This window comes from Clostridia bacterium, assembly GCA_034926675.1.
GTDB lineage: Bacteria > Bacillota > DTU025 > DTU025 > DTU025 > JAYFQW01.
Window position 1 is genome coordinate 1 of record JAYFQW010000014.1, and the last position, 41,968, is coordinate 41,968.

General features: G+C 60.0%; 33 protein-coding genes and 1 tRNA gene. 31 read left to right on the forward strand and 3 right to left on the reverse strand.

The window, feature by feature from the left end:
* Both VB144_05130 and VB144_05135 read right to left on the reverse strand, forming a co-directional pair.
* Positions 1–939: hypothetical protein (locus tag VB144_05130; protein MEA4883039.1), on the reverse strand; the 939-nt coding region annotated here is incomplete at its 3' end.
* Between the two features lie 128 nt (positions 940–1,067).
* Positions 1,068–2,270: an S-layer homology domain-containing protein gene (locus VB144_05135; GenBank protein ID MEA4883040.1), complete on the reverse strand. Its 1,203-nt coding sequence runs from the start codon at positions 2,268–2,270 to the stop codon at positions 1,068–1,070.
* A 160-nt stretch (positions 2,271–2,430) separates the two neighbouring features.
* Between VB144_05135 and polA the strand changes: the two genes are divergently transcribed.
* The 31 genes from polA (at position 2,431) to ssnA (ending at position 41,070) form a co-directional block, all read left to right on the forward strand.
* Positions 2,431–5,271 (forward strand): DNA polymerase I, encoded by a 2,841-nt coding sequence (gene polA / locus VB144_05140; protein MEA4883041.1) that lies wholly within the window; start codon positions 2,431–2,433, stop codon positions 5,269–5,271.
* Between the two features lie 367 nt (positions 5,272–5,638).
* Positions 5,639–7,510 carry a hypothetical protein gene (locus tag VB144_05145; GenBank protein ID MEA4883042.1) on the forward strand — a complete coding sequence of 624 codons (1,872 nt, stop codon included), beginning with the start codon at positions 5,639–5,641 and terminating at the stop codon, positions 7,508–7,510.
* A 105-nt stretch (positions 7,511–7,615) separates the two neighbouring features.
* Positions 7,616–8,299: a sporulation membrane protein YtaF gene (gene ytaF / locus VB144_05150; GenBank protein ID MEA4883043.1), complete on the forward strand. Its 684-nt coding sequence runs from the start codon at positions 7,616–7,618 to the stop codon at positions 8,297–8,299.
* Between the two features lie 91 nt (positions 8,300–8,390).
* On the forward strand, positions 8,391–8,996 hold the full coding sequence (coaE, locus tag VB144_05155; protein MEA4883044.1) for a dephospho-CoA kinase: 606 nt from the start codon (positions 8,391–8,393) through the stop codon (positions 8,994–8,996).
* A 48-nt stretch (positions 8,997–9,044) separates the two neighbouring features.
* On the forward strand, positions 9,045–9,647 hold the full coding sequence (locus VB144_05160; protein MEA4883045.1) for a lytic transglycosylase domain-containing protein: 603 nt from the start codon (positions 9,045–9,047) through the stop codon (positions 9,645–9,647).
* A 59-nt stretch (positions 9,648–9,706) separates the two neighbouring features.
* On the forward strand, positions 9,707–10,750 hold the full coding sequence (locus VB144_05165; protein ID MEA4883046.1) for a nicotinate phosphoribosyltransferase: 1,044 nt from the start codon (positions 9,707–9,709) through the stop codon (positions 10,748–10,750).
* Between the two features lie 85 nt (positions 10,751–10,835).
* Positions 10,836–10,918 (forward strand) — tRNA-Leu (locus VB144_05170).
* A 205-nt stretch (positions 10,919–11,123) separates the two neighbouring features.
* Positions 11,124–12,023: a patatin-like phospholipase family protein gene (locus VB144_05175; protein MEA4883047.1), complete on the forward strand. Its 900-nt coding sequence runs from the start codon at positions 11,124–11,126 to the stop codon at positions 12,021–12,023.
* A 170-nt stretch (positions 12,024–12,193) separates the two neighbouring features.
* Positions 12,194–13,249: a M42 family peptidase gene (locus VB144_05180; GenBank protein ID MEA4883048.1), complete on the forward strand. Its 1,056-nt coding sequence runs from the start codon at positions 12,194–12,196 to the stop codon at positions 13,247–13,249.
* On the forward strand, positions 13,240–14,286 hold the full coding sequence (locus tag VB144_05185; protein MEA4883049.1) for a M42 family metallopeptidase: 1,047 nt from the start codon (positions 13,240–13,242) through the stop codon (positions 14,284–14,286). Before VB144_05180 ends, VB144_05185 begins: the two co-directional genes overlap by 10 nt.
* The gene (locus tag VB144_05190) at positions 14,283–15,311 is read left to right on the forward strand and encodes a M42 family metallopeptidase (protein MEA4883050.1); all 1,029 of its coding nucleotides are present in this window, start codon (positions 14,283–14,285) and stop codon (positions 15,309–15,311) included. The genes VB144_05185 and VB144_05190 overlap by 4 nt, the downstream gene beginning before the upstream one ends.
* Before the next feature lie 29 nt (positions 15,312–15,340).
* Positions 15,341–15,496 (forward strand): six-cysteine ranthipeptide SCIFF, encoded by a 156-nt coding sequence (gene scfA / locus VB144_05195; protein MEA4883051.1) that lies wholly within the window; start codon positions 15,341–15,343, stop codon positions 15,494–15,496.
* The gene (scfB, locus tag VB144_05200; GenBank protein MEA4883052.1) at positions 15,427–16,908 is read left to right on the forward strand and encodes a thioether cross-link-forming SCIFF peptide maturase; all 1,482 of its coding nucleotides are present in this window, start codon (positions 15,427–15,429) and stop codon (positions 16,906–16,908) included. The genes scfA and scfB overlap by 70 nt, the downstream gene beginning before the upstream one ends.
* An 83-nt stretch (positions 16,909–16,991) precedes the next feature.
* Positions 16,992–17,621, forward strand: a complete 630-nt coding sequence (locus VB144_05205) for a sigma-70 family RNA polymerase sigma factor (GenBank protein MEA4883053.1) — start codon at positions 16,992–16,994, stop codon at positions 17,619–17,621.
* 29 nt (positions 17,622–17,650) lie between these two features.
* Entirely contained in the window at positions 17,651–20,044 is a 2,394-nt protein-coding gene (locus VB144_05210; GenBank protein MEA4883054.1) for a WYL domain-containing protein, read from the forward strand.
* A 168-nt stretch (positions 20,045–20,212) separates the two neighbouring features.
* Positions 20,213–21,373, forward strand: a complete 1,161-nt coding sequence (locus VB144_05215; GenBank protein MEA4883055.1) for a metallophosphoesterase — start codon at positions 20,213–20,215, stop codon at positions 21,371–21,373.
* Positions 21,354–23,603 (forward strand): hypothetical protein, encoded by a 2,250-nt coding sequence (locus VB144_05220; GenBank protein ID MEA4883056.1) that lies wholly within the window; start codon positions 21,354–21,356, stop codon positions 23,601–23,603. The genes VB144_05215 and VB144_05220 overlap by 20 nt, the downstream gene beginning before the upstream one ends.
* Before the next feature lie 78 nt (positions 23,604–23,681).
* Positions 23,682–24,929 (forward strand): threonine synthase, encoded by a 1,248-nt coding sequence (gene thrC / locus VB144_05225; protein ID MEA4883057.1) that lies wholly within the window; start codon positions 23,682–23,684, stop codon positions 24,927–24,929.
* Positions 24,930–25,010: 81 nt separating this feature from the next.
* Positions 25,011–26,408, forward strand: coding sequence for a dihydropyrimidinase (gene hydA / locus VB144_05230; protein ID MEA4883058.1), 1,398 nt, complete (start codon positions 25,011–25,013; stop codon positions 26,406–26,408).
* A gap of 26 nt (positions 26,409–26,434) precedes the next feature.
* Positions 26,435–27,640: a YgeY family selenium metabolism-linked hydrolase gene (locus VB144_05235; GenBank protein MEA4883059.1), complete on the forward strand. Its 1,206-nt coding sequence runs from the start codon at positions 26,435–26,437 to the stop codon at positions 27,638–27,640.
* A 30-nt stretch (positions 27,641–27,670) separates the two neighbouring features.
* Positions 27,671–28,189 carry a (2Fe-2S)-binding protein gene (locus VB144_05240; protein ID MEA4883060.1) on the forward strand — a complete coding sequence of 173 codons (519 nt, stop codon included), beginning with the start codon at positions 27,671–27,673 and terminating at the stop codon, positions 28,187–28,189.
* A complete protein-coding gene (locus VB144_05245) occupies positions 28,186–28,920 on the forward strand; it encodes a nucleotidyltransferase family protein (protein ID MEA4883061.1) in 735 nt (244 codons plus the stop codon). Before VB144_05240 ends, VB144_05245 begins: the two co-directional genes overlap by 4 nt.
* A gap of 11 nt (positions 28,921–28,931) precedes the next feature.
* Entirely contained in the window at positions 28,932–29,771 is an 840-nt protein-coding gene (locus tag VB144_05250) for an XdhC/CoxI family protein (protein ID MEA4883062.1), read from the forward strand.
* On the forward strand, positions 29,740–31,119 hold the full coding sequence (locus VB144_05255; protein MEA4883063.1) for an NAD(P)-dependent oxidoreductase: 1,380 nt from the start codon (positions 29,740–29,742) through the stop codon (positions 31,117–31,119). The genes VB144_05250 and VB144_05255 overlap by 32 nt, the downstream gene beginning before the upstream one ends.
* A gap of 69 nt (positions 31,120–31,188) precedes the next feature.
* Positions 31,189–32,400, forward strand: a complete 1,212-nt coding sequence (gene preA, locus VB144_05260) for an NAD-dependent dihydropyrimidine dehydrogenase subunit PreA (GenBank protein MEA4883064.1) — start codon at positions 31,189–31,191, stop codon at positions 32,398–32,400.
* Between the two features lie 58 nt (positions 32,401–32,458).
* Positions 32,459–33,742 (forward strand): FAD binding domain-containing protein, encoded by a 1,284-nt coding sequence (locus VB144_05265; GenBank protein MEA4883065.1) that lies wholly within the window; start codon positions 32,459–32,461, stop codon positions 33,740–33,742.
* Between the two features lie 10 nt (positions 33,743–33,752).
* A complete protein-coding gene (locus VB144_05270) occupies positions 33,753–36,035 on the forward strand; it encodes a molybdopterin cofactor-binding domain-containing protein (GenBank protein MEA4883066.1) in 2,283 nt (760 codons plus the stop codon).
* A 4-nt stretch (positions 36,036–36,039) separates the two neighbouring features.
* Positions 36,040–38,388 (forward strand): xanthine dehydrogenase family protein molybdopterin-binding subunit, encoded by a 2,349-nt coding sequence (locus VB144_05275; protein ID MEA4883067.1) that lies wholly within the window; start codon positions 36,040–36,042, stop codon positions 38,386–38,388.
* Positions 38,385–39,254, forward strand: a complete 870-nt coding sequence (locus VB144_05280; GenBank protein ID MEA4883068.1) for a xanthine dehydrogenase family protein subunit M — start codon at positions 38,385–38,387, stop codon at positions 39,252–39,254. The genes VB144_05275 and VB144_05280 overlap by 4 nt, the downstream gene beginning before the upstream one ends.
* The gene (locus VB144_05285; protein MEA4883069.1) at positions 39,251–39,736 is read left to right on the forward strand and encodes a (2Fe-2S)-binding protein; all 486 of its coding nucleotides are present in this window, start codon (positions 39,251–39,253) and stop codon (positions 39,734–39,736) included. Before VB144_05280 ends, VB144_05285 begins: the two co-directional genes overlap by 4 nt.
* On the forward strand, positions 39,733–41,070 hold the full coding sequence (gene ssnA, locus VB144_05290) for a putative aminohydrolase SsnA (protein ID MEA4883070.1): 1,338 nt from the start codon (positions 39,733–39,735) through the stop codon (positions 41,068–41,070). Before VB144_05285 ends, ssnA begins: the two co-directional genes overlap by 4 nt.
* Before the next feature lie 159 nt (positions 41,071–41,229).
* On the opposite strand, the gene VB144_05295 is transcribed toward ssnA, so the two are convergent.
* Positions 41,230–41,409, reverse strand: a complete 180-nt coding sequence (locus tag VB144_05295; GenBank protein MEA4883071.1) for a hypothetical protein — start codon at positions 41,407–41,409, stop codon at positions 41,230–41,232.
* Between the last annotated feature and the right edge of the window lie 559 nt (positions 41,410–41,968).

Below are 41,968 nucleotides of genomic sequence, written 5' to 3' on the forward strand. Positions count from 1 at the left end.
GCTTCCTGAGAGCAATTCTATCTGTTTGACCTGGCTCTCCTTAACCGTGGTAGGATACTGCAACGTATACATGTGATAATCGAAGAACGGCTTCTCCTCGAAAGGCGCTGGCGCCTCGGCCAAGGTCATTTTCGCCCCACCGGCTCGATCAAGCGCGTAGTTCATCTCCTCATGCACCTGATTCACATCGCCTGCCACCAGCTTAAGCTTGGCATCCTTGAATGTAGCGCCGGATTCGTTCGTAATGGTGACCCATCCGGTTATGTCAAGCTTGTCGTCGTTCGGCCCGATCACCGCAACATAATCCGCCGACCATGAGAGACCGCCGGTAAGGTATGTGACAAGGCAGTCGTGGGTCGTCGCGCCGGATGTGTTTGAAATCAGCCACGCCAAGGTCGGCCTTGTTATCAGGCCTTCTGGGAGGCTCGGGTACTTCACAGATTGGATATCGCCAAGGTGGACTGTGTAGATCTCCCCTGAGCCATTGGGCCCCGCGGACATCACTATGTTTGCAGGGGATGAACCCTTGGCGCCACTCAGGAGGCAGCCTGTGTAGGCCTGCCCTCCGCGGGTCGTGACTGTGATGCGCTCTCCAATGAACTTCTGAAGGAGCTTTGCATCTTCTACAAGGTCATACTCGTAGTTCTGCTCGCGCACCGATACTGCCCTAGGCGATGTGAGCGAGAGGAAACTGACTGTTGTCGGGTTGATGCGCGCGGAAATATCGGGGAAGAGCAGTGTGGACACGCCCTCTGGGATCTGAAGTGGCCGCTTCTCCTTGACGAGGGCCAGGTCTGCGTTGTAGATCGTGATCTCCACAGAACGCTCATCTCCCTTCGGCGCGCCGGCGGTATGGGGCGCAGTTGCAAACGACAGCGCTCCAATGAGCACAACGGCGCAGGCTGTGATCATCATCAGTGTTCCTCGGCGGCGGGTCATCTTAATTCCTCCTACACAATGCGACACTTGTGTGCGTCTGGATGCCTTGATCTTGCAGTAACAAAGACGACGCCGCCGCGGACTTTGTTCCAACGCGGCGGCATGATTGATGGCGATTTCGAGTATCTCTACATCTTCAGGAACTTGGAGAGCAATACCTGTGCAGCTTCCAGCTCGGCGTAGCTCCTTGCCGCCTGCCAGTCACGGGCCATCACTGCGGCGATGAGATCGGAGGATACGCCAAGCTCCTCGCTTAGGGCCTGCGCCAGCCGCTTCTGAGCCAGGTCCGGCAGGAGAGACCACTGCTGTGAGAGCACTGCGCCCACTTCCGTCTCAGTTAGGCCCATGTCCATCAGGCGCTGGGTGAGAGCGGGGCTCATACCCGCCCTGGCTTCGTCCCACTTTCCGCGGGATATGGCGTCTACCTGGTCCGGGGTTATTACCCCGTGGGTGAGCGCGCTCACCTTACGCGTGATGTCTTCCTTAGTCACCACGCCCTCAGCCTTGATGAACCTGGCCGAGCCGTAGCTGGTTCCAACCACGTAGACGGAGTCGTTTGATCTGACCGAATCGAGGGTAGAGGCCACTCCGTTCCTATATAGGAGAGTATCGGCGCCTACCTGCACCACCTGGGTGCTCCCGGCCACGTTTTTCAGGGTTATCGTCTCCGACATGGCGCTAACCTGTGTAACCGTTCCTCGAGCGAACTGAGCGTCGGAGAGGGCCTTCACCATGAAGGCGGTTTCCGCCCTGGTTGCCGCGCGTTCAGGCTCGAACACCATCCCGAAATGGAGTGGGATCGTATCAAGGCGCCTCGCTATCTCCACGAACCTGAACGCCCAGTGGGATGCGTCTACATCTCTGAAACTCGGAGTCCACGCCTGGGCGTCGGTCGCGCCCATGTCGCCTAGCTGTGCCACTCGTGCGAGCATTGCGGTCATCTCAGCCCTGGTGACGTTCGTGTCTGGGCGGAATGTGCTGTCCGGATAGCCGGTGACTACCTTTGCGGCGTCGAGAGCCGATACGAACGGCTCTGCCCAGTGCCCATCCATGTCGCAAAACTTCGTGTCCATGGTGGGGGCGTAGCCGAAGGCCCTCGCGACCACCTTCGCGAGTTCCGCTCGAGTTATGAGGTTTTCGGGCTGGAATGTCTGATCCGGATACCCCTCCAGCACTCCCATCTTGGCGAGGGAGGTGATGGCGCCCTCAGCCCAATGGCCCGCCACATCCTTCAGGACGGGGGGGGCCGCGCAGATACGCCCTGGCAATGCGCACACTGACACAGCGGCCAGAACGGTAAGAATGGCTATGGCAAGTTTCCTCGAAGCCATATGCAGTTCTCCCTTCATCGCAGCTTACAAGGTGTATGGTGTGTTTCGCCATACATCTGGCGGCGCCTCTAAGCAAGTGATGGAGATCCCGGTCGTTGCAGGTATTGGAGCACCTGTCGTGGAAGAATAACATGAAATTGCATTGAGAGGAAGAAAGCCTTTGCCCGGTACAAGAGGACGAAAGATCCTGATCATAGACGGCCACTCCCTGGCCCACAGGGCGTATCACGCCCTCCCTCCTACGCTTACGCGCGCCGATGGCACGCCGACGAATGCAGTATTGGGTTTCTGCAACATGGTTCTGAAACTCCTGGAATCTGAGAAGCCCGACGCAGGTGTATGCGCATTCGATAGGCCTGCGCCCACCTTCAGGCATAAGGAGTATGAGCAGTACAAGGCCACCCGAAAACCAATGGAGGATTCCTTGAAGGTGCAGATCCCAATAGTGCGCGAGGCTGCGCAAGCATTGGGGCTCACAGTTTCCGAGCTTGACGGATGGGAAGCGGACGACGTGATCGGCACGGTCTCCCGTCTTGCCGAGGAGGCAGGCGACCAGGCGGTCATAGTGACCGGCGACAAGGACGCTCTGCAGCTTGTGTCCGACAATGTCAGGGTAGTGTTGACGAAGAAAGGGATCTCCGAGTTTGAGGAGTACGGCCCCAGCGAAGTGCGAGCCAGATTCGGGTTCGGGCCTGAGAAGATCCCCGATTTCAAGGGGCTCATGGGTGATCCTTCCGATAATATCCCGGGAGTGCCCGGGGTGGGTGAGAAGACCGCCATGCGGCTTGTCTCACAGATGGGAACGGTTGAGGAGATCCTGGCGCACGTCCACGAGATCAAGCAGGAGAAGCTCAAGAACACCCTTCTTGAGAATGCCGACGTGGCCCTGGCCAGCAAGCGCTTGGCCACGATTGACCGGGATGCTCCTGTGAACGTGGATCTCGGGGAGTGCTGCGTGCTGAGGCGTGATGCGAACCAGCTTGCCAGCTTCCTGCGCAAGCAGGATTTCCGCACTCTGCTCGCGAGGCTGCGACTTACCTCCCAACCGGGCCTGTTTCCCGCAGGCGGCGCAGGAGCAGGATCGGGGGAGCCGTCTGGGGCAGGCGGTCGACTGCCCGGGTTTTACGGGGCGGAGCAGGATGAGCCTGCGGTTTCTGTAGGGGGCGGGGGCACAGGCGCAGGAGCAGGCCCGCAGTCAGCGGAAGGGCGTCCGGTGGAGATCGTGTCGACGGCAGACGGCATTACGGCCCTGGCTGCCGCACTAAGGGCGGAAGGCAGATTCGCCTTCGATGTGGTGAGGACGGGGTTGCGGCCTATCACATCCAGGGTGGAGGGCCTTGCATTCCAAGCTGCGGGGATCTCCGCCTATGTTCCAGTTGGCGACGGCGATGGGCGAGTTTCGCCTGCCGCTGCGTCGGAGGCCTTCGGGATAGTGTTCGGAGACGGTTCCGTGGAGAAGCTGTGCCATGACGCCAAGGAGAAGACGATTCTCCTTTCCCGGATGGGATGCGCTCTCAGAGGCGTTGCGTTCGATAGCATGATCGCCTCGTACCTTGCAGATCCGGGCGCCCCCAATGCAGAGCTGTGCGATGTGGCTGAGAGATGGGTGGGCGTAAGCGTACCGCAAGTTCATAGTTACGTGGAAGCAGAGGCCAAGCGGGTTCGGGATCCTCAGTTCTGCCCGGGCCCAGAGATCCTCGCCCAGATGTCGTGCTCATGCCTTGGCGTGATGCCCGAGCTCGAGGCCGCGCTTCTTGCTGCACTGTCGTCATATGGAATGGAGAAGCTCTACCGTGAGGTCGAGATTCCTCTAGTTGGCGTTCTTGCCGACATGGAGATGACAGGCATCAGAATCGACTCCGATCGGCTTCGGGAGCTTTCGGGGGAGATGCAGGATACCCTCGCATGTCTTGCCGGGGAGATCTACAGCATGGCTGGAGAGGAGTTCAACATCAACTCCACGAAGCAGCTCGGCCATGTGCTCTTTGAGAAGCTGGGCCTTGCTCCGCTGAAGAAGACGAAGACCGGGTACTCCACAGACGCCGAAGTGCTTGAGGCCCTCTCGGGGCAGCACGAGATTTTGCGCAAGCTCCTCGACTATCGGACAGTATCCAAGCTGAAATCCACGTATGTGGACGCTCTTCCGGAACTAGTGAACCCCGGAACTGGCCGGATACACACGAGCTTCAACCAGACTGTGACTGCGACCGGGAGGCTGTCGAGCACAGACCCGAACCTCCAGAACATCCCGGTGAGGACTGAAGAAGGACGCAAGATCCGCGGGGTGTTCATCCCAGGGCATGATGGCTGGGTTCTCGTAAGTGCTGACTACTCGCAGATAGAACTGAGAGTCCTGGCCCACATGTCTCAGGATCATGTTCTCATTGAGTCGTTCCTTGCAGATGAGGACATCCACCGGCGGACAGCAGCTGAAGTCTTCGGAGTGCCATTTGATGACGTTACACCGGAGATGCGTTCACGCGCAAAGGCCGTCAACTTCGGGATCGTCTATGGGATTAGCGACTATGGGCTCTCCAAGAACATAGGAGTTTCGCCTCGAGAAGCGAAGGAGTTCATAGAGAGGTACTTCACAAGGTACCGTGGAGTGCGAAACTACATGGACTCCATAGTCGCCCAGGCGAAAATGGATGGATACGTCACGACACTCATGAACCGCAGACGATGCCTTCCGGAGCTCACGAGTCCATCGATGGCTGTTCGAAAATTCGCTGAGAGGGTCGCAATGAACACTCCAATCCAGGGAACGGCGGCCGACATCATTAAACGCGCAATGGTGAATGTACACGCAAGAATTGCTGATGAAAAGCCGGAGGCGCGTCTTCTTCTGCAGGTCCATGACGAGCTGGTGCTCGAGGCGCGTGCCTGCGAGGCTCAAGAGGTCGCCGATATCGTGAGAGAGGAAATGAGCAGCGCAATGCAGCTTTCAGTGCCCCTTCGGGTGGACGTGTCGTGGGGCCGCACCTGGGTTGAGGCGAAATAGGCCCTGCGCTGGAGCAAAAAATGTTGGAGACTGTTTCCGCACCTTGAAGGATTTGCGGGAACCGTGTAGAATTAAGCAGCCGAACAGGCCAAGCTGCCGCCACGGCCTGTTTCTACCAGCGTTTTAAGATTTGCAGAGTTACCACTATTCGGTCCTGATAGCCAGAAAGGAGGTGCACCCCCGGTTGCTTCCAGGATCGAGTCTATAGCGGTCGGATCGTGGCACACACGGCAGAACCGCAACACGCCGAACCGAAGCCCGAAGCAACGGGAGGCCGTGAGGAAACATGGACACTCCGATACCTCCCCCGCAATACGGCCGAGCAGAGGCGTGAACCAAACTAACAAAACCGTAAGGGGGACGCTTCATGAAGAAGAATCTAATCCTCGTCCTCGCCACCATCGCGTTGGTGGCCATGGCGATCCCGGCGTCTGCCGCTACCCTCACGCTGAGCGGCAAGTACACCGCCGATTTCACCTATGACTGGACGACCGCCAACACCGAGTTCTGGTCGCCTACTACCCTCGCTGGTGCGAGCAAGCTCGCTCTGAACCTCACCTTCAAAGAGGGCGACGCAATCACCGCATACCTGCCCCTGACTGTCAAGCCGTTCATCGGCGCGTTCGCTCCGACAGTTGGCAGCTGGTATTTCGCCTACGACGCGGCTCCAGCCAAGTTCTGGGTGAGCAAGGGCGATTCGTACAACGCCAAGAAGTTCGCATCTCTCGGCGATCCTCTGGGAATCGCTGCTAAGCTCTATAACGGGCCGACAGTCGTCGGAAACGTCAGCGGATCGCTCTGCGGCGTGGGCTTCAATGTGTACGCAGCAGATCTGGGTTCGCATACCAACGCTTTGGGGACCTGGAACGATGGCAACGCCGTTCTCAGCAGGTTGACTTACGGACTCCCTGCCGGGTTCACCCTCGGCGTAGTCAGTACGTTCAACGATGGCGTCCAGCTCACTAGTGGTGATCCCGCCGTTACTGAGCCAATGATGGACGACATCACCGCCGGAGTCGACGTAACCGGGAAGCTGCCCGTGGTCGGTGGAAACCTGACCCTCGCCGGCGCCGGATTCTGGCGCTTCGATGAGGGCACGAAGAAGTTCGTGGCTGGCGGGGACAATCCGTACGCAATGCTCGCCAAGGTTGAGGATCTGACCCTTGGCCCCGTGACCGCAAAGCTGTCCTACACCTCGGTTGGTGACGACTTCGTTGCGTTCTTCAAGAGCACCAGCACCACCACAGTGCCGCTTCTTACGAAGTACGCCGAGGCAGCGGCAGTGGAAGCCGAAGTTAAGGCCACCCTTCCCGTCGTGATCCCCGTGAACCTTACCATCGGCGACACCCTGTGGATGAAGTCGAACGGCAACAAGCCAGTATACAATGAGACCACTGGCAAGGTCGAAGTGGATCCGATAAAGGACCTCAAGGTTACCGTGTCTGGCGCGTACAAGGCTGATCTCGACGATGATGCCGCTACCGACTTGGTCGGGTACAAGGTCCGCGGCGATGTGTCCTACAAGGCATTCGGACTTGAGCTCAAGCCGTACGTCTACTACCTGAACAATAGCTATGCAACTCCTGGAGTGCATGGCACAGCGACCAAGCCTGCCGACACCGTGTTCGGCGCCGACCTCACCGGAAGCCCCATCGGCGGCCTCGAGGTAACGCTTGGCGGCAGCTACGAGCTGGAGCTCAAGGCTGCGGACCTCAAAGCGTGGGGAATCTACACCACCGAGTTTGCTCCTGCGGTCGTTAAGAGCGCAATCACCAAGGTAGCTGCGTTTGCGTCCTTCAACAAGGTAGACGCGGCTGATGCGACCACCAACCTCTACGCCTTCGCAGGCAGCACCGTGGTTGTGAATGACAAGCTCGACGGCAAGGTCGGCCTGCTCACCAAGGATGCGGCTAACAAGATCGTCGCAAGCGCTACTCTCAACTACAAGATCAGCGATAAGCTAGCTGCGTTCGGAACCTACACCTACCGCCAGAACGCCATCGCTCCCGACGCGGATCACGCCGACGAGTGGAGGCCTCTCGGCAATAACCACTGGGTGAAGGCTGGAGTCACGGGCACCGTCGGCGCCAGCACCATCAGCGTGGCCTATGGCAAGAACGGCTTGGCCGACGCTGATGACGAGGGATTCCACGCAGGCAAGCCCTGGGCTTACCTCCGGAATACCCCTGACTTCATGAACTGGCAGCTCTGGACGGTCAACCTCGCGGTTCCGTTCTAAGCTAATCCGATCTGGAGGACCCCCGGACGTTCCGGGGGTCCTTTTCCGTCTCCGGACCGTATACTGTGTCTGGCCGCGGGCAGGCGTGCCCAGGGATCCGGCAAGTTGGCCTCCTGCGGCTGGGACGAAGCAGTGGGGATTATCGAGCTTCTGGCGCTTGCGCTCGCCCTGAGTATCGACTCGCTTGGGGCGGGAATCGTGTATGGGCTGCGGAGGATTCGGGTTCCATTTGCGGCGATTCTCACGGTAAGCATGGCTTCTGCGGTGGGGGCAGGGCTTTCGGTGGCCTTTGGCGCTGCAATGGGAGGTGCGGTGGGAGCAGGAGCGGCGAGGGTGATCGGTGGAATCATACTGTTGGCGATGGGAGCATGGATGGCCTGGGAGGGGGCGAAAACTGAGGCCCGGGGCAGAGAAAGGCAACGCCCGACTGATGGGCTGGGCACGGGGAATATGATACTGTCGTTGAAGGTGCGGCCCATCGGAGTCGTGATCCAGGTGATGCGTGACCCGGAGACTGCGGATTTCGACCGTTCTGGTTCGATCTCGTATGGCGAGGCGCTTCTTCTCGGCGTTGCTCTGGCTCTGGATGGGGTGGGGAGCGGCTTCGGCGCGGGGATGAGTGGGGCGTCCTGGGCACTGACCTCGGCGACGGTGGGGTGCGGGACCTTTGCGTGTTTGCGACTGGGCATGAAGCTCGGCGGGCGTGCGCCTGACGGATGGGGCGGAAAATGGATCAGAGTATGCCCGGGGTTGCTTCTCATGCTGATCGGGCTGTGCTCCATGGCGTAGTGGGAGGAGTTGGTCGCCTTTTGCGGGGAGGAGAAGCATCGCCGACGGGGAATATGCAGTGACGTGTCTCACAGCTTGGGGGTCCGATGGTATGATAGTGCTTGGGCTTACGGGGCAGAGTGGAACTGGGAAGAGTACGATTGCTGCGATGCTTGCGGCGAAAGGCGCGGCGTGCATCGACATGGATAAGGTTGCCCGAGAGCTGGTGCAAGTTGGGTCGAGTGTGCTGCGTGAGATCGAGCGGGAGTTCGGCCCTGAATTCATAAGGGCAGACGGCAGCCTCGACAGGCGAAGCCTCGGAAGGCTTGTCTTCTCCAACTCTCGAAATCTTGCTGCCCTCAACAGGATCACCCATCCTGAACTCGTGCGCCGAACGCGGGCGTGGCTTGATCATCTTTCGAGCGAACCATCGCCTCCCGAAGTTGCGGTTATCGATGCAGCTGTGCTCTTCGAGTCTGGCCTTTTCGAGCTGGCGGATCTTGTGGCAGTGGTTGTTGCGAATGCGGATGTGCAGGCAAGCCGGATTGCGGCAAGGGATGGGATACCGCTTGCAGACGCACTGGCGAGGGTGCATGCCCAGCGGCCGATGGAGGAGATGCTCGCTCGAGCGGACTGCGTTATTCGAACTGACTGTCCACTGGACGCTACGGCTCGTCAGGTAGACGACATGTGGGCCAGACTGGTTGCGCGCGTCTAGCATCACTGTGTTCTGATAAGCATAAGGGTACACATCGGAGTTGGTTGAATGGCCATGTACATCAGGAGGATGGTCCGCATTGCAGCAGCGACTATCATCATCGGCGCCCTGTCGGCTATCATCGTGAACGCGCCCTGGTTCAGGCGTATGGCATATCCCATCCACTACCAGGGTCCGATTGCAGCCTACGCCCGCGCAAATCAAGTTGACCCGTTCCTGATCGCAGCCATAATCAAGGTTGAGAGCAGGTACAACGCGAAAGCCACTTCACACAGGGGCGCGCGTGGGCTCATGCAGATCATGCCGCAAACGGGGGAGTGGGCGGCCGGGCGCCTGGGGTTGACTGGATACACTGCGGATGCTCTCTTCGACCCGGATACGAACATCGCAATCGGATCGTGGTACGTGAGCCAGCTGCTGAAACAGGCAGACGGCAACCTTACAACGGCGCTTGCTGCCTACAATGGAGGGCCGACGCACGTGGAGCGTTGGATATCCGATGGAATCTGGTCTGGGGAAGCTCACGATGCGGAGAGCATTCCGTTCCCGGAGACCGCGCGCTATGTGACGAAGGTGATGAAGGCGCACCAGGCCTACATCAAGGCCTACGGCGGTCGGTGGCCGGGCGATGTGGCGAACCTCGGCTCATAGTGGCCTCAGTGTGGTATAATCAGCCCATAGAAGGCTTGAACTGGGAGGTGCGCGGGGTTATGGATGCTCAAGGCAAGCTCAGCAACATGTCGCAGGTTAAGAAGTTTACGGTAGACCCCGATCGAAGGCTGTTTTCAGCCACCCACGATGAGATAATCCTGGGGTACACAACAGATGTGTACTTCGTCAAGACTAGGCAGATACTCGACTCGATGGGCCTTGCTGATACCCGCGTTACTGCGGAAGTATTTCCGCGTAGGCCCGGGGTCATGTGCGGCGCTGTGGAGTGCCTCGGACTCCTGCGGGATCTCGATGTGGAAGTGTGGACAATCCCTGAGGGCGAGACGTTCAGCCCTCGGGACACTGTGATGCGGATAATCGGCAAGTACTCGGAGTTCGGCATATACGAGACAGGCCTTCTGGGGATCCTGGCGAGCTCATGCGCGTGGGCCATGGCTGCGCGGGAAATGCGGGCGGCTGCTGGGGACAAGCCGTTCATCTCATTCGGGGCGAGGCATGTTCATCCTGCTGTTGCTCCAGTCATGGAACGGGCAGCTGTCGTTGGCGGGGCCGACGGCGCCAGCTGCATCCTGGCGGCCAAAATCGCAGGGGTGGAGCCCAGGGGAACGGTGCCTCACGCTGTGTTCCTCATCGCCGGAGACACTGTGAAGGTGGCAAAGGCATACGACCGGGAAATGGCGCCTGAGGAGGCCAGGATCATCCTGGTGGACACGTTCAAGGATGAGGCCGAGGAGTCTCTCCGGACCGCGGAGGCGCTTGGCCAACGGCTGGCAGGCGTGAGGCTGGATACTCCCGGAGAGCGCGGAGGGGTCAGTCCGGAGCTCGTTCGAGAGGTGCGAGCCCGCCTTGACCAGGCCGGGTTCTCGTATGTCAAGATATTCGTTTCCGGCGGACTAACCCCGGAGCGGCTTGCGCTGCTTTCCGAGGCTGGGGCGGATTCCTTCGGAGTCGGAAGCTACATATCAGGCGCATCGCCGATCGACATGACCATGGACATCAAGGAGATCGAGGGCCGGGCAATTGCCAAGAGAGGCCGGATCCCAGGGCGGATAGAGAATCCAAAGCTTGTAAGGGTCAAGTAGGCTTGAACCGAAACGTCCCTTGACACCCGATGGGAGCGGTCGTATAATCACTGATGTAAGCGCCTTGAGCGCGAATATGGCAAGTGCCCGGGTGGCGGAATTGGCAGACGCGCACGTTTGAGGGGCGTGTGGGCAACCATACGAGTTCAAATCTCGTCCCGGGCACCATTCTTTTGTACTTTTGTGCCTTTCGGTTTCTCTGTTGAGGAGTGGCCGGGAGGCATTTTCGTTGTACGGAAGGCTCTCGTGGCTGGTCACAGGGCGCTGCCGCTCATATCGCGCACGTTCGGCGGCAATGTGATGCTCGCGCTCGTTGCGCCGCATATCGTAACGTGTGGATCCGAAATCTCCAAGGGCGAGGTTGGTGATCTTGATGAGAATCGGGTTGGCGCTCGGTTCCGGCGGCCTGAGAGGCGCTGCACACATAGGCGTGCTGTCGGAGCTCGATCGGGCGGGCATCAACATCGATATGATCGCGGGCACAAGCGCTGGAAGCGTGATAGCAGTCATGTATGCGCGTGGCATGACTGCCGAGCAGATAGAGGAGCGCGCATTGACGCTTGCCGCACGGGACATAATCGACCCGACAGGGTCTACGCTCATGTATCTGATTGCTCCGACGTTTCTCTTCTTTCTCGGGTGGCGCAGGCTGCTGCCGAAGGGCATCCTCCGAGGAACGAAACTTGAGGCATTCATAAGGCGCGAGCTCGGCGAGATCAAGATGAGCGATCTCAAGATCCCGTGCGCTGTCGTGTCGGTCGACATCCACACAGGCGACAAGATCGTGTTCACCTCGGAAGCGAGCAGAGTAAAGGCCGGGAAGCAGACCTGCTACTTCGATGAACACGTGGCCGATGCAGTCCGCGCGTCCTGCAGCATTCCAGGGGTGTTCGTGTGGAAGGAATGGCGAGGGCGGTGTCTCGTCGACGGTGCGATCAGAGAGCCTGTTCCAGCCAGGGTGCTGAAGGAGATGGGCTGTGACTACGTGATAGCTGTGGATCTGGGCTACACTGGGCAGGCCGACGAGAAGGTGGATGGACTGCCCTCCGTCGTAGCTCAGGCCCTGGATGTGTTGGGTGAAGAGGTGTCAGACTACGTCCTGGCCAACTACGCGGATATTGTGATCAAGCCGCGGCTTTACAACGTGGCGCTCACCGATACCTCCAGAATACCGGAATGCATAGACGCAGGCCGAAGGTCCGCTCAGGAGATGATCCCCGCCATACGGCGGGCCCTGCGCCGGAGGGTAATCAGCAGAATCGCCCTCCTGTGACTTGTGGTGGAGGAGCGTTCGCGGTTTCCGGCTCGGGCCGGGCCGGTCGACGCCAGGCTTCCGGCCCTCCGTAGGAAGGAAGCCTTCATGCGTTGGCGAATAATAACTAATGCGTTGACCGCACGGCCCCGCCGCCGTGCTGGTTGTTCATTCGTGAAAGGGGACGTCTCATGGAAACGAAAGAGGCTCTAATGCGACTCGCTGACGCCCGTGGGGTAACGGGTTACGAGTCCTGTGCAGGGGATGTGGCAGCATCGCTGTTCGATGGGCTCGTCGACGAGATCCGGAGAGATGCACTGGGCAGTGTGATCATGCTGAAAAGGGGCGCGGCCCCGGAACCTTCAGCTCGTCTCATGCTGGCGGCGCATGTGGACGAGATCGGCATGATCGTCTCGAGGATCGAGGAACAGGGCTTTCTCAGAGTATGGATGATGGGCGGTGTGGATCGGCGGATCCTTCCCTCCATGGAAGTGACTGTGCATGGGCGCTCCGACATTCCAGGCGTGATAGGGGCGATTCCGCCACATCTTCAGGATCCATCCGAGAAGGACAAGTCCTGGAAGTGGGAAGAACTAGCGGTTGACTGTGGGATGCCGGCGGAGAAGCTTCGGGCGATTGTGCGTGTGGGTGATGTGGTGAGCTTCGACCGCCGCTCAGTCGCACTTGCTGGCGACCGGATTGCAGGAAAATCCATGGATGACCGCGCGGGAGTCGCAGTCATGTATGAGATGGCCTGTGAGCTTCAAAGGCTGAAGCATGATTGCGATGTGTTCTTCGTGGCCACAATCCAGGAGGAAGTGGGCTATGGCGGGAGCATCACAAGCACCTACGGCATCGTGCCCGACATCGGAATCGCAATCGATGTTGGCCACGGCGCCATGCCGGGCCTTCCTGAGGACGACGTGCTTACGTTGGGCGGAGGGCCAGCCATCGGTTTTGGTCCCCACGTTCACCCCAAGGTGTTCGGCAAGCTCAAGGAGATAGCTGAGAAGCGGGGAATCCCATATCAGCTGGACGCAGACACCTCTGCTCAGGGCACCGACGCCTACGCTATGCAGATGACGCGAGCAGGAGTGGCGACTGGACTGCTGTCGATTCCCCTGCGCTACATGCATACATCAGTTGAGACACTCTCCCTCGGCGATATCACGAAATCCGGGCAGTTGCTGGCCTACTTCGCCAGCGCAGTCGACTCCCGGTTCAGGGAGGGATTGACTTGCTTCTAGCCAAGCTCTCAGAGGTTGCTGGCATTTCCGGGCAGGAGGCCGAGGTCAGAGAGGCGATACGGGCAGAGATCGCGCCATATGTGGATGAGATCACAGTGGACGCCATCGGCAACCTGGTCGCGCTGAAGCGGGGCCGCGGAACTGGCGTTTCGGGCGGGCGGCGCGTGATGCTCGCTGCTCATATGGATGAGGTTGGCCTCATGGTGAAGGGATTCGAATCCGATGGACTGCTCAGAGTGGCATCGGCAGGCGGAGTAGACCCGCGAGTGCTCGTGTCGAAGATGGTCTATGTTGGACGGGGTTCGGAGAAGCACCCTGGGGTGATTGGATCCAAGCCTATCCACTTGCTGAAGAGAGAGGACATGGACCGGGCCACCGACATCAAATCCTTGTATGTCGATATCGGAGCATCCAGCAAGGAAGAGGCGAGCAAGCTCGTGCAGATCGGGGACCCCATCTCCTTCGCGACGAAGTGCGAACCCATAGGGGAGGGTTTCATTCGGGGCAAGGCGTTTGACGATCGGGCAGGGTGCTGCGGGGTGATTGAGGCACTAAAGGCCCAGCACGACTTCGACTTGTACGGCGCGTTCACCGTTCAGGAGGAAGTTGGTCTGCGAGGCGCTGGTGTGGCGGCATTCAGGATAAAGCCAGATCTCGCCCTGGTATTGGAGGGCACGACCGCTCATGATATCCCTAAGGCCCCAGAGCACGCTTTCTCCACGGTCCCCGGGAAGGGTCCGGCGATAGTCCACAGAGACGCCTCCTGGATTGGCACAAGGTCCGTTATTGACCGCCTTGTCGCGACGGCTCAAGCCGCAGGTGTTCCATACCAGTTCAAGCGCTCCGTTACTGGCGGTACTGATGCGGGGAGAATCGGCCTCACTGAGGCAGGGATACCTGCGGCGGTGATGTCAGTGCCATGCAGGTTCATTCACTCGCCGGTCTCGGTGATGAGCATCTCCGATTTTGAGAACTATGTGAAACTCGCCGGGCTGTTCCTCGATAGTCTAGACGAAGGGGGTCTTCCGCTGTCATGAAGGATCTCATCAAGAAACTCACTGAGGCATACGGCCCGTCCGGGTCGGAGAGCCAGATAATGGCGACCATCAAGGCCGAGGTCGAGCAGTATGTCGACGATATTCGCCTTGATGCGCTCGGCAGCCTGATCTGCCGAGTTGACCCCAAGTTGCCCGCGCCTGGGGTGGCGCCCAAGAGGATAATGGTGGATGCGCATATGGACGAGATCGGGGTGGTGGCGTCCTACATAGATGACAAGGGTTTCATCAGGTTCTCCCCAGTCGGTGGGCTCTCACCTTGGGTGCTGATGGGGCAGAGAGTCCGTTTCGAAAACGGCGTTGTGGGGGTTTTTGGCACTGAGCGGCTCGAGGACATCAAAGAGCTCAAAATCGAGAAGATGTTCATCGACATCGGCGCTCGGGACCGCGCAGAGGCGGAGCATAAGGTCCGCATCGGGGACGCGGCCTGCATTCTTCGGGAGTTCGCTGACCTTGGCAGCCGCGTGATTGCCAAGGCAATGGACGACAGGGTTGCGTGTGCCGTAGTGATCGAGGCTCTTAAGAGAGCGCGCCCCGCCGCGGCCGCGGTGTACTACGTGTTCGCGGTTCAGGAGGAGGTGGGCCTGCGCGGGGCGAGGGCTGCGGCTTACGGGATCAACCCGCACGTGGGCATAGCAGTTGACGTGACCATATGGGGCGACACTCCCGAGAGCGCTCCATTCTCGGTATGTCTTGGACGAGGAGTGGCGATCAAGGCGAAGGACTCCAGTGTGATTGCCCACCCCAAGGTGAAGAACCTCATGATCGACGTGGCGGAGAAGAATGGCATCCCATACCAGATGGAAGTGCTTGAGCGCGGAGGGACTGACGCCGGCGCCATCCACCTGACCCGGGAAGGAGTCCCATCGGGAACCATCTCCATTCCCTGCAGGTACGTGCATACTCCGTGTGAGATGGTTGACATGGGCGATGTTGAGGCAAGCGTCAAGCTGCTTGCTGGTGTTGTGGAGGAGTTGGCATCTCCAGCCGGCGGTGGTATACTCTAAGCGAATCAGACACGACCGGAGGAATTGGCGTGGATAAGAAGAACGAGAAAAAGCATGTGAAAACTGTCATAGCCTCTAACCTTAAGGCCACCGCGGCCTCAGGTGGGTGCCGGGAGTGCCAGACCTCCTGCCAGTCCGCCTGCAAGACCTCCTGCACCCTCGGAAATCAGGCGTGCAGGAAATAGCGAACGGCCTCGAGCTTCAGCGAGGGCGTCCGACCCGAGCCGGCGTCAGCCGCAACTGGCGACGGTTCGGTGTGCCGGGCGCCCGTTTCCTTCTCGACGTCCAGTCTGGCAGCTTGCATTGCATAGATGAGGCGGCGTGGGACGTCATCGGACAGCTCGACGAGGCTGTGCCCCGCGGGGCAATCGCTCACATCGGAGCGGATCAAATTGCCGAGGTCGCGCATGACCTCGACATGCTGATCGAGGAAGGCACGCTATCCTACCCGGACGACCCAGACACCATGCCCAATACTGGGCAGACCCTCGGCCCTGGCGTCGTGAAAGCGATGTGTCTCCACGTTGCCCACGACTGCGACATGCGTTGCGGATACTGCTTCGCCGGAACCGGAGGCTTCGGCGGTGGGCGATCGCTGATGCCCGCCGAGGTGGGCTGCGCCGCGCTGGACCTTCTGTTCAAGCTCAGCGGCGGCATTCGCCATCTGGATGTTGACTTCTTCGGAGGCGAACCGCTCCTCAATATGGAGGCAGTCCGGACCATCGTAAAGCACGGCCGCAGGCTGGAGGCGGCCTCTGGGAAAGTGTTGAAGTTCACCCTGACGACCAACTGCCTCGGGCTCACCCCCGATATCGGGGGGTTCCTGAACGATAACAACATCGCGGCCGTGCTATCAATCGATGGCAGGCCTGCGGTGCATGATGCGGTGCGCAGAACTGAGCATGGAGGCCCCACCCACGAGCGGATAATGGCAAACGCCCTGCAGTTCGTTCAAACACGGCCAGATGGGGAGTACTACGTGAGGGGCACGTATACAAGGCGGAACCTGGACTTCGTGGATGATGTGCTGTACTTGGCCGACATGGGTTTCGATAGCATATCCTTCGAACCAGTTGTGTCGCCTCCCGAGTCGCCATACTCAATTCGAGAGCAGGACCTTCCACAGGTGTACGCATCCTACGACAGGCTCGTGGATGAGATGATCGCCCGCAGGCGACAGGGACGGGGTTTCCGCTTCTTCCACTTCGACCTGAACCTTGCGAACGGCCCCTGCCTGGCCAAGAGGTTGCTAGGATGTGGGGCAGGGCGTGAGTATGTGGCCGTGACCCCTGCCGGCGAGCTGTACCCGTGCCATCAGTTCGTGGGGCGGGATGGCTTCATTATGGGGGATGTTCGCTCGGGGATCGCACGACCGGAAATCGGAAGCGAATTCGGCCGCGCGCACATCTACGCCAAGCCCGTGTGCAGGGGCTGCTGGGCGAGATACATGTGCTCTGGCGGTTGCCACGCCAACGCTCATCAGATGAACGGAACCATTGCTGAACCATATTCCATCGGATGCAGAATCACGCGGAAACGACTTGAGTCAGCTCTTACCCTTGCCGCGGCAGAGGCTACAGGCGATTCGCGAGCGTGACATATTGGCGCCGGCCCGGGATGCTATCATGGCCTAGGTGTGAGAATCGGGGCCTAAGCATAATCGGGGGGTGCGCGCTCGTGATGGATATTGGGGCAACTTGCGATGGCGAACTGATCCGCATCGTTCAGGCCACCGGGTCAGGTGACGCGTTCGAGCGGCTTCTTTCCAACTACTCCGGAGCGCTCTATAGGTGGACGGCGCCCTACAGGGGTTATGTCCACGACCGAGAAGAGCTGATGCAGGAGGCGCGGCTCGGGTTCCTTGCGGCTGTGCGTGGGTATGATCCGACTAAGTCCAGCTTCTACTCTTTCGCACAGCTCTGTGTTGTACGAAGGCTGATGAGTGCGGCCAGATCGAGTGTACGCATGAAGGCCGCGGTTCGTGGATTCACAATCCCCCTTCGCTACGGGGCTGACGGACAGGATGACAACAGAGATCCCATAGAGACGATCGCTGACACGACGGCGATCGATCCGGCCGAGTCCGTGGAGCGGCTTGAGGAGTGCCGAAGAATCTGGTCAGTAGCGAAGACAGCGCTTACCCCGCTTGAACTCGAAGCCATGTCGTGGATCGCCAATGGCCTATCGTATCGCGAGGCCGCTGCTGCAATCGGCGTCACCGCCAAGGGGGTTGACAACGCTGTTGCAAGGGCGCGAAGGAAACTCCGCGAACTCCTTTCATTGGAACTCAAGAGGGATGGGATTGCCTGACGTAGAATCTAGTCCCTGGGTGATGGTGGATGGGAGTAGCGCGCGATGCTCGTATTGGCGCAATTGTCGACAAACTGCGGTCGGCAGGCGGGAAAATCGACTTGGAGCAGGCTGCTTCGGAACACGGCGTCTGCTGCCGTACTATCGCACGTGATATCGCAAGGCTGCGGACGATGGGGTACGATATTGAGATCCGCGATGGGGTGATGCATTCCCGCGGTGGGCTTATGCCGCAGCTGCCGTCCTCTGTGATAGCAATGAGGCGCATGGCGGTCCTCGCATACCTTGTGGCCGGGCCTGCTGCGTTCACGGAGATTGTGGACCGTCTCTCCGATCCCATCCGGGGCTTTTCTGCGGATGAGCGGACAGTAAGGCGAGACATGGACTACCTCTGCACGCAGGGCTTTGTGGAAGAGTGCGACAGTCGTGAAGAATCAGGATACCGTCTGAGCGGGGCCTTCATGCCCCGTTTTTCGCTCACTTGTGATGAACTACTGTCGGTGCTCCATGCAGTGGAGGCAGCTCCGGAGGCGGTGGCGGAACCCGCTGCTGTGAGGTCAATCCGAGAGAAACTCTTAGCGGCAGTGGCGCCATCAGCGAGCCTTGCAAGGCTCGCCTGCCGCAGGCGGTACATGAAAGGCAGGACGGGGCGATTTGACCCTGAGATTCAGAACCTCGTCGACATGCTCGAGGTGGCCTCGCTCGAAGAGAGAGTGGTCAGGATCACATATCGTTCGCGCGACGTTCGGGGCAGGGCGCCTAACGGAGAGTCCTGCGATAGCGGCGGATCCAGCGGAGTAAGGGACGTTGAACCACTAGGGCTTGTGTACTACTGGTTCCACGATGCCTGGTACCTCGTGGCTCAGTGCCGCCGTGCTGGAGAGATCCGTCATTTCCGCCTGGACCGCATCACCGGAGTGGTGGTGACCAACTCGCACTTCCAGTACCCCGACTCCTTCGATTTGGCGTCGCATGTGTCAGGGATGTGGGGAGTGTTCTCGGGGAAGTCCACCCGCGTAAGGGTTCGGTTCTTCAACGAGATGAACGTGTTCGCGCGGCTTCAGGCTGAGGCAGGCGATAGACCATCGTGCCTTCTCACGCCCTGCGATGACGGCACAACAGAGCTTTCGGATACGGTGGCGGGTCTCTCAGAGTTCCGGACGTGGCTACGGTCGTTCGGCTCTTCTGCACAGGTGATCGAGCCGAAGGAGTTGGCTCAAGAACTGGTGGACAGCGCCATCGTGATGCGACGCATCTATGCAGCCTCCCCATGCGATCCAGGCGAGGGCTCGCGCCGCCCTCCGATTGCGCCATCGTCGCTGTCGCCTTCGCCCCCCGCTGTTTCGGCTACTGCTGGAGCTTCCGCTGCTCTGAGAGTCCCTTCGCGTGCGGAGATGACCGAGGCGATGTACTTGAGGTTGATTCAGATAGTCAACAGGCTTCGCTCCACACCAGAAGGCATGACAGTCACTGAACTGGCGGATGAGTGTGGGGCCACTCCGGAGATGGTGGCAGCAGATCTTGAACTGCTTCTATCCCACGGCCGCGTTCCACTGGCGTGCAGTGCTGACGATCCAGATACTGGCTGCGATGGGGAGCAGAAACCTGAAGACGAGATCTGGATGCTGTCATCGTCGGACTTCTCCTTTCCCATCACCTCGCTCAGCCGCCACGAAACCAGCACCATCCTCCGAATTCTGGATCGCCTTCCCGCGGGCGCGGACGTGGCGGGTGCGCGTGACAAGGTGGAGGCTGGTCTCACAGCGGTTCATTCATCGGACGAAGTCATGCGCGCTATCGGGCGACGGGTGGTCAAAGCGGGGCGAATCATGTATGGTCCGGGGCAGGAGGAACAGAAAGTGGATGCTCTGGGCAAGTACGTGGCCGGAAACGCTGCGATAAGAGTTGAATACGTGGGCGCGTCTGGAGCGCAGTCTGAAAGAGACACTTGCGCAGTTGCCTTGGTGTACGACTGGCGAACCTGTGCGTGGTACCTCTACGGCTTCAGTGGTTCCGAGCAGTTCAGGCATTTCAAGGTGTCGAGAATCCGTAACTGCCGGCTGTCGTCGATTCGTATCGCCCCCCCGTCTGACGATGACGTTGATGCGCACGTTAAGAGCTGTTGGGGAGTGGAATGCTCATCGGAACCGGTGGATGTGGCAGTGCGTTTCTCGAACGACTTCAACGTAATAAGCCGCATGCGGTCCGACACTGCCGACAGGGCATCAGCCACGTACTTGGAACTTCCTGACGGCTCAGTAATATACCGCGACACCATGCCAGGATGCAACGAGTTCCGAGCCTGGCTTGCTACGTTCGGTGAATCAGCCGAGGCGCTGGCCCCGGGCGAGCTTAGGGCCAGTATGGCTGCTGGAGTGGAGAGGGTGCTCGCCAGGTACGGCATCGATATCGCTGGCGTCTGAGGGAGGAATCAGCCGTCAAAGGTAGAATATCGCAGTAGTAGGGCGATGGGCGGCATTGATGGCCGCTCATCGTGCGTTATTCGGCAATATCGTCGAATATCGCCAATGGACGAAGCAAATCGGGACGGAACGAGAGACTCGCTCGCCGCCTGGAATGGGGGGAATGGCTTGGATCCCATCAGGCTTCTGCATACTGCCGATTTGCATCTGGATCATGTTCTCACCGACTACGGGCGCTCTGCGCGCGCTGTGCGCCGGGCCGATCTCATCGCGACCTTCAACTTCCTGGTGGATGAGGCCATTCGCTCTGATGTGAAGGTATTGCTCGTGGCAGGAGACCTAATATGCGCGGCGTCCGCCGCGGAGTCTACTGTACGGACTGTTAGAGAGGGGTTCGCGCGACTTGGACGGGCCTTGGTGCAGGTGGCGGTGGCGCCCGGTGAATCGGAAGAGCACGGAGACCTCGCGCTCCTGCGCGAAGCGTGCCGACCGGACAATGTGCATCTATTCATGGGTGAGGAATGGTCCAGGTTCTCCCCAATACAGGGGGTTACAATCTGGGGATTGCGCACTGCCAACAGAAACTCAGATATCCCTGTGCTCAGGAGCCTGATAGTGGAGGAATCTGGGCGGCACATTGGACTGATGCATGCCACCTACGCCGACACTCCCGGAGAGCCCATATCATCGATCACCCGTGATGACCTGGCTGCTGCCGGTCTTGACTACCTGGCGCTCGGGCATCACCACAACAGGCTCAACTGCTCTGTAGGACGTGCGCAGTGCTGGTACCCAGGCTCGCCTGCGCACATCGGCTACGAAACCAGGGGAGAAAGGCATTGCCTCATCGTCACCATGCGTGACGATGGTGTCCGGGTGAGTCCATTGAAGGTTCCGAGCAGGGCGCAGAGAGTGGTTCACATGGATGTGACCGGCAAGACCCCTGACCAGATGCGCAAAAGGCTGGAGGAACTTGCGGACCCGGACCTATGCTTGAATCTGGAACTGCAGGGCCGACTTGAGTTTGAGCAGACCGCTTGCCTCGCGTGCCTTGAAGCCGAGTTCGCCCCCAGGTTCCTTGACCTGAATGTGAACGATGACACTGTGCCGTCCCGATCCGCCAGGCCGTCTGATTCTGTACAAGGTGATGATCTTGAACAGGCACTCATACGAAGGGCTGCCGGAGTGCTACGGCGCGCCTCGGTGGCCGGACACGACAGGGCTGGGGGGGAGTCTGCTCCCATCGGAGGACGAGTCCTGTCGCGTGGCCTGAAGCTTTGCCTTCGCGCTTTGAGGGAGGCGCCTGCCAGTGAGAATCGAGAGACTTAAGGTATCTGAACGACGCAGGGGATCAACACACGATATCGAGCTGGCGCCTGATCTCACCATCATCGGATCGGACGATCCAGGGTTTTGCGATGCTCTGACGAATGCAGTGTCGGCCCTGGGCGATAGCGGATCGGCTGAGGTTGTCGCGCTTGACCCTGAGGATCTCGACTGTGCGACTGCTGGGAATGCCCGGGGAGTGTGCATCGGAAGCGTTGCCCTATCCCAGGTGCTGCCTGAGGAAGGTCCCAGGCTGGAATCTGCCTTCAGATGCCTGCGGGGAATGGCGAATGAGGGTGGATCGGCGACACGGGAGGCTCTAGATGAATCGGTCGAAGAGGTCTTCCGTGCCAGGGCGCGCAGGTCGAAGCTGGAGTCCAGGCTATCCTGGATTGTGGAGCGGGCAGCATTTCTGGATTCTCGGATCTCAGCCATTGATTCCATTCTGAGGGCATCGGCAGAGAGAATGGAGATCGATGGCTACATCGCACGGCTGAAAGCTGAGCGTGATGACTTGCAGATTCGCCTTGGAGAGGCAAGGTCCGCCAGAAAGGCGGCTGCTGAGGCTGCTTGGAGACTAGCAGGCCTGCCAGGCGCCGGCGCAGGGTTTGACGGTGCGAGCGCAAACGAGGTGCAATCACTCGACAGCACGTTGAAAGACCTTGAGCAGCAAGCGGTGAGAGCAGAGGCGGAGCAGTCCACCATCTCCAGCCGATTCGTGCGTCTTCGCGGGGAGCTGTCGTCGATCGAACGAAGCCTGGCCCGAGCTGCCGACGATAGACTCGAACGAGAGGTGCGCTCTCTTTCCGCCGTATGTGAGGAAAAGGAGAAGGGACTGGCGCGCATATCGGAGGATCTCGAGCGAATGAGGAGGATCCCATCGCGAATCACCATTTCCCGCTGGCTTTCCGTTGGCGGATCCGGCGTAGCCTTCGTATCGCTGATAGGCCTCCTCGCGTGTGGGACCAAGATGACGTTCCTCCGTTCGTTCCCCGGCGTGCCTGCTCTCCTGATCTCCCTGGCCTTGGGCATCCTCGCAGCAGGATACGGCCTGGCAGAGGCGATGGAGCTGGATTCCCGCGGTTGCGCTCAGGCTCGTCTGCAAACTGAGAGGGAGACCCTAGAGCGGCAACTTGCGTGGAATCGCCAGCAGTTGTCGGCGGCGCTCGGCGGAAAGAGCCTCGAAGACCACATGGCGATCGCCGAGAACAGGCGATTCCTCGAGGCCGGGCGCGATATCCTCATGGGGGAACTCGAGGAGACCGGTGCGCAGCTGGCGCAGGTGCGGAACGAAGCGGACTTGATCAGGATGAGGACTTGCCGTGTTAAGGAACGGACCTGGGAACTCGTTCGGGCAGCTGGATTCGGATCCGTGCAGAAGTTCATCGAGGGATACCAGCGGTTTGCTCGAGAGGATGCCCAGTATCGGCAGGCTGCACGACGACTTGAGGAGGCATTGGCAGGACGGACTGAGGCAGGCGCCGAGCGAGAGGCGGAGTTATCTATCGAAGAGATCGCCGTGTCGGAGGCTGCTCGCGACTCATTGGCGGATCCCAAGAACGAGGGCAGGTCCCGAGAGCTCTCCGAGGAGTATGCGCTCAAGATGGCTGAGGTGGAGGAGCTCGGGAGGGAGGCCGCAGCCGATCAGGCTGAGCTGTCTATGATACGTGCTGAGCTTGAATCCACCGACCTATGGGAGCTGGCGTCGGCTGCGGCTGAGATGGCAAGTAACGACGCGAGGAGACATGCGGACATGCCTGCCATGGCAATGGCCGAACTGCTCCTTGGAGAGCTCATAGAGGAGCGGGCGAAGTGCGGCGGGGCTGAGGTGGCGAAGCAGACGGCGGCGCTTGTAGAACTGCTGACCGGAGCGCAGGACCCGCACGTGACTTGGGAGATAGCATGTCCCGTCGGAGACGCGAGTGAAAGGCATGAGGTCGTGTTCTCTCTAGACGCTGGCCCAGGAGAGGAGCGGAACGCACACATGCCCCAGAGGCGCCCAGAGGAGGCTCTCGCCTTTGCGCTGGCCGTGCGTGGGCGCGGGTGTAATGGCCAGGTTCCGCTTGCGTTGATATTCACACCCCACTCACATGAGTATGCTGGGTTGCTATTGGCTCTGACACGTTTGGCCAGCGTCAGGCAGGTGATATGGCTCGCTGGCGTTCTCCCCTGCCAGGCTGCGACAGGCGGACTTGGCCCGGATTCATATGGCGCCACAGTGCGCGTTCTATGACTATTCGCAGGAAATCGGCGTCAGGTGTTGAACTTAACATGAAAGCTTTACCATCACTGGTTTCGGGGAGGGTGGTCAGTGAAGTACGTCAACGGCTACACATGCGTATCGTGTGGCGCTTCCTATTGTGCACTTCCGCTTTCCTACACCTGCCCTGCCTGCGGCGGCATTCTGGACGTCGGATACTCTTATGAATCAATCAACGGCGATTCGCTTCGGGATTCACTGCGCGCAAGTGCTGATCGCTCCATATGGAGGTATGAGGATCTACTTCCGGTTGATCCCGGAGGGCCCAGGCCTGGGCTGCGCGTGGGCGGAACTCCCCTATACCATAGCGCGCGCCTTGGAGCTGAACTGGGAATGGATATGGTCTTGGTGAAGGATGATGGGCTCAACCCGACTGCTTCGCTCAAGGACCGAGCTTCCGCAGTAGCGGTGGCCAAGGCGCTTGAGGCTCACGCCTCCACTATCAGCTGCTCATCAACGGGAAACGCCGCATCCTCCTGCGCCGGCTGCGCAGCTTCGATTGGCTTGCGGGCAGTGATATTTGTCCCGGAACGAGCGCCGTCTGGAAAGCTCGCTCAGCTTCTGATTTTCGGGGCGGTGGTAGTGAAGGTGAAGGGCGACTACCGTGACGCCTTCAATCTATCAGCGGAGGCGATCCGAACCTACGGATGGTACAACCGGAACGCCGCCATCAATCCATACATGGTGGAAGGCAAGAAGACGGTGTCCTACGAGATCTGTGAGGATCTGGGATTCGAGGTTCCGGATTGGGTCGTGGTGTCGGTGGGAGACGGATGCACAATTGCAGGAGTATGGAAAGGCTTCCGAGAATTCTACGCTATCGGTGCAATTTCACGTACGCCGCGAATTCTCGGGGTTCAATCGGAAGGGTCCAATCCGATAAGCACTTCGTTTCGAACTGGTCTTCCTCTGCAGCCCGGGCGGGAGGACACTCTTGCAGATTCAATCGCTGTCGGCGTTCCTCGAAACCCCGTTAAGGCTCTCCGGGCGATAAGAGAGTCTGGTGGAACCATGATCGACGTTTCTGATGATGAGATACTCGCAGCCATGCGGGTGCTGGGGAGAACTACCGGCGTATATGGTGAGCCGGCCGGAGCGGCAGGGCTCGCCGGGCTCATGAGAGCAGTTCGGACCGGGGTTGTGGGCAGGTCGGAGCGAGTGTGCGTAATTGTGACTGGCAACGGGCTTAAGGACATATCCTCCGGCGCCCGCGCGACGGGTGAGCCGATCAGCATCCCTCCAGATATGCGGGTCCTCGAGGGAGAACTCTCAAGGGTCGCGCCGGCTCTTCTGCCATAGGCGCGGCCGAGCACCATATTCACAAGACTACAACGGGTTTCGCCCAGAGGCAGCGGCGAACCGCTTTCCGAGGTGTGGCGCATGCCTGATCTTGTTATCTGCGGAGGAAGTGTAGTCTCATCTGAATCGACTATTGCGGCAGACGTGTACGTGCACGCTGGGCGGGTAGTGGACGTGATGCCTGTTGATGGCGCACCCCGCGCGCGGGCTGACATGCCATCTGGGGTGTGGGCATCGGTGGATGCCTCGGGGATGCTCGTGCTGCCGGGCATCATCGATCCCCACGTCCACTTCGGCCTCAGATCAAGAGGGTCCATTACTGCGGATGACTTCAGTTCTGGAACTGAGGCAGCGGCCGCAGGCGGAGTGACGACCGTAATCGACTACGCAGACCATGCCGCCGGCAAGCGCCTGCGGGATTGCGCAATGGCACGGCTCGATGAAGCGGCGGCGCTTGCTAGTGTTGACTTCTCAGTGCACCAGAATGTGGTGAGGCTCGAGCCGGATACCCTCGAGCAGCTGTGTGAACTGTCCGGCCTGGGAATCGCCAGTGTGAAAGTGTTCACTACCTACAAGGACGCCGGGTACATGCTGGATGGCAAGTCCCTTGCAGGCATTCTCGCCGCATCACGGGAAAGCGGCATTCTGGTTACCGTGCATGCGGAAAGCGATCCCGTGATCGAGGACGCCGGCCGTGGCCTGATTGCGCAGGGAGATACGTCTGTTCACGCACACGCCAGGTCTCGGCCTGCCGAGGCAGAAGCAGCTGCGATCGGTGCGGTCATCGAGGCCGCCGCGTCTGTCGCTGGTCGAGTCTATTTCGTGCACGTCTCGACCGGCGTAGGGATCCAGAGGATCATCGCTGCAAGAGAACGCGGCCTTGAAGTGCACGCCGAAACCTGCCCGCATTACCTGCTTCTCGATGAGAGCGCCTACGGACGGGAGGACGCGGCGCTTTACATAATGAGCCCGCCGCTGAGGCGAGGGCAGGATCGCGCGATGCTCTGGGAGGCTATGAGGGCGGGCCGGATCGATACGATTTCCACTGATCACTGCGCCTTTACCCCGGGGCAGAAGGCCCTGGGCACAAGCTGTTTTGACACGCTGCCCGGCATCCCCGGAGTTCAGACACTCCTTCCTTTGATCTACACATACGGGGTGCGCGCAGGGCGGCTCAATATCACCGACATGGTGAGAATGATGTGCGAAAACCCCGCCCGGCTCTTCGGGCTGTGGGGGCGGAAGGGGAGCATATCGCCTGGCTTTGACGCGGATTTCGTCATTCTCGACCCCTCAGGTGGATCCACGCTCTCTGGAGATGAGCTGATTTCGAAGTCGGGATACACGCCTTACGAGGGCATCGAGGTAAGTGGAGAGATTCGACAGGTGTACCTTCGAGGCGAGATCGTTTTCGAGCGTGGGAGGTTCTGTGGACGCTCTGGGGGCGGACGATACGTGCCTGCTTGGCAGGGACGATGACGGCGCAGGAGAAGGAGGCATTCTACTTGGCACGTGCGATTCAGGATGTTATGAGGCTCGCAATGGAGTACGAGCCGAAGATAGTCCAGTTTCTGCGGGATCTGATCCGGATACCGTCCACCTCAGGGTGCGAGGGTGCGGCCATGAGGCGGATAGTCGAAGAAATGCAGGCTGTGGGCCTGCCAGATGTGGAGATAGATGAGATCGGCAATGTGGTGGGGCGGATTGGCGATGGAGATCTCAAAGTGCTGTACGATTCGCATATCGACACGGTGGGAATCGGCGACATAAGCGCCTGGCCCCATGACCCGTTTGAGGGCAAGTTGGAGAATGGGATCGTGTACGGGAGGGGGGCCTCGGATAACAAGGCAGCCATCGCGTGCATGGTGTATGCCGCCAGGATAATGATGGACCTTGATTTAGGCAGCGGCGCCACCCTATACGTTGTGGGAGTGCCTCAGGAAGAGGACTGCGATGGCTGGGCCATCGGGGAGATGATCTCCAGGGAGTTCATACGGCCCGATCTTGTGGTTCTGGGCGAGTGCACGAATCTGGGAGTGAATCGCGGCCATAGGGGCAGGTGCGAGGTTGCGGTTGCGACCAGGGGCGTATCCTGCCACGCGAGCGCGCCGGAGCGGGGAGAGAACGCCATCTACAAGATGATTCCAACGATCAAGGGAGTGCAGGCGCTTGAATCGAAGACTAAAGACGACCCGTTCCTCGGCCGCGGCAGCATTGCGGTTACCCGAATCGAGAGTGTGAGCGGGTCGCTGAACGCACTGCCCGACCTGTGCAAGGTGTACATCGACAGGCGCATGACCATAGGCGAGACAGCCGGTTCCACCATCGAGGACGTGAGAAAGCACTCCGACCCGTGTGCAGAGGTTTCGCTCCTCCGCTACACCGAGAAAAGCTGGACCGGATATCAGGCGGATGTGCCGAAGGACTATCCTACCTGGGTGCTTCAGCCGGATCACCCTGCGGTGCTCGCAGGAGTGGAGGCTGCAAGGCAGGTGCTTGGGAGGGATCCCGTGGTCAGCAAGTGGGTGTTCTCCACCGACGGCGTGTCGATCACTGGCAAGCACGGCATCCCCACCATAGGATTTGGCCCCGGTGAGGAGAAATACGCTCACACCGTGAACGATCAGGTGCCTGTGGACCATCTGGCAGCGGCGACCGGGTTCTACGCGGTCTTCCCGGACGTGGCCGCTGCGATCATGGCGAAGCGCTGATGGGGGGCAGTGTGCGTGGAAGCAACTCGCATTAGGATCACGGTGAACGGAAACGAGTTCACGAGGACCGTATCCACATCCACTACGCTTCTGGATTTCCTCAGGGAGGAGCTGAACCTGACTGGCACAAAGGAGGGGTGCGGCAAGGGCGAGTGCGGGGCATGCACTGTCCTGCTGGACGGAACCCCAGTCGATTCCTGCCTGGTGTTTGCCTTCCAGTGCCACGGCAGGTCAGTCACCACTATTGAGGGATTGGCGCGCGAGGGGCAACTCCACCCGGTGCAGGATGCCTTTGTGCGCCATGGGGCAGTGCAGTGTGGATTCTGCACCCCGGGCATGGTCATGTCGGCAGTTGCTCTGCTGGATTCGGTTCCAGATCCATCAGAAGCAGAGATAAGGCAGGCGATGTCTGGAAACCTGTGCCGGTGCACAGGATACAAGGCCATAATCGAGGCCATCCAGGATGCAGCACAACAGAAAGCCAGTGGCAGAGGACGTCGCTTTGAGCAGGGTATGGATACGACGGAGAGGCCTTGGGAACAGCGATGACTGGATCTGACGTCGAGGATGTCGCAAGGTCTGTTGGCGGACCCTTCGTGTCGGCGATACTGCTCGCCGCAGGCGCCTCCAGCAGGATGGGCACTGCCAAACAGCTTCTGATGTGGGAGCGTGTCCCGATGGTGAGCCATGTCGCCTCCGTATGCGCCAACTCCCGCTGCGCCGAGGTGATAGTAGTGGTCGGGTGCCGCGCGGATGAAGTGCGCGAGGCGGTCTTGGCGCGATGCGAGCAGTCGGGGCCTTCGGGCGCGCGATTCCGAGGAAAGCCTGTCACAGTAGTGACCAACGAGGGATGGGAGAGGGGGATGGCAAGCTCGGTGGCCTGCGGGGCAGCCTCAGCGGATCCCAGGGCAGATGCGTTCGCAATAGCCCTATCCGACCATCCTGCGGTGGAATCGAGCGTTATTGATGCCATCATCCTTGCATTTGCGAGATTCGAACTGAACCAGCAGGGAAGGGCAGTAGTCGTTCCGACGCACAACGGCAGGCGCGGCCACCCCATTCTGCTTGGGGCTGCTCTCAGAGATGAGCTCATTGCGCTCCCTGGGAAACCGGGGGAGGTTCGGGGGAAGGGCCGGACTCTTTCGGATATCGTGGGGGAGAACCTGGATGTGCTGCGCGGGTTGGTGGAGGTGTCGTCTCCAGGCGTGAGAGTCGACCTCGACACCGTGGAAGAGTACGAGGCAGCGTGCGAGGATAGAGGTTTCACTCAGAGGAGGTAGGGGACGGCAGTATGCTTGAGCTTCTTAGAGAGACGGTCCGGACCATGGAATCTGGGACTCCTGCTGTCCTGGTGACGGTGATAGGCACTGGAGGGCCTTCTCCGGGAAAGGAGGGGGCGAAGATGCTTGTCCGGGCAGATGGGAGCACTGCGGGCACAGTTGGAGGCGGCGCGCTGGAGGCCAGGGCCATTCAGGCGGCCATTCAGGCCATGTCATGCAGACACAGCCGCAGGCTCACTCTTGGCCAAGAAGAGGGTGGTCTTGCGAGCCTCGGGATGGCGTGCGGCGGTCATATCGACCTGCTCTTGGAGTATATGTCGTCAGGGCCCGAGGTGCACGTTTTCGGGGCGGGCCACGTGGGGCTGGCCGTCGGGGAGCTTGCGAAGTTTGCAGGTTTCAGAGTGAGGCTGATCGACGATAGACAGGAGTTCGCATCGAGGACCTTGGCGCCCTGGGCGGACGAGGTTCGGGTGCAGAGTTTCCCCGAGGCCGCGGCGGCGACGCCCGGAGGTGTGGATTCCTACGTGGTAATCGTGACCCGCGGGCATGAATGGGACACCGAGGTTCTGTACCACATCCTGAGGGCGGAGGAGCCTCCGTTCTACGTGGGCATGATCGGGAGCAGGCAGAAGGTTGAAAGCTGCTGCACGAGTTTGCGAAGCAGAGGGGTGAGCGAAAACTCCATTGCCCTGCTTCATGCTCCGATTGGCCTCCATATCGGCGGGAATGCGCCCAAGGAGATTGCGGTGAGCATCGTTGCAGAGATGATAGCTGCCAGATACGGATTGGACTCGAAATGCAGCAATGGAGGTGCTACTGGTGGCGACTCGACAACAATCGGAAACCATTAGCATGGCAGAGCGGGTGTCGAGCATGGCTGAGGTGAAGAGGGGCCTGAAGCCGCACCAAGCCCTGGCTGAGGCGGCAAGGTGTCTCTTTTGCCACGATGCGCCATGTGTTAAGGGCTGCCCCGTGGGAATCGATATCCCCGGCTTCATCCGACGGATAGCTCAGCGGAATACCATCGGCGCCGCCAGGCTGATACGGCAGTCGAATCCACTCGGTTCGATATGTGCAAGGGTCTGTCCGGCGGAGTCGCTCTGCGAGAAGTCGTGCACGAGCTCTGGCATTGCCCAACCGATCGCCATTGCAGATCTCCAAAGATATGCAACAGATCAGGAACTGGCAAGGGGAATACCTCCGATGAAGTGCGCTGCCTCCACCGGCAGAAACGTCGCGGTGGTCGGGGCTGGTCCTGCCGGACTCACATGTGCGGTGTCCCTGGCTTCCCAGGGCGAATCGGTCACGGTGTTCGATCGCTGGGCGGAGCCTGGGGGAACGATGCGATATGGTATTCCAGCTTATCGCCTGCCCCGAGAGATCCTGGCGGCGGAATCGGTTTGGGTCCTGTCTACAGGCGTCAAGTTCGTTCCGAGTACCGAGATCGGAAGGGACATCAGCTTCGATGAACTGGTGTCTGGCTACGATGCGGTGTTCATCTGCGCCGGGCTGGGGCAACCGGAGAACCCGCGGCTGCCAGGCGATGACGTGGCAGGAGTGGCATCAGCATACAGCTTCCTTCGATTTGCGTCTGACCCTGGGAGTCGGGCGGGGATGAGATCAACCGACATTCCCGACCCCCTCGGACGGGTAGTGGTGCTGGGCGGAGGAAATGTGGCGGTTGACGCCGCATGTGTAGCCGCGAGGCTCGGAGCGGATTCCGTTACCATCGCATACAGGCGCTCTGAGGCGGAGATGCCGGCCTGGCCAGGAGAGGTCGAGTTCGCTCGCGAGGAGGGGGTGGAGTTCAGATTCCTGCTCTCTCCATCGGAGGTTCTGGGATCGGAGGGGAAGGTGGTCGGAGTCAAGATGGCCCGGATGAGGCTCCTGGCTGCTGATGGTTCCAGCCGACCGAAACCGGCGCCCACCGGTGAGCCTGACGAGCTCCTCGGCGCGGATACTGTCGTGTTGGCGTTTGGGCAGGGGCCCAACGAGGCGGTGTTCAGAGGGATGCCCGGTCTTGTTCGCGGTGACTCGGGGATGATCCGGATTGACCCATTTACAGGCGCTACATCGGTTCCAGGGGTTTTCGCCGGAGGCGACGCTGCAAATGGCGGCACGACGGTGGTTCGTGCGGTGCGCGAGGGGCTGGCGGCTGCGGCCGGGATACGTGGCTATCTCGATTCCCGGGTGAGTTAGCATAGTGGGGCCTCGCAGCGCCGCGCGCGGCGGCGCGTCCTGCGCCAGAATATTCATGGAGGGATTTCTATGGGTGCTGATCTGTCCATACAATTCGCAGGGGTCCAATTCGAGAACCCATTCACTCTGGCAGCATCGCCGTGTTCCGACAACGCTGAGATGGTTGCGCGCGCGTTCGACGCCGGATGGGGCGGGGCAATTCTGAAAACCACATCCGTCGAGGAAGAAGTGGTTGAGCTCGCATACCCGATGATGGCGGGCCTTGATTACGACGACAAGCGAGTGATAGGGCTTCAGAACATCGACCTCATCTCAGAACGGCACATCGACCAGGTGGAGCGGGATGTGCGTGCGCTCAAGAAGGAGTACCCGCACAAGGTAGTCGCTGCTAGCATCATGGGCTCGAAGAAAGAGCACTGGCAGGAGCTCGTGAGGAGGCTCGAGGCCGCTGGCGTCGACTTGATCGAGTGCAGTTTCTCGTGCCCCCATGGGATGCCAGAGCGGGGCATGGGTTCCACGATAGGTCAGGACGCCCAACTCACCGAGCGCACTGCGAGATGGGTGAAAGAAGCATCCTCCAGAGTGCCCATTGTGATCAAGGTGACTCCCCTTGTGGCAGACATCACTGCGATCGCCCGCGCTGTCAAGCGGTCCGGGGCAGATGGGGTGTGCGCCATAAACACGGTGAAGTGCCTCATCGGAGTGGATTTGGACAGCCTCGTTCCCTACCCGAACGTTGGCGGCAAGTCGACCTACGGAGGGTATTCTGGCCCAGCCGTGAAACCCATCGCCCTTAGGTGCGTTGCTGAGATCGCGAAGGCTATTGACATCCCCGTAGCGGCTACTGGAGGAATCTGCACATGGCGCGATGCAGCGGAGTTCCTCCTCTTGGGTGCGCGAAACCTTCAGATCTGCACGGCAGTCATGAAGAATGGTTTCCGGATAATCGAGGACCTCGTCGACGGGCTGTCAGTGTATCTGGAAGAGAAAGGCATGTCCTCCGTGGAGGAACTCGTGGGCAAGTCACTCCCTAATATCGTTGAGCACTCCCGCCTCTCCCGGGCATATAAGCCAGTTTCCGTGATCAACCTCGAAACTTGCGTAAAGTGCGACGTCTGCTACATAGCCTGCCTCGATGGCGGGCATCAGGCCATAAGCCTTGATGAGAAGAGACTTCCCCATGTTGACGAAGAGAAGTGCGTGGGATGTGGGATGTGCGCTTCGGTCTGCCCGGTATGGGACTGCGTCAGGCTGGATCAGAGGCAGGAGGCAGGCATCTAGCGCTCGGCGGACAGGGGACAGCGGGCGCGGAAAGCCTGATGCGGGAGGTGGGCGCGGTATGGTGGAACCTTTCGTTGCTGTGAGGGCCAGGTCCGCCCGGGATGCGGTGGGGCTTCTAGGGGCCAATCTCGGCGCCAGCGTGATCGCGGGCGGCACTGACCTGGTTGTGAAGATGAAAGACGGCAGAGCCCGACCGAAGGTGCTGGTTAGCATCGATGCCGCGGAAGATCTGTCGGGCATTGAGGACCTGGGCGACGAAGTATGGATCGGCGCAGGGTGCACCCATGCTCAGATCTCATCGTCTGAGGTAGTGAAGGGCAGGGCGCATCTTCTTGCGGCAGCCTCGATATCCGTGGGCTCTCCCCAGATACGAAACAGGGGGACAATCGGTGGGAACATCGGCACCGGATCTCCTGCCGGAGACGCCATTCCCGCTCTGATGGCGATGAATGGACGAGTGGTGGCAGAGAGCAAGCGCGGCAGGCGCGAGTTTTCTGCGGAGGATTTCTTCCTAGGCCCGGGCAGAACCGGACTGGAGCCTGACGAACTGATCCTTGGTGTGCGTGTACTCGCGGATCGCCCCGGCGACATTGCTGCCTTCCGCAAACTTGGCCAGAGGCGGGCAATGTCAATATCCATTGCGAGTGTGGCTGTCCACGGCCACCTTCAGGGAGGGGCGCTCACCGATGTAAGGGTTGCTCTTGGCTCTGTTGCTCCCACTGTAGTGCGGGCACGGGCCCTTGAAGCGGCTCTTGAAGGAAAGGAAGTCACCGCCGAGTCTCTCGCAGACGCGTGCGCGCTTGCGAGAGAGGCGGCGTCGCCAATAGCTGACATCCGTGGAACTCGGGAGTACAGGCTGGCGATGGTGGAAGCCCTCACATACCAGGCGCTCTACAGGGCGATATGGCCGGAACTTGTGGATGATGCGAAGGCCAAGTGGGCCGCAGAGCAGGGGCTTTCGGCGAGGGGCTGCTGTGGAGCGAAGGAAGGGCGAGGGCAGGCCACGATGGACGCGGCAACAGGCGCGGCAACAGGTGCGGTCGCAGGCGCGGTCGCAGGTGCGGATGTGGACGCGGCAACAGGCGCCTGCGAAGGAGCTCAGCCAGGCTCGATCAGAGTGAAGGTTGCCCTGTTTGGGGAGCTTTCGAGGCTGGCGCCTGGCGGACGAACCACTGTTCAGCTCCATGCAGGCGCGAGGCTTGCGGATCTGTACGGTCTGCTCCTAGTGGAAGACAATAGCTACGTGGTGGCATTGGTGAACCAGAAACGGCAGTTCGATGACGCAATTCTGGCCGACGGGGATGAAGTGCAGCTGATGCATCCTGTGGGCGGCGGAGCATAAGGGGGGCGCCATGCACGACTTCAAGTGGGTCGGAAAACCTGTAACGAGGGTCGATGCCCGGGACAAGGTTACCGGCGCCCAGAAGTACATGGGCGACCTCAAGTTCCCAGGCATGTTGTATGGGCGCGTGTTGAGGTCGAAATACGCCCACGCACTGATCAAGGCGATCGATGCATCGAGGGCGGAGGCGGCGCCCGGTGTTGTTAGGGTGCTTACCTGGCGAGACGTGCCGGGGCTGAATGCATACGGAATCGCGGTGCCCGACCAGCCAGTGCTGTGCCACGAGAAGGTTAGGTACACCGGCGATGCGGTGGCCCTGATCATCGCGGAAACGCCCGAGGATGCAGAGTCGGCGCTTCCGCTAGTGAGCGTCGACTATGAGCCGCTGCCAGTGGTGGACGACCCCGAGGCTGCGATGGATCCAGACGCTCCTAAGGTGCATGCCTCAGGCAATATTCACCTTCACACGTTTGTGGCTAATGGCGACGTGGAGGAGGGCTTCCGCGACGCGGACGTGATCGTGGAGGCGGTGTATCACACGCCTAGGCAGATGCATGCCTTTATGGAACCAGAGCAGGGTGTAGGCGCGCCAAACCCAGACGGAACCATCACTGTGTACTGTGGGGCACAGCACCCTTACAGGGATCAGATGCAGATTTCCCGATCCCTCGCCATCAAGCCTTCCCTCATAAGAGTGGTCGCCAATCCAACTGGAGGAGCGTTCGGCGGCAAGGATGAGATCACTCTTCAGATCCTGTTGGCCCTGGGCGCGCTCAAGACCGGGCGTCCTGTGAAGATAGTGCTCTCACGGGAGGAATCGGTGCTTGCCGGCTGGAAGCGCCACCCGATGAAGGTGTACATGAAGACCGGCGCGAAGAGCGACGGCGCCCTCGTTGCGCACAAGGTGAGGATAGTGTCGGACAAAGGCGCCTACGCGTCTCTAGGCGGGCCTGTGACAAACCTTGCTCTTGAGCATTCAGTCGGCGTGTATCGTATCCCCAATGTGTCACTCGACGCCACGGCAGTATACACCAACAATGGGATATGCGGAGCCTTCCGCGGTTTCGGCGCGCCACAGGTCGTCTTCGCAATGGAGACACAGCTAGACGCCATTGCAGAGAAAACTGGGATCGGGCGCATGGAGATTCGGATGAAGAACGCGCTCAGGGGAGGAGAGAGATCGCCCCTAGGATATACGATGGTCAAGGCGGTCGGGACCACCCATACCTTGGAAGCTGCGGACAAGTGCGACATATGGGTCAAGCGCAAAGAGCTGAAGACGCAGGCGTCGGCGCCCTGGCGGAAGCGGGGCATCGGGATCGCCACTGAGATGCAGGGAACCGGGCTTGGGGTTGGCTTGCCAGATTATGGTGCAGCCCTTATCAGGCTCACACCGGATGGTAGGTATGTGGTGTCTCTCTCCTGCCCTGAGATCGGCCAGGGAAACTCCACGACTTACGCTCAGATGGCGGCGGAATGTTTGGAGTGCAACGTAGACGATGTGTCGGTGATAACTGGCGACACGGCCCTCAGCCCGGACTCCGGGAGTTGCACCGCATCGAGATCTGTGTACACCGGGGGCAATGCGATATTCCGCGCCTCGGCGCAGATGCGGGATAAGCTCATAATGGAAGCCGCCCGGATTCTTGGTGCAGAGCCGGCGAATGTGGCGCTGGAGGATGGGCGCTGCAGCAGGCAGGATGGGGACGGATGCGTGAGCGTGGCCCAGATTGCAGACGCGGTGTCGGCTGAAGATCGGGTGATCTCGGCAGATGGCGCTTTTATATGGCCGGAAGCGGACAAGTCGATTCCGGGGGCGGTCGGGCTTCCGCATATCATCAACTCGTACGTAACCCACGTCGCCCTAGTCGAAGTGGATGAGATGACTGGCGAAACTGAGGTTCTTAAGGTATTCGCGGCCATCGACGCCGGCAGGGTGGTCAATCCCCAGGGGCTTGCAGGGCAGTCGGAGGGCGGAGTAGTGATGGGGATGGGATTCGCTATTATGGAGGATACAATCATCAAAGACGGGATTGTGAAAACCCCCAACTTGTCAACCTACATAGTCCCCACGAGTATGGATGCACCTGAAATCGAGACTGTTGCCGTGGAAGTGCTGGAGCCGACAGGCCCATTCGGCGCGAAAGGCATTGGCGAGGCGGTGATGGTGCCGGTAATCCCAGCTATCACGCTGGCAATAAGGGATGCAGTTGGCGCCAGGATGGAAGTAACGCCTGCCACTGCGGAGCGGGTGTACGTCAAAGTACGCGAAACATATCGCAACCGGGGGTGAAGCCTTGAATATCAGCGCATCTCCCAGCTGGTGTCCGGTATCGACAAACGCTCCCCGGGTTGACGCGAGGGACAAGGTGACTGGCAAGGCGCTGTTCGGAGCGGACATGGCCTTCGACGGGATGCTCTTCGGGCAGGTCGTAAGGTCGAAGTACGCACACGCGAGGCTTTCGCGGATCGATTCATCTCAGGCACTCGCCGTGCCCGGTGTTGCAGCGGTCCTAACCGCCGCCGATGTTCCCGCATCGAAGGCATTCGGTGTGGTAGTGCCGCACCAGCCAGTCTTCGCGTTCGACAGGGTCCGGTACTTGGGCGACGGAATTGCGATGGTGATTGCGGATTCTTGGGAGGCGGCGAGGGCAGCGGCAGTGCTGGTGGATGTGGAGTATGCAGAGCTTCCGGCGCTGTTCTCTACCGAGGAGGCGCTCGCTCCGGAAGCGCCGGAGATACACAGTGAGTACCCAGGCAACATCTGCGTCCATCATGTGGTGAGGAAGGGAGACGTGGATCAGGGATTTGCAGAGGCCGACGTGGTGCTGGAGCGCGACTACGCTACCCAGCTGATAGAGCACGCCTATATAGAGCCCGAGGCTGCAGTCGCGGTCCCGGGGCCTTCAGGCGGAGTGTTGGTCTACGGATCGATCCAGAATCCATTCTCCTGCCGCCGCGCTGTTGCGGGAATCCTGGGTCTCCCATTGGCTAAGGTGAGGATAGTCCAGCTGAACATGGGCGGATCCTTCGGCGGGAAGGACGAGGTCATGTCGGCCATGGCTGCACGGGCTGCTCTGGGGGCTCTTCTGACCGGACGCCCCGTGAAACTCGTAAACACCAGGGAGGAATCACTGGTGGAGTCGTACAAGCGCCACCCATACAGGCTCCACTACAAGGTTGGCGCCATGCGCGATGGAAGGCTGGTTGCTATCGAGGCGCGCATGGTTGCTGATGCCGGAGCGTATGCATCTCAGACTCCATTCGTTACGTGGCGTTCGACTGTCCAGGCCACGGGGCCGTATGTTGTTCCCAATGTGCGCACCGATGTATTCGGGGTGTTCACGAACAACACCTATACAGGCGCTATGAGGGGATTCGGCTCTCCGCAGGCGATATTCGCTCAGGAATCCCTCATGGACGAGCTTGCGGGTGAACTGGGCATCGATCCGCTGGACATCCGAATGACAAACGGCTTTGAACAGGGTTCGGTGACCGCCACTGGGCAGGTGCTCGAAGAACACACTGTATCCCTCAAGGAAGTGATTCGCCGGGCAACCGAGGCCTCTGGATATGCTGAGAAGCGAAAGAGGCTGCCGCTTCAGAACCAGGCGAAGGCGGTGAAGCGCGGCATAGGCTTTGCTTGCAGTTTCCGGGGATGCGCGCTCGGCGCTGAAGGCGTGGACGCCGCCGGCGCCATCGTGTCGGTCCAGACAGATGGGAGCGTCTTGGTCTTCTCCGGGCTTGCCGAGAATGGGCAGGGCCTCAAGACTATATTCTCGCAGATCGCTGCGACGGAGCTGGGGGTCACACTAGACCGCGTGATCTTCATGGAGACTGACACGTCTACAGTGCCGGACTCCGGGCCGACGGTTGCCTCCAGAAGCACTATCATGGGTGGCAACGCTGTGCGAATTGCGGCGCGCAAGGCAGGAGACGTTCTTATGGAGCAGGCCGCAAAGAAGCTTGGGCGCTCCAGGAGCGAGCTTGTCGCCGAGGCAAACTCGATCTTCGCGGCGGCCGAGCGGGAGATGGCTGGGTCGCCCCGCATGGGCTTCGACGATGCGGTCAAGCTGGCCTGGAACGCGGGAGAGCTCATGGCGCAGTTCGGATGGTTCGGCGCGCCCCACGTGGACTGGCACGAGGATACAGGGCAGGGCAGGGCCTATTTCACATATGTATATGCCTGCCAAGTGGCTGAGGTTGCAGTTGACACCGATACCGGGCAGGTGATCGTGGAGCATATCACCGCTGCGCACGATGTGGGTCGCGCGATCAACCCGCAATCGGTGGAGGGGCAGATATTCGGGGGCGTGGCCATGGGAACCGGGTATGGACTTTTGGAAGAGGTGGAGCTGGAGAACGGCAGGACGAAGACCCAGAACTTCGACGAGTACCTCATTCCCACTGCCGTGGATGTGCCCTGCGTGACCCCGATCATCGTGGAGAACCCAGATTCCTACGGCCCGTATGGCGCAAAGACTATCGGTGAGCCAACGTGCGAGCTTGGCGCAGCGGCCATAGCCAACGCCATCGCCAATGCGTGCGGAAGAAGGGTGCGGGAGCTTCCTATGGATATGGAGAGAGTGCTTCTCGGGCGCGCCCTCAGGCCGACCCGCGGACGGAGGGGGAGTGAGAGAAAGTGACTCAATTCAGCCTCTATCGACCATCGAGCCTCGATGATGCCCTGTCCTTCCTGTCCTCCCATCCTCGTGAAGTGAAGCCGATTGCAGGTGGAACTGATCTTCTAGTCGCTGCAAGGCAGGAGGCGCCCAACTGGACATGGGCCCTTGACCTGTCAGGACTGGGAGAGATCCGCGGGATCCGAAGGGACGGCATGAGTGTGTGCATAGGTGCGGGCACGACCCATGCGGAGATCTCAGAATCCACGTTGATCGCGGAGACTGCCCCTTTTCTAGCATCGGCGGTTAGGACTATCGGATCCGCACAGATCAGGAACAGGGCCACTATAGGCGGGAACATCATGAATGCATCACCTGCCGCTGATTCCATTCCGCCCCTTGTCGCCCTCGATGCGGTGGCTGCCATAGGATCGGTGCGAGGTGTGCGCACGGTCGAACTCGGTGAGTTGATCACTGGACCATACTCGACAGCCGTAGCCTTCGATGAACTGCTGCTAGATGTGAGATTCAGGCCAATCCCCCCCGGCGCACGCAGCGAGTTTATCAAGCTCGGGCGCAGACGAGCAATGGCCATATCGAGGCTTTCGGTGGCGGCGATGCTTGCAGTGGATGACAATGGCCTCATCATGGATGCCAGAGTGTCTGCCGGCGCCGCATTTCCCACGCCATGCAGGATCAGAGAGGCAGAGGCTGTGCTTGGGGGAAGGCAGTACCGGCCGGAACTTGCTGCCGAGGCAGGCAAAGCGGCTGGCGATGCCATGGTGCGAGCTAGCGGCATCAGATGGTCAACAGACTACAAGCTGCCAGTGCTCGGCGCCCTTGTTGCCAGAGCCATCAGGCGGTGCGCGGGAGAGGAGTCGTGGGAATGAGCGGAACGGAGTACTTGGGCGTGAAGATGACTGTCAACAGAAGGCCGGTAGCTGTTGATGTGACTGGGGATGAGAGGCTCCTCGACACTCTACGCACTCGTCTTCGCCTAACGGGAGCAAAAGAAGGGTGCGGGGTGGGCGAGTGTGGCGCATGCACGGTCATCCTTAACGGAAGGGCAGTCAACTCGTGCCTGGTGCTCACGGCTCAGTGTGATGGGGCGGAGATTGAGACAGTTGAAGGGCTCGCCAATGGAGATGCGCTACACCCTCTTCAGGACGCCTTCATACAGCACGGGGCGGTGCAATGCGGTTTCTGCACTCCTGGGATGCTCATGACAGCCAAGGCCTTGCTTGACCGGAAACCAGACCCCTCCCGCGATGAGATCAGGGAAGCTATTGCAGGAAACCTGTGCAGGTGCACGGGATACGAGCAGATAATCAGGGCCATAGAGTCGGTCGCGAAAGGAGGCGGGCGCCAGTGAAGCCGAACCTGCTCCTTGGGAATGGAGTCGTGCTCACCTGTGAGGAAAGCCCTCAGGTATTCGAGGACGGAGCTGTCGCAGTGGCCGGGGAGTTCATTGCAGATGTCGGACCAACGGCGGCGCTCAAAGAGAAGTATCCCGACGCTCAGTTTGAGGATGTTGGCGGGAGGCTGATCATGCCAGGCATGACCTGCGCCCACATGCATCTATACAGCACTTTTGCTCGGGGCATGGCGCTCGATGGGGCGCCAGCTCGCACATTCGGTCAGATCCTGGAGAGGTTATGGTGGAGGCTGGACAGAGCCCTCACCGAAGAGGATGTGCGCATGAGCGCGATGATGCCGCTCATATGGTGCGTGCGGAATGGAACCACCACCATACTTGATCACCACTCAGGCCCGAATGCCATCCCGGGATCACTAGACGTGATTGCCGATGCAGTCACTGAGGTGGGAATCAGAGCTTCGCTTGCGTACGAAGTATCCGATAGGGACGGAGAGAGGGTTGCAGCGGAGGCCATAGCGGAGAATGCGCGGTTTATCGAGAGATGTAAGCGGCATCGCTCTCCTCTCCTCCGTTCCATGTTCGGCCTTCATGCATCATTCACACTGTCAGATGAGACCCTTCGTAAGTGCGTGGAATCGCCCGGCGCTATCGATGCCGGGTTCCACATACATACAGCAGAAGGTATCGAGGATCTGATCAACAGCATCAGGCAACATGGCAGACCGGTGGTGAAACGCCTGGATGACTTCGGGATCTGGAGCGACCGATCGCTCGCAGTTCATTGTGTACACGTGAATCCTGAGGAGATCGAGGTTCTGAAGTCGAGGGATGTGAGTGTCGTTCATAACCCCGAGTCGAACATGGGAAATGCGGTTGGCGCCGCGCCGGTGCTGGAGATGATGCGGAACGGAGTAAGAGTCGGCCTCGGAACCGACGGGTACGCCACCGACATGTTCGAGAGCATCAAGGTCGGCAACTGCTTGCACAAGCATAATGAGGCCAATCCGCAGGCAGCATGGTCGGAGATGCCTGCCATGGCCTTCAGCAATAACAGCAGGATCCTAGCCAAGTACTGGGATGCGCCGATTGGGGTCCTGCGTGCCGGGGCATACGCCGACATTATCACAGTGAACTACTGGGCGCCAACGCCGGTCACAGCTGGCAATTGGTACAGCCACGTGCTGTTCGGGGTCTCTGGAGGCATGGTGGACAGCACTATGGTTGGCGGAAGATTCCTGATGCACAAAGGGGCATTGCTTACGGTGGACGAACAGCGTATGGCGAAGCGCTCGAGGGAGCTTGCTGCTGATCTGTGGAAGAGAGTGTAGCCTCGTAGGGACTCGCGCTCTGTGCGAGGGCGTGAGCAGGCTAATGGTGTGACTACTAGAGGGGCGGCTGAGAGGCCGCCTCTTTCTTTCCCGCATTCCCGCCTCCAGTATCCATCATGTCCCATATTCAGCACCCTTGAGCATCGAACTTTTGAGTTTTCAGAGGTCTCGCACTTCGCGCTCCTTGAGATCGCCCACCGAAGCTATCACCCTGTAGACGGTCTTGGTGGGAAGAGGTTCGTCCTTCTTTGGCCTGCCAGGTCTGGACCTTCTGACAACCACCTCTTCGGCCTGTACGTCCCCCGAAATCGCGTAGAGGGCGTTGCGATTCTCACTCATGACTCTCTCGAGAGCCGAGAGCGCCCAGAATACTGGCGCTTCGGCCCCCAGACCGCCAGCATTGTTGGCGCCCCAGCAGGCATGGAGAGACACGTTTGGCCAGGGTCGGGTAGTCAGCGTGGCGCGCTGCTGTAGCCGCGCGCCACATATATGGCCCCCGGCTGCGCGCCCGCGCCGCCTGACGAGGTGCGACCAACGCGATCGAGCCCTGGAGCGATACTGTCGACGAATCCGGCAGTGAGACGAGCTCAGTGTCGATGAAACCAGCATTGAGACGCCCGCAATGTCGATGAAACCAGCATTGAGACGCCCGCAATGTCGATGAAACCAGCATTGAGACCCTCCAGACGCGCGTTCCGGCGAGATTGGCGACACTGCGCGCGAGAGGGCGGGATCATGGCATAATGTGGCGCGGCTAACTTGCAGCTAGACGTGTTTTCGGAAATCGCCCGCGCGCGTCATGGGATCTGCGCGAACCTCGACCGCGGGAGTCGGACCGTCAATGCCACTCAAATGGACACTGACCTCGTGGTCAATGTCCATTTGAGTGGCATTGAGC

Bases quoted from the DNA above. Each gene is read 5' to 3' on its own strand.
- VB144_05135 (MEA4883040.1), bottom strand. From the start codon at position 2,270: ATGGCTTCGAGGAAACTTGCCATAGCCATTCTTACCGTTCTGGCCGCT.
- VB144_05295 (MEA4883071.1), bottom strand. From the start codon at position 41,409: ATGAGTGAGAATCGCAACGCCCTCTACGCGATTTCGGGGGACGTACAG.
- VB144_05210 (MEA4883054.1), top strand. From the start codon at position 17,651: ATGGGAGTAGCGCGCGATGCTCGTATTGGCGCAATTGTCGACAAACTG.
- hydA (MEA4883058.1), top strand. From the start codon at position 25,011: ATGCCTGATCTTGTTATCTGCGGAGGAAGTGTAGTCTCATCTGAATCG.
- VB144_05285 (MEA4883069.1), top strand. From the start codon at position 39,251: ATGAGCGGAACGGAGTACTTGGGCGTGAAGATGACTGTCAACAGAAGG.
- VB144_05160 (MEA4883045.1), top strand. From the start codon at position 9,045: ATGGCCATGTACATCAGGAGGATGGTCCGCATTGCAGCAGCGACTATC.
- preA (MEA4883064.1), top strand. From the start codon at position 31,189: ATGGGTGCTGATCTGTCCATACAATTCGCAGGGGTCCAATTCGAGAAC.
- VB144_05250 (MEA4883062.1), top strand. From the start codon at position 28,932: ATGCTTGAGCTTCTTAGAGAGACGGTCCGGACCATGGAATCTGGGACT.
- coaE (MEA4883044.1), top strand. From the start codon at position 8,391: ATGATAGTGCTTGGGCTTACGGGGCAGAGTGGAACTGGGAAGAGTACG.
- VB144_05175 (MEA4883047.1), top strand. From the start codon at position 11,124: ATGAGAATCGGGTTGGCGCTCGGTTCCGGCGGCCTGAGAGGCGCTGCA.
- VB144_05265 (MEA4883065.1), top strand. From the start codon at position 32,459: ATGGTGGAACCTTTCGTTGCTGTGAGGGCCAGGTCCGCCCGGGATGCG.
- VB144_05245 (MEA4883061.1), top strand. From the start codon at position 28,186: ATGACTGGATCTGACGTCGAGGATGTCGCAAGGTCTGTTGGCGGACCC.
- VB144_05270 (MEA4883066.1), top strand. From the start codon at position 33,753: ATGCACGACTTCAAGTGGGTCGGAAAACCTGTAACGAGGGTCGATGCC.
- VB144_05180 (MEA4883048.1), top strand. From the start codon at position 12,194: ATGGAAACGAAAGAGGCTCTAATGCGACTCGCTGACGCCCGTGGGGTA.
- VB144_05205 (MEA4883053.1), top strand. From the start codon at position 16,992: ATGGATATTGGGGCAACTTGCGATGGCGAACTGATCCGCATCGTTCAG.
- VB144_05145 (MEA4883042.1), top strand. From the start codon at position 5,639: ATGAAGAAGAATCTAATCCTCGTCCTCGCCACCATCGCGTTGGTGGCC.
- VB144_05190 (MEA4883050.1), top strand. From the start codon at position 14,283: ATGAAGGATCTCATCAAGAAACTCACTGAGGCATACGGCCCGTCCGGG.
- VB144_05165 (MEA4883046.1), top strand. From the start codon at position 9,707: ATGGATGCTCAAGGCAAGCTCAGCAACATGTCGCAGGTTAAGAAGTTT.